At 51.9% G+C, this 57,671-nt stretch carries 55 protein-coding genes (2 of these 55 cut by a window edge); 21 read left to right on the top strand and 34 right to left on the bottom strand.

Annotated elements, in window-relative coordinates; genetic code table 11:
* Positions 1-757: the beginning of a sodium:solute symporter family protein gene (locus JIG40_RS10870; RefSeq protein WP_044363295.1), read on the bottom strand. The gene continues 947 nt to the left of window position 1, outside the view; the window shows 757 of its 1,704 coding nt (coding positions 1-757); the start codon lies at positions 755-757; its stop codon lies off the left edge, out of view.
* Between the two features lie 12 nt (positions 758-769).
* Positions 770-1,036: a DUF4212 domain-containing protein gene (locus tag JIG40_RS10875; protein ID WP_020329362.1), complete on the bottom strand. Its 267-nt coding sequence runs from the start codon at positions 1,034-1,036 to the stop codon at positions 770-772.
* 413 nt (positions 1,037-1,449) lie between these two features.
* Between JIG40_RS10875 and JIG40_RS10880 the strand changes: the two genes are divergently transcribed.
* Complete coding sequence (locus JIG40_RS10880) at positions 1,450-3,195, top strand: potassium/proton antiporter (protein WP_020329363.1); 1,746 nt, start codon at positions 1,450-1,452, stop codon at positions 3,193-3,195.
* Positions 3,196-3,197: 2 nt separating this feature from the next.
* On the opposite strand, the gene JIG40_RS10885 is transcribed toward JIG40_RS10880, so the two are convergent.
* The 12 genes from JIG40_RS10885 to JIG40_RS10940 all read right to left on the bottom strand — a co-directional run bounded on the left by JIG40_RS10885 (position 3,198) and on the right by JIG40_RS10940 (position 19,984).
* The gene (locus tag JIG40_RS10885; RefSeq protein ID WP_020329364.1) at positions 3,198-3,827 is read right to left on the bottom strand and encodes a response regulator transcription factor; all 630 of its coding nucleotides are present in this window, start codon (positions 3,825-3,827) and stop codon (positions 3,198-3,200) included.
* Between the two features lie 175 nt (positions 3,828-4,002).
* Positions 4,003-5,793, bottom strand: a complete 1,791-nt coding sequence (locus JIG40_RS10890) for a protein-disulfide reductase DsbD (protein WP_277873558.1) — start codon at positions 5,791-5,793, stop codon at positions 4,003-4,005.
* Positions 5,794-6,017: 224 nt separating this feature from the next.
* Complete coding sequence (locus JIG40_RS10895; RefSeq protein WP_171933990.1) at positions 6,018-6,491, bottom strand: arginine repressor; 474 nt, start codon at positions 6,489-6,491, stop codon at positions 6,018-6,020.
* Between the two features lie 354 nt (positions 6,492-6,845).
* Positions 6,846-7,307, bottom strand: coding sequence for an aspartate carbamoyltransferase regulatory subunit (pyrI, locus tag JIG40_RS10900; protein ID WP_020329368.1), 462 nt, complete (start codon positions 7,305-7,307; stop codon positions 6,846-6,848).
* 15 nt (positions 7,308-7,322) lie between these two features.
* Positions 7,323-8,252 carry an aspartate carbamoyltransferase gene (pyrB, locus tag JIG40_RS10905; RefSeq protein WP_020329369.1) on the bottom strand — a complete coding sequence of 310 codons (930 nt, stop codon included), beginning with the start codon at positions 8,250-8,252 and terminating at the stop codon, positions 7,323-7,325.
* Positions 8,253-8,686: 434 nt separating this feature from the next.
* A complete protein-coding gene (locus JIG40_RS10910; RefSeq protein WP_020329370.1) occupies positions 8,687-9,697 on the bottom strand; it encodes an ornithine carbamoyltransferase in 1,011 nt (336 codons plus the stop codon).
* A 90-nt stretch (positions 9,698-9,787) separates the two neighbouring features.
* Entirely contained in the window at positions 9,788-10,702 is a 915-nt protein-coding gene (gene arcC / locus JIG40_RS10915; RefSeq protein ID WP_020329372.1) for a carbamate kinase, read from the bottom strand.
* A gap of 66 nt (positions 10,703-10,768) precedes the next feature.
* The gene (arcA, locus tag JIG40_RS10920; protein WP_020329373.1) at positions 10,769-11,989 is read right to left on the bottom strand and encodes an arginine deiminase; all 1,221 of its coding nucleotides are present in this window, start codon (positions 11,987-11,989) and stop codon (positions 10,769-10,771) included.
* 852 nt (positions 11,990-12,841) lie between these two features.
* Positions 12,842-14,287 (bottom strand): YfcC family protein, encoded by a 1,446-nt coding sequence (locus JIG40_RS10925; RefSeq protein ID WP_020329374.1) that lies wholly within the window; start codon positions 14,285-14,287, stop codon positions 12,842-12,844.
* Between the two features lie 686 nt (positions 14,288-14,973).
* A complete protein-coding gene (locus JIG40_RS10930) occupies positions 14,974-16,281 on the bottom strand; it encodes an anaerobic C4-dicarboxylate transporter (protein WP_020329375.1) in 1,308 nt (435 codons plus the stop codon).
* Positions 16,282-16,439: 158 nt separating this feature from the next.
* On the bottom strand, positions 16,440-17,891 hold the full coding sequence (aspA, locus tag JIG40_RS10935) for an aspartate ammonia-lyase (protein WP_020329376.1): 1,452 nt from the start codon (positions 17,889-17,891) through the stop codon (positions 16,440-16,442).
* A 182-nt stretch (positions 17,892-18,073) separates the two neighbouring features.
* Positions 18,074-19,984, bottom strand: coding sequence for a GGDEF domain-containing protein (locus tag JIG40_RS10940; protein WP_199465343.1), 1,911 nt, complete (start codon positions 19,982-19,984; stop codon positions 18,074-18,076).
* Between the two features lie 219 nt (positions 19,985-20,203).
* Between JIG40_RS10940 and JIG40_RS10945 the strand changes: the two genes are divergently transcribed.
* A complete protein-coding gene (locus JIG40_RS10945; protein WP_199465344.1) occupies positions 20,204-20,698 on the top strand; it encodes an FxsA family protein in 495 nt (164 codons plus the stop codon).
* A gap of 67 nt (positions 20,699-20,765) precedes the next feature.
* On the opposite strand, the gene trmL is transcribed toward JIG40_RS10945, so the two are convergent.
* From trmL to JIG40_RS10965, 4 genes are all read right to left on the bottom strand, one after another.
* The gene (gene trmL / locus JIG40_RS10950) at positions 20,766-21,239 is read right to left on the bottom strand and encodes a tRNA (uridine(34)/cytosine(34)/5-carboxymethylaminomethyluridine(34)-2'-O)-methyltransferase TrmL (RefSeq protein ID WP_024374773.1); all 474 of its coding nucleotides are present in this window, start codon (positions 21,237-21,239) and stop codon (positions 20,766-20,768) included.
* Between the two features lie 71 nt (positions 21,240-21,310).
* On the bottom strand, positions 21,311-21,928 hold the full coding sequence (locus tag JIG40_RS10955; RefSeq protein ID WP_143682669.1) for a superoxide dismutase: 618 nt from the start codon (positions 21,926-21,928) through the stop codon (positions 21,311-21,313).
* 79 nt (positions 21,929-22,007) lie between these two features.
* Entirely contained in the window at positions 22,008-23,387 is a 1,380-nt protein-coding gene (gene cpxA / locus JIG40_RS10960) for an envelope stress sensor histidine kinase CpxA (protein ID WP_020429341.1), read from the bottom strand.
* Positions 23,387-24,073, bottom strand: a complete 687-nt coding sequence (locus JIG40_RS10965; RefSeq protein WP_020329382.1) for a response regulator — start codon at positions 24,071-24,073, stop codon at positions 23,387-23,389. The genes cpxA and JIG40_RS10965 overlap by 1 nt, the downstream gene beginning before the upstream one ends.
* A gap of 187 nt (positions 24,074-24,260) precedes the next feature.
* Here JIG40_RS10965 and JIG40_RS10970 point away from each other — a divergent pair, with 187 nt between their 5' ends.
* From JIG40_RS10970 to pfkA, 3 genes are all read left to right on the top strand, one after another.
* The gene (locus tag JIG40_RS10970; RefSeq protein ID WP_020329383.1) at positions 24,261-24,806 is read left to right on the top strand and encodes a CpxP family protein; all 546 of its coding nucleotides are present in this window, start codon (positions 24,261-24,263) and stop codon (positions 24,804-24,806) included.
* 131 nt (positions 24,807-24,937) lie between these two features.
* Positions 24,938-25,846, top strand: a complete 909-nt coding sequence (gene fieF / locus JIG40_RS10975; RefSeq protein WP_158125480.1) for a CDF family cation-efflux transporter FieF — start codon at positions 24,938-24,940, stop codon at positions 25,844-25,846.
* 259 nt (positions 25,847-26,105) lie between these two features.
* On the top strand, positions 26,106-27,068 hold the full coding sequence (pfkA, locus tag JIG40_RS10980) for a 6-phosphofructokinase (protein WP_020329385.1): 963 nt from the start codon (positions 26,106-26,108) through the stop codon (positions 27,066-27,068).
* 65 nt (positions 27,069-27,133) lie between these two features.
* Here pfkA and glpX read toward each other — a convergent pair whose 3' ends face one another.
* Entirely contained in the window at positions 27,134-28,141 is a 1,008-nt protein-coding gene (glpX, locus tag JIG40_RS10985) for a class II fructose-bisphosphatase (protein ID WP_024374838.1), read from the bottom strand.
* Between the two features lie 312 nt (positions 28,142-28,453).
* On the opposite strand from glpX, the gene zapB reads away from it, so the two are divergent.
* On the top strand, positions 28,454-28,696 hold the full coding sequence (gene zapB, locus JIG40_RS10990) for a cell division protein ZapB (RefSeq protein ID WP_020329387.1): 243 nt from the start codon (positions 28,454-28,456) through the stop codon (positions 28,694-28,696).
* A gap of 76 nt (positions 28,697-28,772) precedes the next feature.
* On the opposite strand, the gene metF is transcribed toward zapB, so the two are convergent.
* The 3 genes from metF to JIG40_RS11005 all read right to left on the bottom strand — a co-directional run bounded on the left by metF (position 28,773) and on the right by JIG40_RS11005 (position 33,516).
* On the bottom strand, positions 28,773-29,660 hold the full coding sequence (metF, locus tag JIG40_RS10995) for a methylenetetrahydrofolate reductase (RefSeq protein WP_020329389.1): 888 nt from the start codon (positions 29,658-29,660) through the stop codon (positions 28,773-28,775).
* Positions 29,661-29,938: 278 nt separating this feature from the next.
* Entirely contained in the window at positions 29,939-32,350 is a 2,412-nt protein-coding gene (locus JIG40_RS11000; RefSeq protein WP_020329391.1) for a bifunctional aspartate kinase/homoserine dehydrogenase II, read from the bottom strand.
* Positions 32,350-33,516, bottom strand: coding sequence for an O-succinylhomoserine (thiol)-lyase (locus tag JIG40_RS11005; RefSeq protein ID WP_020329392.1), 1,167 nt, complete (start codon positions 33,514-33,516; stop codon positions 32,350-32,352). The genes JIG40_RS11000 and JIG40_RS11005 overlap by 1 nt, the downstream gene beginning before the upstream one ends.
* A gap of 218 nt (positions 33,517-33,734) precedes the next feature.
* On the opposite strand from JIG40_RS11005, the gene metJ reads away from it, so the two are divergent.
* Entirely contained in the window at positions 33,735-34,052 is a 318-nt protein-coding gene (metJ, locus tag JIG40_RS11010; protein WP_020329393.1) for a met regulon transcriptional regulator MetJ, read from the top strand.
* A gap of 76 nt (positions 34,053-34,128) precedes the next feature.
* Here metJ and JIG40_RS11015 read toward each other — a convergent pair whose 3' ends face one another.
* Entirely contained in the window at positions 34,129-35,406 is a 1,278-nt protein-coding gene (locus JIG40_RS11015; protein WP_024373675.1) for a malic enzyme-like NAD(P)-binding protein, read from the bottom strand.
* Between the two features lie 211 nt (positions 35,407-35,617).
* Positions 35,618-35,836, bottom strand: a complete 219-nt coding sequence (gene rpmE / locus JIG40_RS11020) for a 50S ribosomal protein L31 (RefSeq protein WP_020329395.1) — start codon at positions 35,834-35,836, stop codon at positions 35,618-35,620.
* 245 nt (positions 35,837-36,081) lie between these two features.
* Between rpmE and priA the strand changes: the two genes are divergently transcribed.
* From priA to rraA, 7 genes are all read left to right on the top strand, one after another.
* A complete protein-coding gene (gene priA, locus JIG40_RS11025) occupies positions 36,082-38,283 on the top strand; it encodes a primosomal protein N' (protein ID WP_199465345.1) in 2,202 nt (733 codons plus the stop codon).
* A gap of 304 nt (positions 38,284-38,587) precedes the next feature.
* On the top strand, positions 38,588-39,595 hold the full coding sequence (gene cytR / locus JIG40_RS11030) for a DNA-binding transcriptional regulator CytR (RefSeq protein WP_020429332.1): 1,008 nt from the start codon (positions 38,588-38,590) through the stop codon (positions 39,593-39,595).
* 129 nt (positions 39,596-39,724) lie between these two features.
* Entirely contained in the window at positions 39,725-40,282 is a 558-nt protein-coding gene (gene ftsN / locus JIG40_RS11035; protein WP_199465346.1) for a cell division protein FtsN, read from the top strand.
* 135 nt (positions 40,283-40,417) lie between these two features.
* On the top strand, positions 40,418-40,972 hold the full coding sequence (gene hslV, locus JIG40_RS11040) for an ATP-dependent protease subunit HslV (RefSeq protein ID WP_020329399.1): 555 nt from the start codon (positions 40,418-40,420) through the stop codon (positions 40,970-40,972).
* A gap of 41 nt (positions 40,973-41,013) precedes the next feature.
* Positions 41,014-42,345, top strand: coding sequence for an HslU--HslV peptidase ATPase subunit (gene hslU, locus JIG40_RS11045; RefSeq protein ID WP_020329400.1), 1,332 nt, complete (start codon positions 41,014-41,016; stop codon positions 42,343-42,345).
* Positions 42,346-42,433: 88 nt separating this feature from the next.
* Positions 42,434-43,351, top strand: a complete 918-nt coding sequence (locus JIG40_RS11050) for a 1,4-dihydroxy-2-naphthoate polyprenyltransferase (RefSeq protein ID WP_199465347.1) — start codon at positions 42,434-42,436, stop codon at positions 43,349-43,351.
* Positions 43,352-43,426: 75 nt separating this feature from the next.
* Entirely contained in the window at positions 43,427-43,954 is a 528-nt protein-coding gene (rraA, locus tag JIG40_RS11055) for a ribonuclease E activity regulator RraA (protein ID WP_020329402.1), read from the top strand.
* 61 nt (positions 43,955-44,015) lie between these two features.
* Here the strand turns inward: rraA and JIG40_RS11060 are convergent, their stop codons facing one another.
* Together JIG40_RS11060 and tpiA are read right to left on the bottom strand one after the other, a co-directional pair.
* Entirely contained in the window at positions 44,016-45,377 is a 1,362-nt protein-coding gene (locus tag JIG40_RS11060; RefSeq protein ID WP_199465348.1) for an MATE family efflux transporter, read from the bottom strand.
* 172 nt (positions 45,378-45,549) lie between these two features.
* Entirely contained in the window at positions 45,550-46,320 is a 771-nt protein-coding gene (gene tpiA / locus JIG40_RS11065; RefSeq protein WP_199465349.1) for a triose-phosphate isomerase, read from the bottom strand.
* A gap of 232 nt (positions 46,321-46,552) precedes the next feature.
* Here tpiA and JIG40_RS11070 point away from each other — a divergent pair, with 232 nt between their 5' ends.
* Together JIG40_RS11070 and JIG40_RS11075 are read left to right on the top strand one after the other, a co-directional pair.
* Positions 46,553-46,900: a 5-carboxymethyl-2-hydroxymuconate Delta-isomerase gene (locus JIG40_RS11070; RefSeq protein ID WP_020329405.1), complete on the top strand. Its 348-nt coding sequence runs from the start codon at positions 46,553-46,555 to the stop codon at positions 46,898-46,900.
* Between the two features lie 34 nt (positions 46,901-46,934).
* Positions 46,935-47,360, top strand: a complete 426-nt coding sequence (locus tag JIG40_RS11075; RefSeq protein WP_158147940.1) for a DUF805 domain-containing protein — start codon at positions 46,935-46,937, stop codon at positions 47,358-47,360.
* A 45-nt stretch (positions 47,361-47,405) separates the two neighbouring features.
* Here the strand turns inward: JIG40_RS11075 and JIG40_RS11080 are convergent, their stop codons facing one another.
* Both JIG40_RS11080 and JIG40_RS11085 read right to left on the bottom strand, forming a co-directional pair.
* Positions 47,406-47,756 carry a DUF3135 domain-containing protein gene (locus tag JIG40_RS11080; protein WP_020329407.1) on the bottom strand — a complete coding sequence of 117 codons (351 nt, stop codon included), beginning with the start codon at positions 47,754-47,756 and terminating at the stop codon, positions 47,406-47,408.
* 113 nt (positions 47,757-47,869) lie between these two features.
* Positions 47,870-48,487 (bottom strand): metalloregulator ArsR/SmtB family transcription factor, encoded by a 618-nt coding sequence (locus JIG40_RS11085; RefSeq protein WP_055451891.1) that lies wholly within the window; start codon positions 48,485-48,487, stop codon positions 47,870-47,872.
* A 251-nt stretch (positions 48,488-48,738) separates the two neighbouring features.
* Between JIG40_RS11085 and JIG40_RS11090 the strand changes: the two genes are divergently transcribed.
* From JIG40_RS11090 to JIG40_RS11105, 4 genes are all read left to right on the top strand, one after another.
* A complete protein-coding gene (locus JIG40_RS11090; protein ID WP_020329410.1) occupies positions 48,739-49,029 on the top strand; it encodes a co-chaperone GroES in 291 nt (96 codons plus the stop codon).
* Positions 49,030-49,079: 50 nt separating this feature from the next.
* A complete protein-coding gene (gene groL / locus JIG40_RS11095; protein ID WP_020329411.1) occupies positions 49,080-50,717 on the top strand; it encodes a chaperonin GroEL in 1,638 nt (545 codons plus the stop codon).
* A 126-nt stretch (positions 50,718-50,843) separates the two neighbouring features.
* Complete coding sequence (gene modF, locus JIG40_RS11100; RefSeq protein ID WP_158129941.1) at positions 50,844-52,292, top strand: molybdate ABC transporter ATP-binding protein ModF; 1,449 nt, start codon at positions 50,844-50,846, stop codon at positions 52,290-52,292.
* Between the two features lie 108 nt (positions 52,293-52,400).
* Positions 52,401-52,958 carry a hypothetical protein gene (locus tag JIG40_RS11105; RefSeq protein ID WP_020329413.1) on the top strand — a complete coding sequence of 186 codons (558 nt, stop codon included), beginning with the start codon at positions 52,401-52,403 and terminating at the stop codon, positions 52,956-52,958.
* 59 nt (positions 52,959-53,017) lie between these two features.
* On the opposite strand, the gene JIG40_RS11110 is transcribed toward JIG40_RS11105, so the two are convergent.
* Together JIG40_RS11110 and epmB are read right to left on the bottom strand one after the other, a co-directional pair.
* On the bottom strand, positions 53,018-53,491 hold the full coding sequence (locus JIG40_RS11110) for an MgtC/SapB family protein (RefSeq protein WP_020329414.1): 474 nt from the start codon (positions 53,489-53,491) through the stop codon (positions 53,018-53,020).
* A gap of 100 nt (positions 53,492-53,591) precedes the next feature.
* On the bottom strand, positions 53,592-54,614 hold the full coding sequence (epmB, locus tag JIG40_RS11115; RefSeq protein ID WP_020329415.1) for an EF-P beta-lysylation protein EpmB: 1,023 nt from the start codon (positions 54,612-54,614) through the stop codon (positions 53,592-53,594).
* A gap of 32 nt (positions 54,615-54,646) precedes the next feature.
* On the opposite strand from epmB, the gene efp reads away from it, so the two are divergent.
* Positions 54,647-55,213: an elongation factor P gene (gene efp / locus JIG40_RS11120; RefSeq protein ID WP_020329416.1), complete on the top strand. Its 567-nt coding sequence runs from the start codon at positions 54,647-54,649 to the stop codon at positions 55,211-55,213.
* A gap of 113 nt (positions 55,214-55,326) precedes the next feature.
* On the opposite strand, the gene frdD is transcribed toward efp, so the two are convergent.
* The 4 genes in view from frdD to frdA are tightly spaced (at most 10 nt apart) and all read right to left on the bottom strand, a layout consistent with a single transcriptional unit that may run on beyond the window.
* Positions 55,327-55,689: a fumarate reductase subunit FrdD gene (frdD, locus tag JIG40_RS11125; RefSeq protein ID WP_020329417.1), complete on the bottom strand. Its 363-nt coding sequence runs from the start codon at positions 55,687-55,689 to the stop codon at positions 55,327-55,329.
* Positions 55,690-55,699: 10 nt separating this feature from the next.
* Complete coding sequence (gene frdC / locus JIG40_RS11130) at positions 55,700-56,083, bottom strand: fumarate reductase subunit FrdC (protein WP_020329418.1); 384 nt, start codon at positions 56,081-56,083, stop codon at positions 55,700-55,702.
* A 2-nt stretch (positions 56,084-56,085) separates the two neighbouring features.
* Entirely contained in the window at positions 56,086-56,826 is a 741-nt protein-coding gene (locus JIG40_RS11135) for a succinate dehydrogenase/fumarate reductase iron-sulfur subunit (RefSeq protein WP_020329419.1), read from the bottom strand.
* Positions 56,826-57,671 carry the end of a fumarate reductase (quinol) flavoprotein subunit gene (gene frdA, locus JIG40_RS11140; RefSeq protein ID WP_020329420.1) on the bottom strand. It continues 960 nt past the right edge of the window, so the window shows 846 of its 1,806 coding nt (coding positions 961-1,806); the start codon falls outside the window, past its right edge — the gene reads right to left on this strand; the stop codon is at positions 56,826-56,828. The genes JIG40_RS11135 and frdA overlap by 1 nt, the downstream gene beginning before the upstream one ends.

Consider the following 57,671-nt stretch of genomic DNA (forward strand, 5'->3'; position numbering starts at 1 on the left):
CCGCCGTGATGAAGAACACATCCACCATGCTCTTGTTGCCTTCAGTGTACGCTGTGAAGCCAAGCTCCTGCGTCAGACCATCAAGCTTATCAAGCAGATAAACATCAGTGCCTGAGATGGTTGAACCCATACCAATTTGTGGCAGCGGGTTACCGGTCATCATGATTGAAGTGAAAATAGCTGGTACAAGGAAGGCGAAAATGAGCACACAGAATTGAGCTACCTGTGTATAAGTGATGCCTTTCATGCCACCCAGTACGGCGTAGAAGAACACGATCGCCATACCGATAACGATACCCACGTTGATGTCAACTTCGAGGAAGCGGGAGAATACCACGCCCACACCGCGCATTTGACCTGCTACGTAGGTGAAGGAAATGAAGATCGCACAGAATACCGCTACCATACGAGCCGTTTTCGAGTAGTAACGTTCGCCGATGAAATCCGGCACAGTGAACTGGCCAAATTTACGCAGGTAAGGCGCTAAACACAGAGCCAACAGAACGTAGCCACCTGTCCAACCCATCAGGTAAACCGTACCATCGTAACCGATGAACGAGATGATACCTGCCATTGAGATGAACGATGCGGCTGACATCCAGTCTGCTGCGGTCGCCATACCATTCGCGACAGGGTGTACACCACCGCCTGCGACATAGAACTCACTGGTTGATCCCGCGCGAGCCCAGATGGCGATGCCAATATACAGAGCGAAAGAGAGACCAACGAGAAGAAACGTCCAAGTTTGAATATCCATTGCTAAAACCTCTTAGTCTTCGTGCACGTTGTACTTTTTGTCGAGCGAGTTCATCCGCGCAACGTAAATAAAGATTAAAGCGACGAAGGTGTAAATTGAGCCCTGTTGTGCAAACCAGAATCCAAGCTTAAAGCCGCCTAAATGAATGCTGTTGAGCGCATCGACGAATAACACGCCCGCGCCATAAGATACTAAGAACCACACTGCGAGCAGTGACCCCATAATCCCCAAGTTTTCTTTCCAGTAGGCTTGAGCATGTTCTGTAGATTCGAACGCCATGGCCTTCTCCTTCCTGTTAGATGTTGTGTTAACGCAATGTTACGGTTTGTAATTTAGCAGTGTTTAATCAAGGGGTCTGTGCAACTTTAGTCGTGACGGTTTTTGTTTAAAACGATGGAAAATCAAGGCTTCATGGCGGGTTTGTGATGCAGGTTGTGTGTTAAAACTATGTTAAATTAGCCAAAGGTCTAAGACATCCGCACCAGAAAAGTCGTGTCGGCGGCACTTTTTTAGTGTCGGCAATGCGGAATTTGTGTTGCGCGCCGATCGGCAGCGCTTGCCACACTTAGGTTAGGTGGTATTTGTTTACATAAACTTTTCGTCAAACTGCTAGGTTTTCGTGCACAATAGGCAAGCAGTAGCGCGGTGGAATCCACCGTATATAACAACAATTTAATTAAGGGAGGGGGAGTGTGGACGCGATTACCATCAACAGCTTTTTTCTGGTTGGCGCATTACTCATTGCGCTCAGCGTACTCCTGAGCCCGGTATCCTCAAAACTGGGGATTCCTATTCTTTTGGTTTTTCTTGCCGTCGGTATGTTGGCTGGGGAAGACGGGGTCGGTGGCATTTTATTTGATAACTATCCGGTAGCGTATCTGGTGAGTAACCTAGCGCTGGCGATCATCCTGCTCGATGGCGGGATGCGCACCCGGGTAGCGAGTTTCCGGGTCGCATTCTGGCCGTCGGTGTCTTTGGCGACTGTCGGGGTAGCGATTACCACGATGCTGACCGGATTGATGGCAGCTTGGTTGTTTGATCTCGATCTGCTGCAGGGCATTCTGGTGGGTGCGATTGTCGGTTCAACCGATGCGGCGGCGGTGTTCTCGCTGCTCAAAGGTCGCAGTCTCAACGAGCGTGTCGGAGCCACGCTGGAAATTGAATCCGGTACCAACGACCCGATGGCCGTGTTTCTGACCGTCACCATGATTGCAGTACTGGGCAGCCAGAGCAGCGATCTGAGCGCAGGTTTCCTGGCGCTGAGCTTTGTGAAACAGTTTGGTCTCGGTGCGTTACTCGGCCTGTGTGGCGGCTGGTTATTGTGGAAACTGATCAATCGCAGCCAGTTACCCGAAGGGCTTTATTCCATTCTGACCGTGAGCGGCGGCCTGATTATTTTTGCGTTGTCGAACGCGCTCGGCGGCAGCGGCATTCTGTCGATTTATTTGGTTGGTCTGCTGATCGGTAACCGCCCAACCCGCAGCCGTCATTCGATTCTGAACGTGCTGGATGGCATGACCTGGTTGTCGCAAATCGGCATGTTCCTGGTGTTGGGTCTGCTGGTCACACCGTCAAATCTGGTGGCGATCATGGTACCGGGTCTGGCGCTGGCGTTTGGTATGATTCTGTTTGCCCGTCCGGTGTCGGTATGGATTGGCCTGTTGCCGTTCAAAAGCTTTACCGCCCGCGAGAAATGGTTCATTTCCTGGGTCGGATTGCGCGGCGCGGTTCCGATCATTCTGGCGGTGTTCCCAATGATGGCCGGATTGCCGGATGCACAGCTTTACTTCAATCTGGCGTTCTTCGTGGTCATGGTATCGCTGATTGTGCAGGGCGGAACGCTGACCAAGGCGATGTCGCTGGCCAAGGTGGAGCTGCCATCAAAGCCAGAACCCATTTCGCGCACGGGGGTCGAGATTTTCCCGACCAGCGAGTGGGAATTGTTTATCTACAATCTGAAGCAGGACAAATGGTGCATCGGTGAGCCGCTGCGTAACCTGTTCATGCCGGATGGTACGCGGATTGCGGCGGTATTCCGTCAGCAGCAACTGCTTCACCCGTCGGGCAGTACCAAGCTTGAAGAAGGGGATACGCTGTGTGTGCTGGCGCAGGAAAAAGATCTTGAAGCGCTCAGCCAACTGTTCAGTGAAGCACCGGAAAAAGCCTCACTGGCGCGCTTCTTTGGTGACTTCTTCCTCGATATTGAAGCCAAACTGGTGGATATCGCGATGGCTTATGGTCTCGATTTGGGCGAGTTGAGCGACGATAAAACGCTGAAAGATTTAGTGACCGAACACCTTGGCACCACCCCGGTACTGGGTGACCACTTCGAATGGCATGGCCTGCATTGGGTGGTGGCCGACGTGGTGGACTGGCAGGTGACCAAGATTGGTTTACGTCTGCCAGCGGAAGATGATGTGGTGGAGGCGGGCGAGTAGCGTTATTCGCTCATCTCTTTCAGCAGGATCACTGCCTGAGTGCGGTTTTTCACCCCAAGTTTACGGAAGATCGCTGTCATATGTGCTTTGATGGTGGCTTCCGAAACATTCAGTTCATAAGCAATCTGCTTATTCAGTAAGCCGTCCGACAACATGCCCAGTACTTTGTATTGCTGCGGAGTCAGGGCGGCGATTTTCTCCGCCAGATCGTTACAAGCTCCCGCATCGGCGATCAGCCCTTCCGGAAAATACGGTTCGCCGTTCAGCACCTGATTAATTGCGCTGATCAAACTGCGCATGTCGCTCGATTTAGGAATAAAGCCGAACGCGCCATGGCTTTTGACTTGTGACACCACTGACGGCTCTTCACTGGCAGACACCACCACAATCGGTAAATCCGGGTATTCGGCACGCAGGTGAATCAGCCCCGACATGCCGTTGGCGCCGGGCATTTTCAAATCCAGCAGCAGCAGATCCGGCTCAGAGCCTTTATTGAGCAGCGCGAGCAGCGCATCGAGAGAATCAGCTTCAAGAAGGTTCGCCCCACTGACTGCCATGTGCACAGATTGGAACAGGGCATTGCGAAATAGCGGATGATCATCGGCAATGATGATGGTGTAGGTCGAGTCCATGACGTTAAACACTTTTAACAAATTAGTTAAAGAAATTATTGTCCGCTTTGAAAATATGGACAATGTTCACACACTAAAAGTCTGAACTGTATCCACTTTTTATCTGCATGAAGATGAATAGCGCTCACCCTGTTTGACTGCGGGGTCTCGAACCGGGTGAGCGTAAAAGGAGGAATCAGAGCTGGTGGTTGCTCAGATGCTGCAAAAATTGCTCGGCAGGCTGAAAACCGGTGATGCGCGCGTTTGAAACGCGTTCGCCCTGCGCATTCCAGAACTCGATAGTCGGCAAACCGAGCACTTGCATTTGTTTCAGTAATTCAATGTCTTGCGGTTGATTTCGTGTTACGTCGGCTTGAAGTAAGACAAAGTTTTTCAATTTCTGCTCCACATCCGGATGGTGGAAGGTGTACTTATCAAACTCCTTACACGCCACACACCAGTCGGCGTAGAAATCGAGCATCACTGGTTTGCCCGCCGCTTTGGCGCTGGATAATTCACGGTTGAGGTCGTCAACATTGGCAATTCGAGTGAACGCAATCGCAGGTTGTGCTTGCGTGGCCGCTTGTTCTGGCATCATCCAGTGATTGAGTAACGGTTGTGCAGAGGCCAGCAGTCCGAGAATGGCAATAATGCCCAGCAGGCTCTGTTTCCAGCCGGCAAACGGCAGACTGTTTTTGACATGGTACAGCCAGCCAAACGCGGCTAGTCCAAGCAGTGACCACAGTGCGGTGGACCAGAACTCTGGCAGCAGACGCTCCAGAAGGAAAATCGGCGCCGCGAGCAGAATAAAGCCGAACAGCGTTTTCACGCGCTCCATCCACATACCCGCGCGTGGCAGCAGACGGTTACCAAATACCGCAACCAGAATCAGTGGAATGCCCATGCCGAGTGCCAGTGCGTAGAGCGCTACGCCGCCTGTCAGCAAATCCCCACTTTGCGCCACGTACAGCAGCGCACCGGACAGCGGCGCAGTGGTGCAGGGCGAACACACCAAACCGGAAATCGCACCCATAGCGAATACGCCCGCCAAGCTGCCTCCTTGTTGCTGATTGCTCAGATTGCTGAGCCAGGTCTGCATGCGGCTTGGCAGCTGCAAGGTGTAGAGACCAAACATCGAGGCGGCGAGCAGCACAAACAGCGCGCTGAGGCCGATCAGCACGTAAGGGTGTTGCAAGGCGGCCTGAAATTGTAGCCCGGCCGAAGCAACGACTAACCCGAGCAGGGTGTAGGTCAGCGCCATGCCTTGCACATACACAAAACTCAGCAGCAGCGCGCGGCGGTGCGACAACTGACCGCCGCCGAGCACGATGCTGGTCAGAATCGGGTACATGGGCAGTACGCACGGAGTAAACGCCAGCCCGATCCCCAGCAGTAAGAACAGCAGCGGTGTCCACCATGCATCGGCCAGTTGTGAAGCCAGTGAATCCTGTTGAGACGCTGGTGCGCTGTCTGTGGTGACGGCTGCATTGTTCGTCGAGGCCGATGATGGTGCCGGTGTGACTTCGGCGGGCTGATCAAAACTAAAACTGTCGAGCGTAATCACGCGGGTTTCCGGCGGATAACAGAAGCCAGCTTTGGCGCAGCCCTGATACTGCACAATCAGCCGCGCACCGTCCTGATAGTCGCTCAGTGGCAGCGTGACAGACAGTGGCGTGGTGTAGATGGTGACATCACCAAAGAACTCATCATGATACGGCTGGCCCTGCTGCAACTGATAGTCGCCGAGTGTGACTTTGTCTGCACTGATGCTGATGCGATCCTGATACAGGTAGTAGCCGTCTTTGACCTGCCAATCGAGATAGACCTGATTGCCTTGCTGGAAATAGCTGAACGGAAAGGCTTCATCCACGGTCACAAACTGGTTGTTACTGCCGAGCGAGAGAGGGTTATTGTTACCAAACGCCGCCAGTGCCGGTTGGCTCAGAGCGGAACACACCAGCAGTAAGAAAGAGAAAAATATACGCATCATCGAGACATTCTGAAAAAGTGGACAGTCATACTATACCCAAAATATTCGTGACTGCGCCTGTTGGTGTCAAATTCTGTGCAACATCAGGCGCGCCGGACGGCATTTGGGCGCTATGTTCGATGAGACCGGGGTGAAGGGGATTTGGTTTCATGTCGGGCATGAAACGGAGTCAATAAGCTGAAAAAGCGTGAGCAAGCACCCGCGCAGGGCGGGTGCCTGAATCAGGCAACACCAAGACGCGTTTTGACGACGCGTTCGCACGCTTCAACGTTATTGGCGTCACGCGGGATCACCAGTACAGTGTCGTTGCCGCCGACGGTGCCGAGAATTTCGCTGTGCGGATCGATGTCCACCAGGCGAGCCACCAGTTGGGCACTGCCGGGGTGGGTTTTGACCACCACAATCGCCTGATTGTGGGTGATGAACTCAATCTGTGAGGCGATGGACGACTCCACGCGCACCGGCGCAGTTTCGACCGTTATACAGTAGACTTTCTTACCGCAGGCGTTCTGCACTTTGACCACGCCGAGCTGTGACAGCAGGCGCGACACCGTCGACTGGCTGATACCGTCAAAGCCCAGCTCGATGAGTTTTTCGCGCAGTTCATTCTGATTGGCAAAACTCTGCTGTTGCAGCAGACGTTTGCAGGCCGCCGCCAGAGATTCATCCTCATGCGCAATGGCACTGTGAGGCATTTTTCTGTTCACGGGTAACTCCTTATCCAGTCACGCCGAGGCGTGAGACATTCTGGTGTTCCATACCCTGTCAGCACACTCCCAAAGCCTTAGAGTGTGACAACCCGCCAGTGACGAATGTATTCGCCATGGTGCGGGAAACCTGTGTTGAGCACTGGGATAGTCATTGTTGGTGAAAGAAGCATACCATTAATAAAAATGCGGCTTTTTGAATAGGATCACCAAATAATAATCTGGGTAAATGCTTGTTGTTTGGTGATTTATATTGAAGTGGTGCAAGTTTATGCATCGTTTTATGCGCGGCCATAACGGCCACTCAGCGCCAGAGCAGGCGGCTGAGTGGCTGACGCGGAATCAGTTCTCGGTCATGATTTCGCGCGAGAATACTTTTTCACAGTAGTGGCATTTGAGTTGAACATTTTCTTGTTTCAGAATCACGCGGAAGCGGCTGCTGACCGGCTCGCCGTGTGAGATACAGTTGCTGTTCGGGCAGGCAAACACACCATCGATGCGTTCTGGCAGTGTCAGCGTCAGCTTGTTCACTACCTGATACTCTTCAATCTGGTTCACGGTTGCGTTTGGTGCATACAGCGCCAGTTGGTTGGCCTGCTCTTTGCTCAGATAGATGTTCTCAATCTTGATCAGATCTTTATGACCCAGCGCTGACGACGGCAGGTTGAGGCCAATGGTGATGCGCTGATTGGTTTCGTGCAGTTTGAACAGCGACAAAATCTTGATGCCCAGATTGGCAGGAATGTGGTCAATCACTGAGCCGTTGCGGATCGCTTCTACCTGTAGTTGGTTCTCTTTTACCATGATGACATCTCCTGCTTATAGATTTGGGTTCAGAACGAGGGCGAGTAGGGCTTCACGGGCGTAGACGCCGTTTTCGGCCTGCTGGAAGTAGTACGCGTGCGGTGTTTTATCCACGTCGGTGGTGATTTCGTCCACGCGTGGCAGCGGGTGCAGCACTTTCAGGTTCGGGCGTGCGGTTTTCAATGTGTCGGCAGACAAAATGTAAGCCGACTTCATGTGCGCGTACTCGGACTCGTCAAAACGCTCTTTCTGCACGCGAGTCATGTAGAGAATATCCAGCTCGGGTACCACTTCTTCAATGCTGGCGTGAGTGCTGAACGCAATGCCCGCTTCTTCCAGCTCCTGGCACAGGTAATCCGGCATCGCCAGCACTTCCGGGGCGATGAAGAAGAAACGAATGTTGGTGAATTTCGCCAGTGCCTGAGTCAGCGAGTGCACGGTGCGGCCATATTTCAAATCGCCGACGAACGCGACGTTGAGGTTATCCAGCGTGCCTTGCGTTTCGTAAATCGAGAACAGATCGAGCAGAGTCTGGGTCGGGTGCTGGTTGGCGCCGTCACCACCGTTAACCACCGGCACGCCGTTGGAGAACTCGGAAGCGAGACGCGCGGCGCCTTCTTGCGGGTGGCGCATCACAAACGCGTCGACGTAAGAGGAAATCACCTGCACCGAGTCCGCCAGGCTTTCGCCCTTTTTCGCCAGCGAGGTGTTGCCGCCGTTGTCAAAACCGATCACGGTGCCGCCGAGGCGTTGCACTGCGGTTTCAAACGACAAGCGGGTACGGGTCGATGGCTCAAAGAAACAGCTCGCCACCACTTTGTTTTTCAGTAGCTCAGGATTTGGCTCCGCTTTGAGGCGGGCGGCCGTATCGACGATAAGTTCCAATTCACTGCGAGTGAATTCCGGAATCGAAATGATGTGTCGGTTAAACAGCGAGTGTGCCATAACGTCTCTTCCTTTTGTGTAGGTTCATGGCTCGGCCGATGGGCTGAGGACGAAAAAAACTCAAAAAAAAAGCCCCCTGAAATAGGAGGCTTTAACAACGATCACCACAGAAAAACAAAACGGCGTGACGCGCCCAATACGGACGGTTTTTCAAACGCGATGCTCGATTGAATACGCTCATTTTTTGTTCCCTGTAGACAAATTGCGGAGGATTATACGGACAAAAAACACCGGTGCAATAGCTTTTGAAAAATATTCAAGTTATGGATTTTTATGCGAATTTTGCTGAGATTTGCTGAATTTTAACCACCAGTTTATGCGTCTGGCTTGGTGGTGGTTTTTTAAGAAAAATGGCGAAAAAGCCGCTGAAAAAAAATGCGGGCTTTATTCAGCCCGCATTGGTAGGTATGTAAAGGAAGTCAATTGATTTTGGGTTAGTCGCCCAGTGTTGCCACCATGATGGCTTTGATGGTGTGCATGCGGTTTTCCGCTTCATCGAACACGATTGAGTAGTCGGATTCGATCACTTCGTTGGTCACTTCACAGCCGTCTTTCAGTACTGGGTAGTCGTGCGCCAGTTGTTTGCCCACTGTGGTGTCTTCGCCGTGGAATGCTGGCAGACAGTGCATGAATTTCACATTCGGGTTGCCGGTCGCTTTGATGACGTTCATGTTCACCTGGTAAGGCAGCATCAGGTTGATGCGCTCTGCCCATGCTTCTTTCGCTTCGCCCATAGAGACCCAAACGTCGGTGTACAGGAAGTCACAGCCAATCACGCCTTCTTGCACATCGTCAGTCAGAGTGATTTTACCGCCGGTTTCTTTGGCGATTTCGCGGCAAGTGGCCACTAATTCTTCGGTTGGCCAGAATTGTTTTGGCGCCACCAGGCGAATGTCCATGCCCATTTTCGCTGCGCCAACCATCAGAGAGTTACCCATGTTGTTGCGCGCATCACCGAGGTAAGCGAATTTGATTTCGTGTAGCTGTTTACCGCGGCTGTGTTCCATCATAGTCAGGAAGTCTGCCAGAATTTGGGTTGGGTGGAATTCGTCAGTCAGGCCGTTCCACACTGGCACACCAGCGTAAGCACCCAGCTCTTCGACGATCTCTTGGCCAAAACCACGGTATTCAATACCGTCGTACATGCGACCCAGCACACGGGCGGTATCTTTCATCGATTCTTTGTGACCAATCTGAGAACCTGATGGGCCAAGGTAAGACACTTGCGCGCCTTGGTCGAACGCCGCCACTTCAAACGCACAGCGAGTACGAGTGGAGGTTTTTTCAAAGATCAGTGCGATGTTTTTGCCTTTCAGGCGTGGTTGTTCATAGCCGTTGTATTTGGCTTTTTTCAGTTCCACCGCCAGGTCCAACATGTGTTGAATTTCGCGTGGAGTGAAGTCGAGTAGTTTCAGGAAGTTACGGTTACGTAGGTTAAAAGCCATGATCTTATCCTCATCTGGGAAGCGCTTACGCTATCTCGCCTAAGCGCTGAAAATTCAATGTTTGCTTACCAGTGACAACTGCACGGGTGATTACTGATCGCGAGTGATGTTGGTGCCTGCTTTACCTTCCAGGATGCGCAGACCATCTTGCAGCGCGCCGATACCGACTACGGTGCCACCTTTGCGAATGAATTCGCACGATGCTTCGATTTTTGGCCCCATGGAGCCGGCATCGAACTGGTATTTCGCCAGCTCATCTGGCGTGGTGTTGCGCAGTGCAGTCTGAGTTGGTTTACCCCAGTCAAGGTACACGGCATCGGCATCAGTCAGGATCAGCAGCGCATCGGCGCCGATTTGTTTGGCGAGGAAGGCCGCCGACATGTCTTTGTCGATCACCGCTTCTACGCCGACCAGTTTGCCGTTTTCACGTTTGACCGGAATGCCGCCACCGCCAGTACAGATCACCAGATGACCTTCATCAATGAGGGTGGTGATCGCTTCATGTTCGATGATGCCGGTCGGTTGAGGGCTGGGTACCACGCGGCGGAAGTATTTGCCGTCCGGTTTCACCGTCCAGTGGTATTTTTCTGCCATTTCACGCGCTTCGGCTTCTTCGTAGACCGGACCAATCGGTTTGGTCGGGTCGGCAAAGGCCGGGTCGTTCGGATCGACCGACATTTGAGTCAGCATGCAAGTCACGTTGCGTTCTGGCAGCAGATTTTTGAATTCCTGCATCAGCATGTAACCGATCATGCCCTGAGTTTCGCTACCCAACACGTCAAGTGGGTAAGGGTTTACTTTCTTGTATTCCAAACCTTGCAGCGCGAGCAATCCCACTTGCGGACCGTTTCCGTGTACCAGTACCACGTTGTACTCTTTGGCAATTTCAGAAATGGTTTTGGCTGCAATTTCAATGTTGTGGCGTTGTACATCCGCTTCTAACGGTTCACCGCGACGAAGCAATGCGTTACCACCTAATGCGACGACTACTGTTTGTTTAGTCATGGTTGTATCTCTTATTATGTGGGCCGAAGCTGGCAGAGGAAAATCAGCCCCGGCCCGAGTTAGTCACTAGATGTCATCACGTTCAATTGGGCAGCTCATGCAGCGTGCACCGCCACGGCCGCGGCCCAGTTCATCACCCGGAATTGGCAGAACGGTGATGCCGGCTTTGTCGTATTTCTCGTTGGTGTAGGTGTTACGTTCGTAACCAATCACCACGCCAGGACGAACGGTCAGCACGTTGTTGGCATCGTTCCACTGTTCACGTTCTGCTTCGAAACTGTCGCCGCCGGTAGTGATCATGTTCAGTTTGCCGACGCCCAACGCTTTTTCGATGGTGTGAATGTAAGACTCTTGTTGAGTGGCTTTCACGCGGCCAGATTCATCACCGGTCAGGCTCCAGCAGTTCACGTCATCCGGAATCACGTTTGGATACACGGAGAAGGTGTCTTCACGCATGTGCGTCATCACGGTATCCAAGTGCATGCAAGAACGGTCTTTTGGCAGTTCCAGCGCGATGACTTGTTTCGCCTGACCATGTTTGAACAGAGAAGAAGCCAACTGCTCAACACCTTGTGGCGTGGTACGTTCAGACATACCAATCAACACTGCGCCGCGGCCGATAACCAGCACGTCACCGCCTTCAATGGTGGATTTGTCGTAGTTACGCTCTTCGTCGCCGAAGTACTTGATGAAGTCCTGGCCAGCGAAGGTTGGGTGCCAACGGTAGATCGCACGCAGGTGGTTGGTTTCACGCTGACGGGCCACTTTCGCCATTGGGTTGATAGAGACACCACCGTAAACCCAGCAAGAAGTGTCGCGGGTAAACAGATGGTTTGGCAGCGGTTTGATGATGAAGTCATTCGCTTTGTTCATCGCCTGCAGAATAGACGAAGATTGAATGGGCAGTTCACCGTAAGACAGGCCACCAGTCAGAATTTTCGCCAGATCCATGTGTGGCTGGTCAGCCAGGTAGCAGCGCAGATCGTTAGCGAATGTTGGACCAAAACGGTTATCAGAAATTTGCGTATTCAGCAGCCATTCTTTGGCTTCAGGCACATCCAGTGTTTCAGCGAGCAAATTAGTGAGTAGCAATACTTCAACGCCTTGGTCGCGAAGTGTTTGGGCAAAAACGTCGTGTTCTTTACCTGCACGTTCGATATCCAATACGTCATCAAACAGCAGATCGTGACAGTTTGATGGGGTCAGATGGGTGAGCGCGCGGCGTGGACGGTGAATTAAAACGCGACGTAATTGACCTATTTCAGAACCTACGTATAACTTACTCATAATCGTATCTCTCTTATTTTCTGTGTATTTCTTTATTTGAAATACATATTTATTTGTAGGGATTTGGTAATGAATTTAATTGGGTTTTAATTAATTCATTGTTTCGTTCTGATATTCATATTACCCCGTCAGAGACGTCTTTCTTAGAGAGCGATCACAGTTCGATTTTTATTAAAAAATCATGAAATCTAGTGTTTTTTAACAATGTTTATTCATCTGTCAGAAGATTATCTTGTTGGGTGGTTGTGCGGATTTTATGGAAGTTTAATCGGGATAAATAAAGAATATTCATGAAATTAGGAGGATGAATTGATAGTTGAGGAAGTTTATGCAAATTCATTTCCCTTATTATTCACTCAATAGCACCGAAGTATGCATTTCTAAAGGGTAGATAGTGACTTTAGGGCGAATAAAAACGTCCGATGTAACAAAAATATCGGCCAAAATATTGATCTGAGACAAACTCAAACCGATGCAATAAAACCTGATTTGATCACGAAAAACCTTAAGTAGAGGCGAATAAACAGGGGAATTCTGACCGGCGTAAACAGGGATAAAAAATACCAGAGAATAAACTTTCTTATTCCGGTGGTAATTATCCATTACTGTTGAATGACTCACTGACGCAGGTGCTTAATAAACCCGCCAGTCGGACAGAATGATGGTGAATCCACTGCGGTCATCGCGTGCGGCGAGAAGAACTGGGAGTGGGCAACACAGGAAAACAATGGTCTGATGGGCAAAGCCGCACGCCTGACCTGAAGACGAACGAAGCTGGCAATGATGTACACGCAGAGCGAAAAAAAGCCGCGCAGAGCGCGGCTTGAGAGAGGAAAAGTAGAGCGGTTGTGCTTACATGAAGGCACCGACACTGAGCATGACCATGATGAACACACACAGAATACCCAGCAGTGGTGCGACCCATTTCAGCCAGCGAACGTAAGGGACGCGGGCAATGGCCAGGCCGCCCATCACCACCGCAGACGTTGGTGTGATTAGGTTGACGATACCTGAGGCTGATTGGTAAGCGGTCACGACCAGTTCACGTCCCACACCAGCAAAGTCAGCCAGCGGTGCCATGATTGGCATAGTCAATACTGCCAGGCCTGAAGATGAAGGCACCAGGAATGACAGCAGGATTTCCAGCCAGTACATCACGTTAATAAAGATTACTGACGACAGGCCTGTCACCATTTGCTCGGCGGAGTTCAGAATGGTGTCGGTGATCATACCGCGGTCCATCACCACCACGATACCGCGCGCAATACCGATGATCAGGGCGACACCAAGCAGGTCACGAGCGCCATCAATGAAGCTGGAGGTAAACTCTTCTTCACTCATGCGTGCCACCAGACCAATGATGATGGTTGCGCCAAGGAACATGGCGGAGATTTCAGCCATCCACCAGCCCGCAACAGATACACCATAAATCATCACCGCAAAGGCAGCAGCGAAGATAGTCAGAATCACTTTGCGTGTGCCGGTGAACTCGAGAGCTTCATCACTACGGCTGCCCAGGAAGTGGGTTTTGTTCTCTTCGTATTTATCAAACACGATGGATTTACTTTGGTCTGCACGCACCATTTTGGCGTAGCGCATCACGTACATGACACAGATGATCCAGCCGACCACCAGAATCGCAGCGCGCAGCCAGATACCGTCGGTAAACGGAATGCCTGCTGCGTTCGCGGCAATAACAGTAGCAAACGGGTTGATGGTGGAACCCAGCGTACCGATACCTGCGCCAAGTAAGACTGTTGCAGCGGCAACCACAGGGTCAAAGCGTGCAGCCATCATGACCGGAACCAGCAAGGTGTAGAATGGCAGCGATTCTTCCGCCATGCCATACACGGTGCCGCCGGTGGCAAACAGCGCCATCAGGATCGGAATCATCAACTCTTCGCGTCCCTCCAGACGGGCGGTAACACGTTCGATACCCGCGTCAATCGCGCCGGTTTTGGTCACCAACCCCAGGAAACCACCGATCACCAGGATGAACAGTGAGACGTCAATCGCCGCCGCTTCATAGCTGTTGTGATCGTAGAAGCCGTCAATTGGTGCCAGCAGCACATCAATCACGCCCTGAGGGTTACCCTCGGCTGGGTGGTAGGTGCCTGCCACCGGCACTTCACGGCCGAGGTCTTCGTTCATGGCACGGTCATACTGGCCAGCCGGAACAATCCAGGTGAGCATCGCTACCAGGGCGATCAGTATAAAGAGAATGGTGTAAGCGGAAGGGAACTTAAAGTTGGCCAGGAAGCCGCCTTTACGTTCTGTGGGTGCAGTTTGGGTTGTCATAGCTGTCTCCTTACATTCAGAAAATGAAGCGCTCTGAACGCGTTTGGTGGCTAATATTCTCTATTCACCTGATGGCTTTCTGCCTGAAGAGTTGAGGCGCGGTGATGCATAACAAATATCAGAGCGGAAACAGAGAAGATATGTTTGCATCATCAGGCCCACACCTCAATTCACTCATTTAGAAAACGTTTATTGCAATACTATTCAATATGGCAACGTATTTCGTGGAATAAAGCTTAGGACTTGTAATAAATATGGTGAAAACTTTTATTGTTATTCATGGTGATAAAGTGAATTTCACTTCATCGTTAAAGAAATTCTAAAGAGCCTTCGGCGGATTATCTTAGCGGTGGTTCACAAAATATTGGGGTAATAAATTGGCCGGAAATAACCAGAAAAATAAAGCGGGGTAATTGGCTATAAATAATGAAATTCTATTCTTTAAATATTCCCCTTGTGCACGGTTGCTCGTGACTTTTCTCCGGGTGAATAAAAAATAGGGAATTTTATTCAATTGCTATTTCAGTGACAGGAAAATAACTTTCGAACCAATGCTTGATTTAAATCAAGTCACTGTATCGGACACTAAACGGTATTCGGGCACAAAAGCAGCGCTAACGCGATCAGCTTGGCGCGGCAATAAAAAAAAGGGAGCCGAAGCTCCCCTTGCTTTGCACTTTATTCGTTTAGATGAACAGACCGCCAAACAGGAAGCCAAAGGCAACCGCTGAAGCGATGGTTACCACACCCGGGATAAAGAACGGGTGGTTAAAGACGTATTTGCCGATGCGGGTTGAACCGGTGTCGTCCATTTCAACCGCTGCCAACAGCGTTGGGTAGGTTGGCAGTACGAACAGCGCGCTCACCGCTGCGAATGATGCAACGGCCGTCAGCGGCGCAACACCAATCGCCAGTGCCGCAGGCATCAGAGCAACCGTGGTTGCACCTTGCGAGTAGAGCAGCATAGAAGCAAAGAACAGCACCAGCGCCAGCATCCATGGATAATCAGCCAGCAGTGCACCGGCCACTTCTTTAATACCTGCCACGTGCGCGTTGACGAACGTTGAACCCAGCCACGCGACGCCCAGTACACACACACACGCAGTCATACCGGAGCGGAATGTTGCCGCAGAAGAGATTTTCGATGCATCGATCTTGGTGAACAGCACAATCGCCGCCGCTGCTGCCAGCATGACGGTCATGATGGCTTCGTTGCGGCCCAGCGCCGGGTTCTCAATCAGACCCACCGATTTAGAAATGGCGGCGGCGTAGCACACCACAAACGCAATCGCGGCGAGGAAGATGTAGGTCGCTGTTTTCGCGGTTGGCAGAATTTCACGTTTCTCGTTGTTTTCCAGTTTCACCAGGCCTTTAGCCAGATTCTCCTGATAAGTCGGATCGTCTTTCAGCTCACAACCCATGAAGTTGGCGACAAATGCCCCCACCATACAAGCGGCGAACGTGGTAGGAATACAGATGGCCAGCAGAGTCAGGTAATCAACGCCAAACGGCACCAGCATCGCGGCAAACGCGACCACGGCCGCCGAGATTGGCGACGCCGTAATGGCGATTTGTGAAGCGACCACTGCGATAGACAGCGGACGAGAAGGACGTACGCCTTGACCTTTGGCCACTTCGGCAATTACGGGCAAGGTAGAAAATGCGGTGTGACCAGTACCCGCCATCAGTGTCATCAGGAAGGTGACAATCGGGGCGTAAAAGGTGATGCGTTCCGGATGTTTACGCAAAAAGTTTTCAGCCACCTGAACCAACCAATCCATACCCCCCGCTACCTGCATAGCAGCAATGGCGGTGATCACCGACATGATGATCAGAATAACATCGACCGGAATGAATGCCTGACTGGTCGGAACGCCCAGAACAAGAGACAGGACAATGACACCTGCGCCACCGGCAAAACCGATACCGATACCGCCGATACGTGCTCCCAAAAAGATAAAGAGCAGAACAACTAACAGTTCAACCCAAACCATAGTGATACCTCGTGTAATATTATGAATTTAATTATCTGAAAACTCAGTGAGGATAAATCCTCAGATAATTAAAGCGGGTTCGGTCAGAGCAGGTCCGTTGCGAGCCACCAAAAAATGGTGAGCAAAACAGGCCCCGGATGGGGCCTGATGAAAGAGTTTTATTCGTAGCGTTTCGCTTTGTATTGCGGGTGCATCAGGTTTTGTACTGAGAAGATGTCATCCAGTTCTTCTTCGGTCAGTAGGCCACGCTCCAGCACGACTTCGCGTACACTCTTACCGGTTTCCGCACAGATCTTACCGACGATGTCACCTTCATGGTGGCCGATGTATGGGTTCAGATAAGTCACGATACCGATAGAGTTAAACACGTAGCCTTCACAGATCTCTTTGTTGACTGTGATGCCGTCGATACATTTGTCACGCAGGTTCACACACGCGTTAGACAGCAGAGAGATGGATTCGAACATGGCTTGTGCAATCACAGGCTCCATCACGTTCAGCTGTAGCTGGCCGCCTTCGGCTGCGAAAGACACGGTGTTGTCGTTACCCAGAACTTTAAAGCACACTTGGTTGACCACTTCTGGCACAACTGGGTTTACTTTTGCAGGCATGATAGAAGAGCCAGCTTGTAGTTCAGGCAGGTTCAGTTCGTTCAGACCTGCACGTGGGCCGGAAGAGAGCAGACGCAGGTCGTTACAGATTTTAGACAGTTTCACCGCCAGGCGTTTCAGTGCGCCGTGAGTCATCACGTAAGCACCACAGTCTGACGTCGCTTCGATCAGGTCTTCAGCTGGAACTACTTCCAAACCGGTTACTTCAGCCAGGTGTTTCACCGCCGCCGCTTGGTAGCCCGGTGCTGTGTTCAGGCCAGTACCGATCGCAGTGGCGCCCAGGTTCACTTCCAGTAGTAGTTTAGAGGTGTATTGCAGGGCACGGATTTCTTCGTTCAGCGTGACCGCCCAAGCGTGGAATTCCTGACCCACAGTCATTGGTACTGCGTCTTGTAGCTGAGTACGGCCCATCTTCAGGATGGTTTTGAACTCGATACTTTTCAGTTCAAATGCGCCTTTCAGATACTCGATCGCATCAATCAGTTTTTGTACGCTGTTGTAAACCGCGATACGGAAACCGGTAGGGTACGCACAGTTAGTCGACTGGCTCTTGTTCACGTGGTCGTTCGGGTTAATGAACTCGTACTGACCTTTTTCTTTGCCCATCAGCTCAAGCGCAACGTTGGCAATCACTTCGTTGGTGTTCATGTTCACCGAAGTGCCCGCGCCGCCTTGGTAAACGTCTGAAGGGAACTGGTCCATGCATTTGCCGGTTTCCAGAATCAGATCACACGCTTGAATGATGTAATTCGCCACATCCTTAGGAATTACGCTCAGTTCTTTGTTTGCCAGCGTCGCTGCTTTCTTGGTCATGACCATACCGCGTACAAACTCAGGCACATCTGAAATAGTCATATTTGAGATGTTGAAGTTTTCCATTGCGCGCAAGGTATGAATGCCGTAGTAAGCGTCGGCGGGTACGTGACGTTGGCCTAGTAGATCTTCTTCGATACGTGTGGCTGGGGTGGATGTCATAGGGGCATCAGATAGGGTAGCCATAACAGGATCCTTAAGATAATTATTCTGATTAGATTTAAAATGCTTAGCCATTTCTGCCTTAAGAATCCATTCATCAGAATTTTTGGCTGGAAAATCCGTCCTGACTTCTGTGGCACATAATACTTGAGTAGTATTTTAAAAATAGGAACTGGATCACTTTTTACGTCAATTGGCGGAAAGATTTATACGTGGTGTGACTCAACCACCGTCAGGTTTTCAAAACCATGGGCAGAGACACAATTTTTGCCTTTGCGCTTGGAGCGATACATCGCTTGGTCGGCATGGGTCATGGTTTGTGACGCTTCTACCAAAACTTCCGCAACCCCAACGCTGATGGTGACTTTGTGCTGCGGCCAGGACGAAATGGCCACGCATACGCGCTGCATCAGCTTGATCGCCTGGTGAATATCGGTGTGCTGAATAATGACGGCAAACTCATCACCGCCAATGCGGGCGATAAAGTCGGTGTCACGCAGCAAGGCTTGTAACTGAGTGGCGACATAGCGAATCACTTCATCGCCCACGGCATGACCGAGCGAATCGTTCACTTCTTTGAAGGAGTCGATATCGATGATGGCGAGGCAGGTTGGCGGTTGGTTCTGGTAGCGCTGTTTAAGACGCGCGTAATATTGCAGTGTGTTTTCAAACTTCTTCTTGTTCCACAGTGAGGTGGCCGGGTCGCGTTCGCTGCGCTCTTTGAGTTCAACAATCGCATTGTAATGCTCGGAAATATCGGTAAACGAGTAGACGTAATAGTGTACTTTGGACAGCTTTCCGGCCAACGCACGCACTTCGGTTTTGCATACCACTTCATGACCTTCTGGATCCTGCAGGCTGTACTGGCCTTTCCATTCGCCTGTTTGCTGCAGATGGCCGAGCATCAGTTTCTGCTTGTGGCCCGAGGGCAACAGATCCAGAATCATCCGGCCTGGCAGCAGATGCATCTCAATCCCGACCATTTCACTAAAGCGGGTGTTGGCGCGCAATATGCGGTGCTCGCGGTTGGTAAACGCAATCGCGACGCCATTCTCCATCACAAACTGGGCGTAGGTCTGATCCATGCGCATGCGGCGATTCGCTTCGAGCATCATTCCCAGCACGCCGGAGATCAACCCGAGCCCGAGCCAGATGACGATACTGTCGGACAGGATCTGCTTATCGCGTACCTTAAAGGTTTGCTGCAGGACTTGTGGTGAGTAGTGGGTTAATAACGTCATGCCGCCGACTGAAGAGAACAGCTGATTATTGAATGGCTGGAAAATGAACAAGCCTTCGTCGGTCATCACGCTGCCGTTAGCTCGTCCGGTCGCCTGAATGGCTTGCCACACCAGCGGGTATTCATTGGGTAGATTGTGCGAGGCGCGCGCCTGAATCAAGTCGCCGAACAATTTGTTCTCATCGCTGCTGACAACAAAGAATCCGTGTTGATCAATAAAGTCGACGTTCAGATCCTGATTATTTTCCGTGATCTGATGGATCACGTTCATCACGTCCAAGTTGGCAATAAAATAGCCCTGACGGCCAGTCAGGGTGTCGATGGGGTAGAGAATGCGAAACCCCGGCTTGTATGGAATCACGGGCAGGCCGTGTTCGTACTCCAGATCGATACCAAAGTATCCTTGTTCACCCGGCGTGAGTTGCTGCGCGTAATTGAAGTAATCGCGCTGGCCCTTATCCTGCAACTGCCCGATAGGCACGATAAACGGATGTGTCATCTGCGGCGTGCTATCGACACGAATCACCTCTTTGCCTGTGTTGTCGAGGTAGCGAAGCTGATAAAACAGACCAGAGTTTAAGGAAGTCAGATACCATTGGCTTTCGAGAAAACCGCGGTACTTGGGATTGTTGGTCAGAGCAAAGTCCACCAACAAGGGAGAATGGCTGAGGCCATAAAAAGTCTTTTCGATTTGATGGTGAAGGCGAGTGGCTTTGGTTTCAACAAACGACAGAAACTGAGAACCCTGCGCTTCCATTCTGCTGAGCAGAAATTGATGCGCTTTGTCCGATAAATGATAATAGTAGGCGATGGGAATCAGTGATAATCCTACCCATAGCACTAAAGCCTGTTTAAGAGTTTTGGCAACTCGTTTCATTGCAACTCACGCTGTCTAAAATCTGGTTTAAAAATAGTTAAGCCTTTGCTTATTTTCCATTGCGAAATCCAGTAAAAACGGGCGTTTCACTCTATCCATTTGATTTCTATTCAGAGAAATTTTCCTCACAGGCAACAATTCGCTACATTTTTGCCTTGCGTCGAGCGCTTGAAGTGCTCAGGGCTTGGCGCTAAGGTTGTAGCCAACTAAGGAGGGACTGTGTTTCCGATACTACTGATTCTATTTATTGCGGTGCCAGTGATCGAAATCGGCTTGTTTATTCAGGTGGGTGGCGTGCTGGGGCTGTGGCCGACGATTGCGCTGGTTCTGATCACTGCGTTTGTTGGCGCGTCTCTGGTGCGCAGCCAGGGATTACACACGCTGATGACGGTGCAACAACGTATGCAGAACGGTGAAATACCGGCGCAACAAATTGTGGAAGGCGTGATGCTGGCCGTTTCGGGTGTGTTGCTGCTGACGCCGGGCTTTATGACCGACGCGATGGGGATGCTGATTCTGTTGCCTGCGCCACGTGCGATGCTGGCCAAATATCTGATGAGCAAAGTGGTGGTGACCAATATGTCATCCGGCTTTCAATCCAGCCAATTTGAGCGCGATTTTCACTCTCGTTCGTCCCAGCAACATGGCCAGACGTTTGACGGTGAGTTTGAACGCAAGCAGGATGACGATCAGGACAAGCTCAATCGCCCTTAAGCTCAGCAGACAAAAAAGCTCTCCAATGGAGAGCTTTTTTATTCGGTCTGTGTCTTGCACTGAGCGCTCACTGCGCGCCTTCAAATCCCATCTGACGCCAGGCTTCAAACGCGATGATCGCCACCGCATTTGACAGGTTCAGGCTGCGCGCCTCGGGCATCATCGGAATTCGGATGCGCTGCGCCATCGGCAGGCTTTCAATCAGGTCAGCGGGCAGCCCTCGGGTTTCCGGGCCAAACAGCAGCACGTCACCTTGCTGAAACTGCGCATCGACATGGTGACCGGTAGTCTTGGTGGTGCAGGCAAAAATGCGGTAATCGCCCCGCGCTTCGAGAAAATCGATGAACGCCTGATAATCTTTGTGGCGGGTTACGCGTGCCAGATCATGATAATCCAGCCCGGCACGGCGCACTTTCTTCTCTTCCAGATCAAAACCCAGCGGCTCAATCAGATGCAGGTTGGCACCACAGTTGGCACACAGACGAATGATGTTACCGGTGTTCGGTGCGATCTCCGGTTCATACAGGGCGATATCAAACATAGCGCGTCAGTTCCTCTCTTGCTGAGCGACGGAGTATATACCCAAGTCGCCGCAAGATGCGAGAGAGCCGCTTAGGCCGAGAGTGCTTTGGCGACCGCGTAGTTTTCGCTCACCGCTTCCCAGTCGACCACGTTCCACCACGCATCAATGTATTCCGGGCGACGGTTCTGATAACTGATGTAATAGGCGTGTTCCCACACATCCAGCGCCAGTATCGGCTCGCCCCGCACGCTGGCGACATCCATGAGCGGGTTATCCTGATTGCTGGTGGAACTGATGTGCAGCGCACCTTCTTTGACCACCAGCCACGCAAAGCCCGAGCCAAAGGTGTTGAGTGCCGCTTGAGCAAACTGCTCTTTGAACGCATCAAAGCTGCCAAAGGTGGCGCGAATCGCTTCACCCAGCTCGCCCTGCGGTTCGCCGCCACCATTGGGCGTCATGCAGTTCCAGTAGAGAATGTGGTTGTAGTAGCCGCCGCCATTGTTACGCAGCGCCGGGGGCAGAGTGGAGATTTGGGCAAACAGCTCCGTGAGCGGGGTGTGTTCGTGTTCAGTGCCTTTGAGGGCGGTGATGAATTTGTCGTAGTAAGTCCGGTGGTGCTTACTGTAATGGACTTCCATGGTTTTCGCGTCGATGTACGGTTCCAGTGCATCGTAGGCGTATGGCAACTCTGGGAAAATATGAGACATAGTTGATCCTCCGTTTGATTTACTTAACGTTACTGATAATCAATCTCATTATCAACTGTGTCTTTTGTAAGGTCTTTCGTTACGCATCCAAAGGCAGGGTGAACTGCACTTTTAAGCCGCCGAGGCGACTGCGGCTGGCGGCAATCTCGCCACTGTGCTGACGAATCGCGCTTTCAGTGATCGCCAGCCCCAAGCCTGTCCCGCCGCTGTGGCGATCACGAGCAGTCGACACGCGGTAGAAGGGGCGGAATATTTCATCCAGTTCACTTTCCGGCACGCCTTCACCGTTATCTTCTACGGTGACGGTGAGCTGCTGCGCGGTGGCGGAAAAATGCACCTCAATCTTATCCTGCCCATAGTGAATGGCGTTACGTACGATGTTTTCCAGCGCGCTCATCAACAGTTTCGGATTGCCGGAAATATTGCGTTCGGGAATCTCGTCCAGAGTCAGGGTTTTGTGCATCTGCTCAGCTTCAAACTGAGCATCACTGAGCAGTTCTTCCCACAGGCTGCTGAGTGGCTGGACTTCTCGACTGAGATGACTGTTGGTCTGCATGCGCGACAGTTCGAGCAATTCACCAATCATCTGCTCAAGACGCTGCGCTTCGGTGTCTATGCGCTCCAGCTCCGTACTGGTGCCTTGTTTACGGGTCGCCAGTGCATTGGCCATGCGCAGCCGGGTCAGCGGCGATCGCAGTTCATGCGAGATGTCGGACAACAGACGCTGCTGGCCGGAAATCATCAGATTGACCGCTTCGACCATCTGGTTGAAGCTGCGGCCAGCCTGACGAAACTCGGTGGTGCCTTTTTCCAGATTCGGGTCGACCACGAACTCACCGCGCGCCACACGTTGAGCGGCCAGCGCCAGCCTTTGCGCCGGTTTACTCAATGCCCAGGCCAGCCACAGCAGCAGCGGTGTGCTGACGACCATGACCGCCAGCAGCAGGTGCAATGGGCGATCAAACAGGCGCAGCAGGAACGGCGGTGGCTCATCCCAGCGCAGGCCGACATACAGCAGCAAATCGCGCTTGGCGAGCACAATCGGCAGTGGGCCGGCAATCATGTAGCGGCCATACAGACGCTGCTGCGGCTTATCCACCGATTCAATGCTGGTGGTAAAGTTTTGCAGCGCTTTGAGTTTGAAATCTGCGTGTTTCTTGGTGGTGAGGATGTTGCCTTCCTGATCGGTGAGGAAAAAGCGCGGGCGCCCTTCGCCCTGCGGGCCACCGTTGCCTTCCAGAATCATCAGAATGCGCGCCAGATTGGTTTCGCTGCCGAAGCGATCTTCAATCGAGTCTTTGTATTCCAGCAGGCGCTGATAACCCTCCGGCGGAATATCGCGTGATTTGCGCGGATCGAGATGGGGCAGTGACAGCACCGCCACAACCACCAACATCATGGTAAACCAGAAGATGGCAAAGATGCGGCCGTACAGGCTGTTGATCTTAGGCAGACGCATCAATCCTCCACAATCATCAGGTAGCCGCGACCGCGCAGGGTTTTGATGCGCGCTTTCCCGTCGCTGCGTTCCGGCAATTTTTTACGCAGGTTGGAAACGTGCATGTCGATGGCGCGGTCAAACGCTGCCAGTCGCTTGCCAAGCACATCCAGACTCAGCGCTTCTTTCGTCAGCGTTTCGCCCGGGTTCTGGACAAAATGGGTCAGCAGAGCAAATTCCGTGGTGGTGAGATCGAGCAGTTCCCCCTGACAATATGCTTCTTGCCTGCCGGGATAGAGTTGCAGGTCCTGGCATTCAATCACATCCGTCGGCTTGCTTTGGGTGTGATTGCCAGTGCGGCGTAAAATGGCGCGAATGCGTGCCAGCAACTCGCGGTCACTGAACGGCTTAGGCAGGTAGTCGTCAGCGCCGAGTTCCAGGCCAATCACGCGGTCGATCTCTTCGCCTTTCGCAGTCAACATCAGCACGGGTGTCTGCCATTTCTCACGCAACTTTTTCAGCGTTTCCATACCGTTGAGCTTGGGCATCATCACATCAAGCAGAATCAGATCGATGCGTTCACTCACCGCCAGCAAACCCGCTTCGCCGTCGTTGGCTTCGGAGACTTCAAAGCCTTCGTAGCTCAGCACCTCTTTGAGCAAACTGGTGAGTTCGGTGTCGTCATCAATAAGAAGAATGTGCGCCATAACTGCCTCTTAAAACATTGGGGTTAACTCTAGTTTACTGTGAAATTTTGTTCTGAATCAGAGCTAATTTCACTCTTTACGAATCTTTACGCTGCCTAAACGTCACTTTACTTAGCAGGACGTATTCTACACTCAAGCGCTGCGAGGGCAGCCCGTAAGTAAGAGTTCAACGATTGAGGATATGATTATGAAAACGGCTAAAAAATTGATGCTTGCAGCTGTCGTTCTACCGATTGTGCTGGGTTCAGCGAGTGCACTGGCTGCCGGTGGTAAAAATAAAGGTCCGGATGGCGAAATGTGCGGCCCGGATGGTGAACGCGGTATCTTCAAACAGCTTAACCTGACCGCAGAACAACATGCGAAACTGCGTCAGATGCGTGAAGAAGGGCGTGAGCAGATGCAGCAAAAACGTCAGGCTGGTCCTTCAGAACAGATGAAAGCGATGCGTGATAAAGAACGTGCGCTGATGCTGGCACCCAACTTCGACAAAGCTCAGGCCACCGAACTGGCCAAACAGATGGTAGATATGCAGGTGGAACGCCGTGTACAGATGATGGAAAAACGTCATCAGATGCTGAGCGTATTGACCCCTGAACAAAAAACACAGTTCCAGAATCTGCAACAGGAACGCATGGCGAAATGTTGGGAAAACGGCCCACGTGAAGGTCATCATGGTGGCAAAGGATCAAAAGGTCAGAACATGATGCCGCCAGCGCCACCAGCAGGTGAATAATTCCGACTCTCATTCAAGGCAGCTTAGGCTGCCTTTTTTGCGTTTTGTTACCGGATGTTCGATGAGATTTAACGCACATTAAACAGGCTTTTGCGTATAATTACGCCATTGATTTGCTTGGATATCATACTATGAAACAGGAATACGCCAGACTGGTCACCCTCGCGGCATGGACGGCAACCACGGTTGCGACGTTGCTGCTTATCATCAAAATTGCTGCCTGGTGGGTGACCGGCTCAGTCAGCTTGCTGGCGTCTCTTATCGACTCGCTGCTCGACATCGCCGCGTCGGTAGTCAACTTGATTGTGGTGCGCTATTCGCTCCAACCGGCAGACCGGGAGCACACCTTTGGCCATGGAAAGGCGGAGTCGCTGGCCGCTCTTGCGCAGGCGATGTTTATTTCGGGCTCGGCCTGTTTCTTGATTCTGAACGGTATTGACCGCTTCTTCCGCCCGCATGAACTGCAGTCGCCGGAATACGGCATTTACGTCAGCGGATTTGCCATGGTGGTGACGCTGGCGCTGGTGATGTTCCAGCGTCAGGTGGTGAAGAAAACCGGCAGTCAGGCGATTGCGGCAGACTCACTGCATTATCAGTCAGATCTGTTCATGAACGCGGCGATCATGGTGGCGTTAGGTCTGAGTTGGTTTGGTATAACACAGGCGGACGCGGTGTTTGCGGTCGGGATTGGCATCTATATTCTTTACAGCGCGTATCGCATGGCACACAGCGCAGTACAAACGCTACTGGATCGCAAACTGCCGGACGACGAACTGATGCAGATCCGTACCTTGTCACTGTCGGTGGAAGGGGTTATGGGCGTGCATCAACTGCGCACCCGGATGTCGGGGCCTGTAAGATTCATCCAGTTACATTTGGAACTCGATGACAAGATCCCGTTAATTGAAGCACATCGCATCTCAGACATGGTGGAAGCCAAACTGCGCAAAAATTTCCCGGGTGCCGATGTTTTAATCCATCAGGATCCGTATTCTGTGGTCTTCGGACCGGAGAGAAAGCAAAAATTCCAAGGGTGGTAAGGAAAAAGCCCGCAACGTTGGCTATCTTTTCTCCAATCGACTAAAAAACATGATCCTGATGTGAATCAACAACGATGATGGTTAAAACTGTAATACTCTTACATAAGTAGAAAACTTACAGAATTTCGTGCAAATAACAGTAGTATTCCTAATTAGGAAATGTAACATAACGCACAGATAATGAATGCTTTTGCCGTCTGAATGTCGTTAGCAGGCGGCCCAAAAAATTATATTAAGTTCCCAAAAATCGAGGGTGAGCATGATTAAGAAGATCGGTATTTTGACAAGTGGCGGTGACGCCCCAGGCATGAATGCTGCAATTCGCGGCGTGGTTCGTACAGCCTTGGGCGCAGGTCTTGAAGTATTCGGTATTTACGATGGCTATCAGGGCCTGTATGAAGGCCGCATCAAGCAGCTGGATCGTTCAAGCGTGTCTGACGTAATTAACCGTGGTGGTACCTTCCTGGGTTCTGCGCGTTTCCCGCAGTTCCGTGAAGAATCTGTTCGTGAAAAAGCGATCGAAAACCTGAAAACACACGGTATTGATGCACTGGTTGTGATCGGTGGTGACGGTTCGTACATGGGTGCGAAGAAGCTGACTGAAATGGGTTACCCATGTATCGGTCTGCCAGGCACGATCGACAACGACATCGCAGGTACGGATTACACCATCGGCTACCTGACTGCACTGAACACGGTTATCGAGTCTATCGACCGTCTGCGTGACACGTCTTCTTCTCACCAGCGTATTTCTATCGTAGAAATCATGGGCCGTCACTGTGGTGACCTGACTCTGATGTCTGCGATCGCAGGTGGTTGTGAATACATCATCACGCCAGAAACTGGCCTGGATATGGATCAACTGATCTCTAACATTCAGGACGGCATCAAGAAAGGCAAGAAACACGCGATTATCGCGCTGACAGAGCTGATGATGGACGCGAACCAGCTGGCAAAAGAGATTGAAAAGGCAACGGGTCGTGAGACTCGCGCAACGATTCTTGGCCACATTCAGCGTGGTGGTAAACCAACGGCGTTTGACCGCGTTCTGGCTTCTCGTATGGGTAACTACGCGGTTCACCTGTTACTGGAAGGTCACGGCGGCCGTTGTGTTGGTATTCAGAAAGAACAACTGGTTCACCACGACATCATCGATGCGATTGAAAACATGAAGCGTCCAGTACGCAAAGATCTGTTCCAGGTGGCTGAAGAGCTGTTCTAAGCACAGCTAACCTGAACTCAGTTCGTAAAAAAGACCGCCTTGGCGGTCTTTTTTGTTTTTGGTTGTTAGAGAATAATTTCGCGCACTTCCGGATCTTTACGCTCCAGGTAGTGAATCGATTTGATGCGGCGAATAGTGCGGCAGCGACCGCGGATCAGCAGGGTTTCGGTGGTGGCAATGTTGCCTTGGCGGGTAATGCCTTCCAGCAGATCGCCTTTGGTGATGCCAGTCGCGGCGAAGATGACATTATCGCTGCGCGCCATGTCTTCCAGTTTCAGAACGACTTCGGCTTTAACGCCCATCTGCTCACAACGCTCGAGCTCACGAGCCCCCCAGATGCGGTTATCTTCGGTTTCGCCTTTGACTTTATGGCGCGGCAGCAGACGACCATTCATGTCGCCGTCCAGCGCGCGAATCACGGCCGCAGAGACAACCCCTTCCGGCGCGCCGCCCACACAGTACATCACATCGACTTCGCTGTCTGGCATACAGGTCAGGATAGAAGCCGCCACGTCACCATCCGGCACCGCAAACACGCGTACGCCAAGTTTTTGCATCTGGGCAATCTCGTTATCATGTCGCGGTTTGGCCAGCGTAATCACAGTCAGGTTACTCAGTGGTTTACCCAGCGCCGCAGCGATGTTTTCCAGGTTTTCCTGCAAAGGTTTGTGCAGGTCGATGCAACCTTTCGCACCCGGACCCACGACCAGTTTTTCCATGTACATGTCCGGCGCTTTGAGGAAGCTGCCTTTTTCGCCCGCCGCCAGTACGGCCAGCGCGTTGGACTGGCCCATCGCCGTCATGCGTGTGCCTTCAATCGGGTCCACCGCGATATCGACTTCATCGCCACCGATGCCCACTTGTTCACCGATGTACAGCATTGGCGCTTCGTCAATTTCGCCTTCGCCGATGACGATCTCACCCTTGATTTCGGTTTTATTTAATAAGGTGCGCATCACTTCAACTGCAGCGCCGTCTGCGGCATTTTTATCGCCGCGGCCAAGCCATTTATATCCTGCCAATGCAGCGCCTTCCGTGACGCGTGAAAATGCCATTGCCAAATCGCGTTTCATGCTTACTCCAAACCAAGGATCAGTAATAGGGACAATTTGCGGCGGATCTTAGCATATTCGAAAGGAAACGTTTGCTTTTTGACACCCACGAGACTTGCACTCGATCAAAACTCGCTACGATAGCCTCTGTTTTCAGGCATAGTTTCCCCCTTCACGCATGCAAAGTAAGCGTCAGGTCAATTTGCGCCGTTTTTTTAACCGAATAGCGCAAAATATCGAATATAGTGAGTGTTTCTCTGCGCTTGGCTGAGTAGAATGGGGAAATTAAGTGAAGTGAGTTCACCGCAACCGAATCAAAAAAGGGTAAGTACCATGTCTTTTGAAGTACTAGAACAACTAGAAGCAAAAATCCAAACCGCGGTTGATACAATCGCGTTGCTGCAAATGGAAGTTGAAGAGCTAAAAGAAGAAAAAGTGAAGCTGACTGAAGAAGCAAACGAGCTGAAAGCCAGCCGTGAAGCTCTGGAGCAGCGCGCGCAGCAAATTCAACAAGAACACACGGCATGGCAAGAGCGTATTCGCAATCTGCTGGGTAAAATGGACGACGTGGAATAATCCACCGATTGCCACGATATCGAATCTATAAAAAAACGCCGACGGTTGTCGGCGTTTTTTTGTTTCTCACATTCGCTTACAGGCTTGGACGAACGCCCAGCGTGTGGCATAGCGCGTAAGTCATTTCGGCACGGTTAAGTGTGTAGAAGTGGAAATCTTTCACGCCTTCACGCGACAGGATGCGCACCATGTCAATTGCTTGGCTGGCGCCCACGAGCTGACGGGTCACAGGATCGTCGTCAAGCCCATCAAATTGTTTCGCCATCCAGCTCGGCACCTTAACGTTGTTCTGCGCAGCAAAACGCGATGCCTGCTTAAAGTTCGAGACGGGCAGAATGCCCGGTACGATTTCAACATCGATGCCGGCGGTCACACAGCGGTCACGAAAACGCAGGTAGCTTTCCACATCAAAGAAAAACTGCGTAATGGCGCGGTTTGCACCTGCCTCGACTTTACGTTTCAGATTGAGCAGATCGGCTTGCGCGCTTTTCGCTTCCGGATGAACTTCCGGGAAGGCTGCCACTGAGATATCGAAGTCATGACGTGATTTCAGCAAAGTCACCAAGTCCGATGCGTACATGTCAGGTTTGCCGCCACCCGGAGGAATGTCACCGCGCAGTGCGACGATGTTCTGAATACCGTTGTTCCAGTAATCGTCAGCAATCTGAATCAGTTCTTCGCGGCTGGCATCAATACAGGTCAGGTGCGGCGCTGCAATCAGGCCAGTCTGATCTTTAATGGCTTTGATGATCGAGTGGGTACGGTCACGTTCGCCGGAGTTGGCGCCGTAAGTCACAGAGACGAATTTTGGTTTCAGCGTTTTCAGGCGGTGTACAGAGTTCCACAAGGTCTCTTCCATTTGTGGCGTGCTCGGCGGGAAAAATTCAAACGATACATTGATGTCTGAAAGATCAGCAATATTCTGGTTTAAAGCGTCAATATGACTGGCGTGCGTGTAACCCATTTTTCCTCTCCCTGTGGCAACGTGCCACAACGCGAACACTTCTTAAAAATTGACGTTTAGACGTCTATATGGCTACAGAATGTCTTGAATGCATTTTAATGTCAACCTTGCCAATATGAATATTTTTCATGTTGATCGTGAGGTTAATTCAACAACGTTCTCAGCACGTTAGTCGCATTTTCTGCCTGTAACCTTCAAGTTCGACGAATGTGCTGATATAAAAATTAATAGTAGAACAAACAACAAAAAGCTCGCCAATTTGGCGAGCTTTATCATGCTTACAACAGGCCTGCGAGCAGGTTGAGATCCGACTGAATCGCGCCTGCCGTGACTTCACGTCCGGCTCCCGGGCCGCGAATCACCAGCGGATTATCGCGGTACCATTTGCTCTCGATGGCAAAGATGTTGTCACACGGCAGCAGATTCGCCAGCGCGTGTTCTTTATCGAGTGCTTCCACGCCAACGGTGGCTTTGCCATTTTTTTCGAGGCGCGCCACATAACGCAGCACTTTATCCTGACGCTGTGCTTTCGCCAGACGTTCGGCCAGGCGCTCATTGAGCAACTGGCTTTTATCGAGGAAATCATCCAGTGACAGATCGCGCAGTTCTTCCGGCACTAGGGATTCAACGCGTACGTTTTGAGGTTCGATTTCCAGCCCCGATTCACGCGCCAGAATCACCAGCTTACGCATTACGTCAGAGCCATCGAGATCGCAGCGTGGGTCCGGTTCGGTCAGGCCTTGTTGCCAGGCGAGATCGACCAGTTCACTGAACGGCACCTGGCCATCGTATTGCTGGAACAGCCACGACAGCGTGCCAGAGAATATACCCGACAACGCGGTAATTTCATCGCCGCTTTCACGCAGATCGCGCACGGTATGATTGATGGGTAAGCCGGCACCAACGGTCGCGTTGTACAACCAATGGCGACTGATTTTGGCAAATGCGTCTTTCACTTGCTGGTAGTAATCACCCGCGGCCGACCCCGCCACTTTGTTGGCCGAAATCAGATGCATGCCGTGTTCGGCGATATCGAGATAACGGCTCGCCAGTTCCTGACTCGCGGTGACATCCAGCACCACCACTTCGTCAAAGCCCTGAATATTCCCCAGTTGCGTCAACCAAGTTTGTCCATCGTTTGGTACGGCTTCGTCGTTATAGTGAGCAAACACTTTTGCTGCATCGATACCTTGTGGTTTGAAGCAGTAAGTCTGGCTGTCAATCACCGCCACCAGTTCGAAGTTCATGCCATGACGCTTTTCCAGCTCTTCTTTCTGCTCAGCAAACAGCTTCAGCCAGCTGGAGCCGATGTTGCCTTTCCCGCACAGAGCCAGCGCGACCCGTTTTTGTGCCTGGAACAGTTGCGTGTGCAGGCCGGTGACCAGTGGTTCGACAGCCGTCTGGCGCAGCACGGCGACCAGGCTCAGACCGGATTCCGCTTCGCACACAAATTCAACCGGCGCGGTTTTGAGCTGTTGGAAGAACCCATAGCTGTGCTGCGCGTTTTTGGTGACACCTGCACCGACCGCGCCCACCATGGAATAACCTTCTTTGAGTTTGATTTCCGCCTCAATACCTAAATCTTGCAGGAAGGCCAGCGAACCAGAGGCAATTTCTGCGGTATAGGCCAGACGCAGGTATTGTTGGTCGGCCTGAACTTCATATGCCAGCGGTTCCAACTGCGCCCGTTGGAGTTTTTCCAGCACGTCTTGCTGAGCGCGCTGGAAGTTGTGACCATGCACAAACGCCAGTTCAATCAGCAGAACTTCTTCCAGCGATGTGATGATTTTTGCGCCGCGGCCCGAAGCCAGCACGCGCTCGATGCGGGTGGATCCGGATTCTGGTTGATAACTGCAACGCAGGCTGAGATCCATCGCGCTTTGTGCCACTGGCTGTAAAGTACGGCTGTGCAGTACCGGTGCGGCCAAGCGAGCCAGTTCGTTGGCTTCATCCAAACGCAGCAGTGGCAGCAGGCAGGCATCGGTGACCAGACGTGGGTCGGCGCTGTACACGCCTGCGACATCACTCCAGATGGTGACGCGATCCACTTCGGCCAGCGCGCCAATTACGGTCGCGGAATAGTCAGAACCGTTACGGCCGAGCAACACGGTTTCGCCTGCTTCGTTCTGCGCCATAAAACCGGTGATGATGACGCGATGATGGGCATGTTGTGCCAGTACTTCCTTGATCAGCGGATAAGAGCGCGCGCGATCGACTTCCGGTTGCGTGCCGCTCTCGGCGCGCAGGAAAGCGCGAGCGTCCTGAGCGACCGCTGGCAGTTTGAGCTGGTTGAGCAGCGCTGCCAACAGGCGTGATGACCACACTTCGCCGTGACCGAGCACCGCCGCTTGTTGCGCTTTGTTCAGCGGAGCGGCAAGCTCGCCCAGGGCGACAAATTCGTTGTTGAGTTGGGTGAGCAGCTGATCGGCAGTGTCGCCGTCCAGCAAACCTTCAATCAGTTCGCTTTGATATAGACGCAGGGATTGCAGCGCTTCGTGCGCAATACGGCCGTCTTTATTCAGAGCATCGAGAAAGGCAATCAGGCGGTTGGTTGTTTTACCCGCCGCGGAGACCACCACGAGATCGTCGGCCTGTGAATATTCCTGCAGAATATGGGCGACGCGTTGATAACATTCCGGGTCTGCGAGACTGCTACCACCAAATTTATGCAGCTGACGCGAAATTGTCATTAAAAGGCCTCCTTGGCTTTATTAAACGCCTGATCCAGATCGGCAATCAGGTCGGAAGCATCTTCCAGACCGACTGACAAACGCAGCAGTTGCTGTGAGACGCCCGCTTCCGCCAGAGCTTCTTCGCCCATCGCGCGGTGAGTCATTGAGGCGGGGTGACATACCAGACTCTCTACACCACCGAGTGATTCTGCCAGCGAGAACAGTTCCAGTTCGCCGACGAAGTATTTCAGTTGCTCAAACGAACCGCCAAACTCAAAACTCAGCATTGAACCAAAACCGACCTGCTGTTTTTTCGCAATCTCGTGACCAGGATGGTTTGGCAGGCTAGGGTGATAAATCACTTTTACCAATGACTGGCTTTGCAGATAGTTAAGGATTTGCTGTGAGCTTTCTTCATGCACGCGCATACGTGCGCCGAGCGTGCGCAAGCCACGCAGCGTCATGTAGCTGTCAAACGGCGTACCCGTCGCGCCGATGCAGTTACCCCACCATTTCAGCTCTTCGGCATGCTGGGCATCTTTACTGATGATCACGCCGCCAATCACGTCCGAGTGACCGTTCAGGTATTTGGTGGTGGAGTGCACCACAAAGTCAGCGCCGAGCGTCAGAGGCTTTTGGTACACCGGTGTCAAAAAGGTATTGTCGACCGCTACCAAGGCGCCGACGGCTTTGGCTTGCTGGCAGATTTTTTCGATGTCGACCACACGCACCAATGGGTTGGACGGGGTTTCCAATAGCACCAGTTTCGGGTTTTGGGCCATCGCCGCCGCCAGAGCCTGCTCGTCGGACTGATCGACAAACAGCACTTTGAAGTCGCCTTTCTTCGCGCGGGTGTTAAACAAACGGTAAGTGCCGCCATAACAGTCGTGCGGCGCAATGATTAAATCTTGTGGAGAAAGAAACGCGCTGACCCAAAGATTGAGCGCCGAAGTGCCGCAGTTGGTGACCACCGCATCGGCACCGCATTCGAGTTCAGACAGTGCCTGTTCCAGCAAACCGCGGTTCGGGTTACCAGAGCGGGTGTAATCGTATTTTGGCACTTCACCAAACGCAGGAAAGCCATAGTTGGTCGAGAGATAAATGGGTGGAACAACAGCGTGGTATTGAGTGTCAGATTCAATACCCGTGCGGACCGCAACGGTCGCTGGCTTGCGATTGGTCATGAGCGTTTCCTTTCCTGATTGACGGTGTTTTGGCTTCCAAGTCGGCAGTGAACCTTAATATTTCTGTTCACCCCGCTGAATAACATCACACTTTACTGACCAAAAAAGAAGACGTCAACACTTCTAGACGTCTATATGTCTTTGCTTATGGCAGTAAATCCCGCTAAAATTGGGGACTTTGAAAATATTCAACTCGAATCCAACAACGAAGGTGCGCAATGGCAGACTGGAATGGCGAATATATTAGCCCATACGCGGAGCATGGGAAAAAGAGCGAGCAGGTGAAAAAAATCACCGTATCGATTCCGCTTAAGGTGCTGAAAGTGCTGACGGATGAACGTACTCGCCGCCAAATCAATAACCTGCGTCATGCAACGAACAGTGAACTGTTGTGTGAAGCGTTTCTGCATGCCTACACAGGCCAGCCGCTGCCAACGGATGAAGATCTGCGTAAAGACCGCCCGGATGACATTCCGGCGGAAGTGAAAGAACTGATGACCGCAATGGGCATTGAGTTCGAAGCGTACGACGACTGATCCCACGGACCGACACGCATTAAAAAACCCTGGCATTAGCCAGGGTTTTTTTGTCTTCACTTGAAGCAAAGTGTGCTTAGGCTTCCATGTAGCCTTGTGGCATTTCGATGCGAGCAACGCCCGAATCCACGGCAGCCTGAGCCACCGCTTTTGCTACGCGTGGTAGCAGGCGAGGGTCCATTGGTTTTGGAATGATGTAGTCGTTGCCGTAAGACAATTTGTCGACACCCGCGGCTTTCAGCACTTCTGCTGGCACTTCTTCTTTGGCTAGCTGACGAATCGCGTCGACCGCAGCCAGTTTCATCTCATCGTTGATTTCGCTGGCGCGGACATCCAGAGCACCACGGAAGATGAATGGGAAACACAGCACGTTGTTCACCTGATTCGGGTAGTCGCTGCGGCCGGTACCCATAATCAGATCGCTGCGCACTTGGTAAGCCAGTTCTGGTTTGATTTCTGGATCTGGGTTGGAACACGCAAACACCACCGGTTTGTCGGCCATCAGCTTCAGTGCGTCGGCTGGCAACAGGTTCGGACCCGAAACGCCCAGGAACAGGTCAGCGCCGGCGATCACATCTTCCAGCGTACGTTTGTCGGTGTTGTTCGCGAACAGTTGTTTGTATTCGTTCAGGTCGTCACGACGGGTGTGAATCACACCTTTGCGATCCAGCATGTAGATCTTTTCGCGCATTGCGCCACATTTGATCAGCAGTTCCATACAGGCGACGGCAGCGGCGCCGGCACCCAGACAGACGATGATGCACTCTTCCAGCTTTTTACCTTGCAGCTCAATCGCGTTCAGCATGCCGGCAGCGGTGACGATCGCGGTACCGTGCTGGTCATCATGGAACACGGGTACGTCACAACGTTCAATCAGGCGGCGTTCGATTTCAAAACAGTCCGGAGCTTTGATGTCTTCCAGGTTGATGCCACCAAAGGTGTCGGCAATGTTCGCGACGGTATCGACGAACTCGTCGATGGTGCGGTGTTTGACTTCAATGTCGATAGAATCTAGGCCCGCAAAACGTTTGAACAGCAGGGCTTTACCTTCCATGACCGGTTTGGATGCCATCGGGCCCAGGTTACCCAGACCGAGAATCGCCGTTCCGTTGGAGATAACTGCAACGGTATTTCCCTTTGCAGTGTACTTGTATACGTTGTCGACATTTTGTGCGATTTCACGCACCGGTTCCGCCACGCCCGGGCTGTAAGCCAGAGCAAGGTCAGCAGCAGAATCTGCTGGTTTCGTTAGAGAAACAGCGATTTTTCCTGGAATAGGTAGGGCATGGTAATCCAGTGCGCGTTGGCGGAAAGTTTCTTCCGGAGTCAGTTGTTGGCGATTGTCATCGGACATAGGGGGAGGTTCTCTTATTGTTTTGGAAAAGGAGAATTATTCTAATTGATGTCTGTCAAGCTGCCTAGGCAGGATTGCGAGTCAATCGTACAAAACTTGACTGATTTAATCTGATAAGACCAGCTGTTTTGTGATCGCAGTGAGGAGAAATTGCAGGCATGAAAAAAGGACGCCGGAGCGTCCTTTTCTGAATCTTCGCGTGAAGCAGTAATTACTTCTTGCTTGATAGTGCGCCGAAACGCTTGTTGAAGCGATCAACACGGCCGCCAGTGTCAACAACACGTTGTTTACCAGTGTAGAATGGGTGGCACTTGTCACATACGTCCAGGTGCAGAGAGTCTTTACCTAGAGTAGAGTTGAAAACGAAAGAGTTGCCGCAAGAGCAAGTCGCGTTTACTGCTTTGTATTCTGGGTGGATACCAGCTTTCATGGGATAACCTCAATTTAGGCCGTGTCGCTATCCGAATCAACGTCGGACACCACACGTAATGTTAATGATACTGTTCGATACTCAGCCTTGTTGACCAAGCATCTTCAAGGCGCGATATATTAATGAATCCCCCGCTTCGGATCAACCGCTTTCGGCGTTATTTTCGCCACTATTGTGGGTCGAATTTCCCATCCGCATCCAGTAGACTGTGATTTCTCACCATTTTTGACTGCTGACGGACTGTTATGCGCCCAACTATTGCCCGTGTTGCCTTGCCGGTGCCACTGGATAAGCAATTTGATTACCTGATTCCCAGCCATCTGTTTCCGATCATCGGCGGACGGGTGTCGGTGCCGTTTGGCCGCCAGACGCTGGTCGGCATCGTCACGGCACTGGTGCAGGAATCGGAATTTCCGCGTGAGCAGTTAAAAGCGATCAAAGCGGTGCTGGATTCGCAGCCCGTGTGGCCGGAGACCCTGTACCGCCTGCTGCACTGGTGTAGCCAGTTTTATCAGTATCCACTCGGCGACACGCTGGCCAATGCGATGCCGGGTGCGCTGCGCAAAGGCAAACCAGCCGATTTTGCCAGCAGTAAAGAGTGGCAGATTACCGAACGTGGCCGTGATCAACTGATGCAGGGTTTTGGCCGGGCGATTAAACAGGCTCAGGTGATGCATTTGGTGCAATCGGGTCCGGTGGCGCATCAGATCATGCTGGATGAAGAAGTGTCCAGTGCCACATTGAATACCTTGCAAGACAAAGGTTGGATTGAAGTCACTGAAAAGCAGCCGCAGTTTCGACCGTGGCCGAAGGCGATTGAAGCTCAGGTGGATAAACCTAGGCTCAATCAGGAGCAGGCGATTGCGATTGCATCGGTGAACAGTCAGCGTGGTTTTGGTTGTTATCTGCTGCAAGGCGTCACGGGGTCGGGTAAAACGGAGGTTTACCTCAATCTCATCAAGCCGGTACTGGAGGCTGGGCGGCAAGCGTTGGTGCTGGTGCCGGAAATCGGCCTCACGCCACAGACCATCAACCGTTTTCGCAAACGTTTTGATGTGCCGGTCGAAGTGATTCACTCGGGGCTGAATGAAACGGAACGCCTCAATGCCTGGCTGGCGGCGCGCGATAAAATTGCGGGCATTGTGATTGGCACGCGCTCGGCGCTGCTGACACCATTTGCCGATCTCGGCATCATTATTGTCGATGAAGAGCACGACGCCTCTTATAAACAACAAGACAGCCTGCGTTATCACGCGCGGGATGTCGCTGTCATGCGCGCTAATCTTGAGCAGGTGCCGATTGTGCTGGGTTCGGCCACGCCGGCTCTGGAAACGCTGCACAATGCGCTGACCGGGAAATATCATCATCTGCAACTGACGCAGCGCGCCGGAGCGGCACTGCCGACCACTAACCGGGTGTTAGACGTCAAAGGCTTATATCTTGAAAGTGGCTTGTCGGCACCGCTGATCGCCGAAATGCGCCGCCACTTGTCGCAAGGCAATCAGGTGTTGCTGTTCCTCAACCGTCGCGGTTTTTCGCCCGCGCTGATGTGCCACGAATGTGGCTGGATTGCCGACTGTCAGCGCTGCGATGCCTACTATACCTATCATCAGTACAGCAATGAAATCCGCTGCCACCATTGTGGTTCGCAGCGTCCGGTGATTCACCAATGTCAGGGCTGCGGCTCGACGCATCTGGTGACCGTCGGTGTCGGCACCGAGCAGCTGGAAGCGCAGCTCGGTGAGCTGTTTCCGGAATACAAAGCGATTCGTATCGATCGCGACAGCACGCGCCGCAAAGGCAGTCTCGAATCGGCACTCAACGCGATTCGCCGCGGCGAATATCAAATTCTGATCGGCACGCAGATGCTGGCCAAAGGTCACCACTTCCCCGATGTGACGCTGGTAGCGCTACTGGATGTCGATGGCTCGCTGTACAGCAGCGATTTTCGTGCCTCTGAGCGTCTGGCGCAGCTGTTTATTCAGGTCGCCGGCCGTGCGGGCCGAGCGAGTAAACCCGGCGAAGTGGTGTTGCAGACCCATCATCCCGAGCACAGTTTGCTGCAAGCTTTGCTGAATAACGACTACAACCATTTTGCCGAGCAGGCGTTGGCTGAGCGCAAACTGGCGCAATTGCCGCCGTACACTTATCTGACCTTGTTTCGCGCCGAAGGCAACCAGTCGCCAATGGTGGAAGATTTTCTGCGCCAGGTGAGACACACCTTAGAAGCGCATCCGCTGTGTGAACAGGGCTGCATGGTCCTCGGCCCAACTCCTGCGCCTCTGGCAAAACGCGCGGGCAAATTCCGCTGGCAATTATTGCTGCAGGCGCCGAGCCGTTCAGTGATGCAAAAGCTGCTCGCCAGTGCCAAACCTGCGATTCAGTTGCTGCCACTGGCGGGGAAAGTTCGCTGGTCATTGGACATCGAACCGCAGGATCTGAGCTGATTTTGCTTATTGTTGCTTTTGTCAGAAAAGTAAAATCCTTCTTATCGTGATTAAAATCACGCTTGTGATGCAAAATTTGTTAATCAGACCGTAACTTTCTATGCGGAAACGAATAGACTATTCGCAACATTTTGTCAGTGAAACGTTTTCGCTGCATAAAATCGAGCTTAAGTTCGTCCAAAGCGGTATCAGACGTTGGGTAAAAGGAGTGCCGAACTTCTGAATGTAATTGGACAACTCGCAATCCTATAATCATAAAAAAGTGCAATTGCACGATGAGAACCGAGAAAGAGGGTAATTACACATGGCGACAATGAAGGATGTTGCCCAGCTTGCAGGCGTTTCGACGGCGACGGTCTCGCGCGCTCTGATGAATCCCGAAAAAGTTTCAGCCTCAACCCGTAAGCGGGTCGAGGAGGCAGTTTTAGAAGCTGGCTATTCACCGAATTCTTTGGCCCGAAATCTGCGCCGCAATGAGTCAAAAACCATTGTCGCAATAGTGCCGGATATCTGTGACCCTTATTACACAGAGATCATTCGTGGTATCGAAGATGCTGCAATGGAACACGGTTATCTGGTGCTGCTGGGCGACAGCGGACAGCAGAAAAAACGTGAAAGCTCATTTGTGAACCTGGTGTTTACCAAACAAGCGGACGGCATGTTACTGCTGGGGACTGACTTGCCGTTTGATGTGAGCAAACCTGAGCAGAAAAACCTGCCACCGATGGTGATGGCGTGTGAGTTTGCGCCGGAGCTTGAGCTACCTACGGTACACATTGATAACCTGACATCGGCGTTTGAAGCCGTGAACTATCTGACTCAGATGGGGCACAAACGTGTGGCACAAATCGCAGGACCGGAAGCCGCGGTGCTGTGTCAGTTCCGTCAGCAAGGTTATCAGCAGGCGCTGCGTCGTGCGGGTATCACTCGCAATCCGACCTACAGTATGAGTGGTGACTTTACTTTTGAGTCCGGAGCCAAAGCGGTGCGTCAATTATTGGCCCTGCCTGAGCCACCAACGGCTATCTTCTGTCACAACGATACCATGGCGATTGGCGCGATTCAGGAAGCGAAACGTCTGGGACTGCGCGTACCGCAGGATCTCTCTGTGGTGGGCTTTGATGACATTCAATTCGCCCAGTACTGCGATCCACCGCTGACGACCATCTCTCAGCCTCGCTACGAGATTGGCCGTCAGGCGATGCTGATGATGCTGGAATTGCTGCGTGGTCATGACGTGCGTGCCGGCTCACGTTTGCTGGAAACTCAGCTGGTGGTGCGTGAGAGTGCAGCGCCGCCTCGTTCGATGTAAGCAGCTTCAAACCTGACATTTCCTTGAAATAAGCGGCGTATTTTGATGCGCCGCTTCCATTTCCGCTCTGTTATCTGCCGCGAAACTGCTTTAACATGTGGGCAAAATTGTCAACTTTTGAATTTGTCTGTGGCTAATAAAGATTATGTAAGGCGCGGTCGTAGTCCGAAAAAGCCGACCCCAAAAAAAACAGCTCCTCGACGTAGAAAACCTTGGCGTAGTGGCCTGTTGGCGACGCTATTGGTTGCCGGTTTTGGCTATGGGCTGTATCTGCTCAATCAGGATCCTGAGCCGCCGAAACCCACTCCGGTCGTGGTGGATACCAAGCCGAAGTCCGTCAGCAAACCTAAAGCGACCAATGAATTGCCACCGCCTCCGACGGAGAAGTGGGATTATGTTGAATCACTGCCGAGTCGTGAGATTGAGGTCAAAGCCAAAGAGCTGCAGGTCTCCGATATTCCTTACGTGATGCAGTGCGGCGCGTACAAAAATATGCAGCAGGCGGAAGCGCGTAAACTGGATATCGCCTTCCAAGGGTTGAGTAGCAAAATCCGCAAGAAAGAAGACAGCAGCTGGTATCGCGTGGTCCTCGGTCCGTACAAATTCAAACGCGATGCGGAGCGTGATAAGCACAAACTGCAACGCGCTAAAATTGAACCTTGTGCGATTTGGAAAGAGCAGCAGTAATCTCGTGAATAACAAAAACGCCCGTACTTTGTGCCGGGCGTTTTTACTTTGTGCTGACGATTCAATCCTTGAATTTTGATTTTCCAGCCTCATATATCCACTATCTTGATAGTGAAAACCACAAAGGGGTTCATCGTGACTACCATCGTATCTGTACGTCGTAATAACAAAGTTGTCATCGCAGGTGACGGACAAGTCTCGCTTGGCAATACCGTAATGAAAGGCAATGCGCGTAAAGTTCGTCGTCTGTACAACAACAAAGTATTGGCCGGATTCGCGGGTGGTACGGCGGACGCATTTACGCTGTTCGAACGCTTTGAAAGCAAACTGCAAATGCATCAGGGGCACCTGACAAAAGCCGCGGTAGAGCTGGCCAAAGATTGGCGCAGCGACCGCGCACTGCGTCGCCTTGAAGCCATTTTGGCGGTAGCCGATGAAACGGCATCGCTGATCATCACGGGTAATGGTGATGTGCTGCAGCCAGAACACGATCTGATTGCGATTGGTTCCGGCGGTAACTTTGCTCAAGCGGCAGCGATTGCCCTGTTGGAAAATACCGATTTAGACGCACGTGAAATCGCAGAAAAAGCGCTGACGATTGCCGGTGATATCTGCGTGTTCACTAACCATCATCACACCATCGAAGAACTGGAAATTCCTGAAGGCTTATTGCCTGCAGCGGCAGAATAATAATCGCGTGTGATTTGCCACCGAATTTGAAGGAAACCATTATGTCTGAAATGACTCCTCGTGAAATTGTCCATGAACTGAATCGTCACATCATCGGTCAGGACAAAGCAAAACGCGCGGTTGCAATTGCTCTGCGTAACCGCTGGCGCCGTATGCAGCTTGAAGAGAGCCTGCGTGTGGAAGTTACGCCAAAGAACATTCTGATGATCGGCCCAACGGGTGTGGGTAAAACCGAAATTGCCCGCCGTCTGGCGAAACTGGCCAATGCGCCGTTCATCAAAGTTGAAGCCACCAAGTTCACCGAAGTGGGCTATGTGGGCAAAGAGGTGGAAACCATCATTCGCGATTTGACCGACGTTGCGGTGAAGATGACCCACCAACAAGCAATGGAAAAAGTGAAATTCCGCGCTGAAGAGCAAGCGGAAGAACGCATTCTCGATGCTTTGCTGCCACCGGCACGTGATGCCTGGGGCCAAGCGGAACAGAACGATGAATCCTCCAACACGCGTCAGGTATTTCGTAAGAAACTGCGTGAAGGCAAGTTGGATGACAAAGAGATCGAAGTGAACGTGGCAGTGCCGCAGATGGGCGTGGAAATCATGGCGCCTCCTGGTATGGAAGAAATGACCAACCAGCTGCAGGGCTTGTTCCAGAATCTGGGTGGTGACACCAAGAAAAAACGTAAACTGAAAATCAAAGATGCGTTCAAAGCGCTGACGGAAGAAGAAGCGGCGAAGCTGGTTAATCAGGAAGAGCTGAAAGAGCAGGCGATTTACAACGTTGAAAACAACGGCATCGTGTTTATCGATGAGATTGACAAAATCTGTAAGCGCGGTGAAGTGTCTGGCCCTGATGTCTCTCGTGAAGGCGTACAACGCGACTTGCTGCCCCTGATTGAAGGCAGCACAGTATCCACCAAGCACGGCATGGTTCGTACCGACCATATTCTGTTTATTGCGTCGGGTGCATTCCAGGTGGCGCGACCTTCGGACCTGATCCCAGAACTGCAAGGTCGTCTGCCAATCCGCGTTGAACTGGAAGCGCTATCAAGCGATGACTTCAAACGTATTCTGACTGAACCAAAAGCTTCGCTGACCGAACAGTACATGGCACTGATGAAGACGGAAGACGTTGACATCTCTTTCACGGAAGATGGCATCAAACAGATTGCTGAAGCCGCATGGCAGGTGAATGAAACCACCGAAAATATCGGTGCCCGCCGCCTGCATACGGTAATGGAGCGTCTGATGGATGAAATCTCGTTTGACGCCACCGAGAAAGCCGGTGCAAGTCTGACGATTGATTCGGCTTATGTGCGCTCCAAACTCGGAGAGCTGGTCGAAGACGAAGATCTCAGCCGCTTTATTCTGTAATTTCTGAGCCCACCTTGATCTGGTGGGCTTTTTCATATTACGCACTTGGGCGTATACTGAAGCCAATGTTGATCAATTGTTCGTTCTCATGAATAACTCATTAAGTATCTGGTTTGATGCCGCACGTCCTAAGACGTTGCCTTTGGCACTGGTTTCCATTTTTACCGGCAGCGCACTGGCGTTTTCGTCCGGGCACTTTTCACTGCCGATTGCGTTGCTGGCCCTGCTGACCGCCACCTTATTACAAATTCTGTCCAATCTGGCTAATGATTACGGCGATGCAGTAAAAGGCACCGATAACGAAAAACGTCTCGGCCCCATGCGCGCCATTCAGTCGGGCGAAGTGTCGCTGGCCGACATGAAGCGGGCGATAGTCATCAATATCGCTCTGACGATTATCGCCGGGCTGGCGTTAGTGTTCTACGCGCTGGATAGTCTGGAAAGCATTCTGGCCTTCATTGGCTTAGGCGTGCTGGCGATGATGGCGGCGATTGCGTACACCGTAGGCAACAAACCCTACGGTTACGTGGGCCTTGGTGATTTGTCGGTGTTCCTGTTCTTTGGCCTGTTGGGCGTGTCTGGCACTTACTTCCTGCACACTGGCCACATCGAGTGGAGCCTGTTTCTGCCGTCGCTGGGTTGCGGTTTGATGGCGGTGGCGGTGCTCAACGTCAACAACATGCGCGATATCGAAAACGACGCCGAGTGCGGCAAGCGTACCGTGCCTGTGCGTTTGGGGCAGCAGCGTGCGAAAACCTACCACTTTCTGCTGCTGACAGGCGCTGTGCTGGCGTTTGCCAGTTACCTGCTGATGCAAGGCAAGCCGCTGTGGATCAGCCTACCGTTTCTGCTGAGCCTCATTATGGTGACCAAGCATGGCCGAGCAGTGTGGGTCTCTGAGAAACCAGCGCAGATTGCTCCGATGTTGCCAGTGATCGTCAAGTGTTCACTCGTCACTAACCTTTTGTTTGTTGGAGTGGTTATAGCTCAAACTCTGACGAGTTAATTTGCACTCTGTCATTGCATTGACTTACTGACCCGATATACTCGTTGAAAGACTGTTCGTAAAGAGACTAAGGCTATGGAATATAACACCTCTGCGTTATGTGATATCTATCTCGACCAAGTGGATGTGGTAGAACCCATGTTTAGCAATTTCGGTGGCTGCGCGTCATTTGCCGGCCAGGTCACGACTATCAAGTGTTTTGAAGATAACGGCCTCATTCGTGAGACGCTCGAACAAGATGGTCTTGGGCGTGTACTGCTGATCGACGGTGGCGGTTCACTACGCCGTGCTCTGCTTGATGCTGAACTGGCGGCCATAGCCGAAGAGAACGAATGGGAAGGGATTGTCGTGTACGGCTGCGTGCGTGAAGTTGATGAGCTGGAAGACATGAGCATCGGCATTCAGGCGTTGGCATCGATTCCGGTTGGCGCTCCATCACAAGGTATCGGTGAAGTGGATATACCGGTTAACTTTGGTGGCGTAACGTTCCTGCCGGAAGATTACCTCTACGCCGACAATACCGGTATCATCCTGTCGCAGGAGCCGCTCAATACGGCTGACCTCGACAGCGAAGAAGATGAAGTGGAAGACGAACTTCTCTGAATCAGATTGAAAAAAGCCAGCATTGAGCTGGCTTTTTTTGTTGCTATCACTTTGGTCTGAGTTAGTGTTGACCGGGCAGTGCCATGCCTTCGCGCAGATAGCGGCGGCGCAGTAATAACGCATACAGATAGCCCGACAACCCGCCAAGAACGTTGCCGAGCGCAATCCCGACGAACAGCCCTTCAATGCCGTACAGAGTCGACCCGAGCCATGCAGATGGCAGAGTGAACAGAAACAGGCGCATGAAGCTCCACTGGAAAGCTTTGAGCGGTAAATGAAGCGCGTTGAGCGCCGACACCAGCATCATCACCACACCCTGAAAACCATAACTGAACGGCACCACCAGCAGGTAATGCCACAGCAGATTGCGCACCGCTTGCTCCTGCGAAAACAGCGCGGCCAGCGGAATACTCAACGGTACCATCATGATGAAAACCAACAACTGAAAAATCAGCGAGAAGCGCAGGCTTAAAAACAGGCCGAAAAAGCTGCGGGTCGGATTTTGTGCGCCGAAGTTCTGCGCCATAAACGGCGTCAGGGCGGAAGTAAGCGACATCAGCACCAGTATCAGAATCGATTCAATGCGCTGCGCCGCACCGTATGCGGCCACTGCGGCGGTACCGTGGCTGGAAAGCATCATCATCAGTAGTGCTCCGGAAATCGGACTCATCGCCGTAGACAGCGCTGCTGGCGTACCAATCTTGAGGATCTGCTGCCAGTCGTGGCGCAGAGAGGCAAAATGTGGCGGTGCCAGTAGACGATCGCGTTTGACTAATACGTAGAGTGAGCCAATCAAGGCGCCCAGCCAGGAAAAGGCGCTGGCAATGGCAGCGCCCTGAATGCCGAGTTCCGGAAACGGGCCATAACCAAAAATCAGCAACGGATCGAGACAGCCGTTAATCGCTCCCGCCAGCATCATCATCTTAGCCGGAGTTTTGGTATCGCCAGTGGCACGAATCGCGCTGTTGCCCGCCATCGGAATGACCAGCAGCGGAATAGTGAGATACCAGACCTGCATGTACTGCTCAATCAGCGGAATCAGTTCGGCTTTGGCGCCGAGCAGCAAAAATAGCGGTTCGATGGTGAAAAAGCCCGCCGTACAGGCGATGGCGACCAAGGTGACCGCAAGCAGTAACCCGTGAGTAGAAAAGCGCGCGGCATTAGAGGTATCGCCCTGACCCAGCAGACGACCGATACTGGTCGACAGCCCCACGCCTATGCCCATGGTGATGCAGTTGACGCCGAAGGTCACCGGAAAGGTGTAACTGATGGCGGCCAGTGCATCGGTGCCCAATAGCGAGATGAAAAAGGTGTCGACCAAGTTAAACATCAAGATCGCGACCATGCCGAAAATCATCGGGATCGTCATCTGGCGCAGTACATTGGGAATAGGGGCGGAGAGCAGGCCGTGTTTGTCGTGCATATACCCTTCTTACATCACGCGGCAACGTGCGTCACTCAGGTAAGCAGGCAGCCAGTTACAGGGAAGAAGTCGCTAGGATACTCGATCTTGCCTGCAGGCACTAGCCGAGCCAAGTTCACGGAGCCTCAACAAAAAAGGCCGGCGATGCCGACCTTTTTTCTTCAATAAGCGATTACGCTTTTGCTTTTGCTGCTGCTTTCGCGATCGCTGCAAAGCTTTTTGCATCCAGAGACGCGCCGCCAACTAGGGCACCGTCGATGTCTGGTTGTGAGAAGTAAGCTTCTGCGTTTTCTGGTTTAACAGAACCGCCGTATTGGATGATAACTTGTGCTGCAACGGTTTCGTCTTTTGCTGCGATCAGAGCGCGAATAGAGGCGTGGATGCGTTGTGCATCTTCAGCTGTTGCTGCTTTACCAGTACCGATTGCCCAGATTGGTTCGTAAGCGATGATTGCACCGTTCAGAGCTTCAACGCCGTATGCGTCGATCACTGCGTTGATTTGACGTGCACATACTGCTTCCGTTTCGCCCGCTTCGTTTTGTGCTTCAGTTTCACCGATACAGAAAACTGGAGTCAGACCGTTTTCTTTCAGGAATGCGAATTTCTGCGCAACAAACTCGTCTGATTCGTTGTGGTAATCACGACGCTCAGAGTGACCGATGATGATGTGAGACGCACCGAAATCTTTCAGCATGGCTGGAGACATGTCGCCAGTGTACGCACCGCTGTTGTGCAGGTCAGTGTTCTGTGCACCCAGGATCATTTTGTTGCCGCCTTCTGCAATCAGACGCTCAGCCAGATCCAGGTACAGTGCTGGTGGAGCTACTGCCACGTCAACACCCGTTACACCTTCAAGTTCCGCATTCAGACCAGTCAGCAACTCAGTAACCATTGCTTTGCTGCCATTCAGTTTCCAGTTCCCCATCACTACAGGACGACGCATAGGAATATCTCCAATTTAAATGAATAAAAAAAACGTGATTGCGAAAGAATATAACAGATAAAACTACGCAGATCATGACTCCGGTCATGACTTTCTGGGATCTTGTTTGATGAGGCGCAAGGCCGGGAAGTGATCTGCTATACAGAATAGAGGCCATTCGCTCGGATTTTGTGCTGCGTCTTGTTATTACTGTCAGTTCAGTATGGGGAAAATAACAAACAAGGAAGTAGATATGCCTAATTTGGTGCTTGAGTATTCCAACTCTGTGGATGAGCGCGTCAATGTGCAGGGGCTGTTGGAAGATTTGCATCAGGTGGTGATGGAGTGCGGTTTGTTCGATATTCCATCCATCAAATCCCGTGCGTTGCGTTGCCACCACTGGTTGGTGGGGGATGAAGCGGACAGCGTGGATTTTATTCATATCAGTTTTGAGATGCTGGACGGGCGCACCTCCGAGCAAAAACGCGAGCTGTCACGCCAGTTGATGGACGTCTTGGTTGCACAAGCCAGTCATGTCCGCAGTCTGACGGTGAATATTCGTGACATGGACCGGGCATGTTTTCAGAAGGTCACGAATTGACAGCGAGTTGATTCCGTTTTAACAGGAAACACGTATGTCTTATCAAACACTGTTATTTTCATTTCAGGGACGCATCGGACGCCAGACTTACTGGATCTGGAATGTCTGCTATTACCTGGCCATTGTCAGCGTGATTGTACTGCTCAACCGCTGGTTGCCGGGACTCGCGCCGTATGTATTGCCGCTGTTTATGCTGCTGATTCTGGTACCGGATTTGGCGGTGACGGCCAAGCGCTGGCATGACCGGGATAAGTCGAGCTGGTGGCTGCTGCTCAATGTACCGTTGGTGATAGGCCGAATGACAGTGCCAATGGGAGAGGCCAGTATGACGACCACGCCCAATGTACTCGATACCGGTATCTCACTCGCGGCTCTGTTGTGTGGTAGTTGGATACTGATTGAATGTGGCTTTCTGGCCGGAAGCGACGGCGATAACCGTTTTGGTAAGGCGCCGGAATAAGGCGATTCAAATGATGAAAAAAGGAGGCATTCGCCTCCTTTTTATTTAGCGCCACGAATCCGATTTCGGGCGGAAGGGAATCACATCCGCGCTCGGTTTCTCCTCGATGATCTCACCATCAAGTGCGTCGCGAAATTTGGCCATTTGCAGACTGAGTTCTCGCATCAGGGTGACGTTCGCGTGGTCTGGATTCTTGCATTGGCTCAGAATCAGGTCGATATGACTTTGCTGCGCCCACAATCGATTCTGCATGCCATCGGATGCGGAAAGGATCATCTCCTGGCACATATCGCGTTTAAAACGGCTGAATGCTTCAGGATCCTGCTGCGCCAGCTCTACCAGTTCATCAAAGGATGGCAGGGTCTGGTTCGCTACGTTTGATTGAGGGGGGGACATAGTTCACTCCTCTGCAAGGTCGTACGTTGATTAAATTATCAACACTTCAAGCATAAGTGAGGAAATGTCCTAAAGGTGGAACGAATATCGTTGTTCTCACAAATGAGACAAGATCAAGCGGCAGCGATAAGGTAGGTGCAGCGGCGCTGGCCTTCGATGATGTGTTCGCTGCGCTCAATACGGTACTCTTCGCCCAACAGACGCTGGAAGATGTTGAGTTCCGACTGGCACAGATTCGGGCAGCGTTTAGCGGCTTTACAAATCGGGCAGTGGTTTTCGATCAGCAGATAACCGTGCTCGGTTTGCTCCAGCTCAGCCATGTAGCCTTCCTGTTCACGCAGTTCAACCAGCGTTGCCAGTTTACTGTGCAGATCGGTGCACTCCGCCAGCACGTTCTGGTATTGCGCCAGAGTTTGCGCTTCGCGTTCGGCCGCCACTTTGGCCAAGCCCTCTTTGCCAAAGATATGCTCCACCGCTTCAATCACCTGAATGGTGAGTTCGCCATGGCGGTCTGTAAACTGATCATGACCTTTACGTGTCAGAGACCAATGACGAGTCGGACGGCCAACTTTGACTTTCACATCGTGAAATGCCAGCACACCGTCGTCTTCCAAAGCCTGCAGGTGCTGACGCGCACCCATGGTCGTCATACCCAGGTCATCGGCGAGCTGTTTGGCGGTCACGGCACCTTCACGTTTGATGGTGTGTAAAATCCGGTCGATCGTCTTCATCATATCCCTCTTTATTCTCTGACTATTATGGATATTCAGGTTAATAAAGCAAATTATTTACTATACGCGCTGGCGTAAAGCGGCAGAAACCTCATCAATTGGAAGACTTCGCCACGGATTCGTTAATTTCATCACACTTTTTTCGTGCTTACCCCTTGGGATATGGCGTTTGATACCCCACATAACATTCACAAGCTGGTCAATCAGCGTTTTATTAACCAAACGGAAAATTTAATCAGGAGAGACGACCGATGAATATTCGTCCATTACATGACCGAGTTATCGTTGAACGCCAAGAAGTTGAATCAAAATCTGCTGGTGGAATTGTTCTCACTGGTTCTGCGGCAGAAAAATCAACACGCGGTAAAGTACTTGCAGTCGGCAAAGGCCGCATTCTGGAAAACGGTACAGTTCTGCCTCTGGACGTGAAAGTTGGCGATTCTGTGATTTTTGCTGAAAGCTACGGCACGAAATCAGAGAAAATCGACGGTAAAGAAGTACTGATTCTGTCTGAAAACGACATCCTGGCAATCGTTGAGTAATTGCTCCCAAGCAAACTAACTAAAACCGAATTCTAGAGAGGAAATACAAAATGGCTGCTAAAGACGTAAAATTTGGTAATGACGCTCGAGTAAAAATGCTGGAAGGTGTAAACGTTCTGGCTGATGCAGTAAAAGTTACCCTGGGCCCTAAAGGCCGTAACGTAGTACTGGATAAATCTTTTGGTGCACCAACCATCACCAAAGATGGTGTATCTGTTGCGCGTGAAATTGAACTGGAAGACAAATTCCAGAACATGGGCGCACAAATGGTGAAAGAAGTGGCTTCTCAAGCCAACGACGCAGCGGGTGACGGTACGACAACTGCAACCGTACTGGCTCAGGCTATCGTTAACGAAGGTCTGAAAGCTGTTGCTGCCGGCATGAACCCAATGGACCTGAAGCGCGGTATCGATAAAGCCGTGATTGCAGCGGTTGAAGAGCTGAAAGCGCTGTCTGTGCCATGTGAAGACACCAAAGCTATTGCACAGGTAGGTACTATCTCTGCAAACTCGGATTTAAGCGTTGGCAACATCATCGCAGAAGCGATGGAAAAAGTGGGCCGCGACGGCGTTATCACTGTTGAAGAAGGTCAGGCTCTGCAAGACGAGCTGGACGTGGTAGAAGGTATGCAGTTTGACCGCGGTTACCTGTCTCCTTACTTCATCAACAACCAGGAAGCAGGCAGCGTGGATCTGGAAAGCCCGTTCATCCTGCTGGTTGACAAAAAAGTATCGAACATTCGCGAACTGCTGCCAGTACTGGAAGGCGTCGCGAAAGCCTCTCGTCCACTGCTGATCGTCGCAGAAGACGTGGAAGGAGAAGCGCTGGCAACGCTGGTTGTGAACAACATGCGTGGCATCGTGAAAGTTGCGGCTGTGAAAGCGCCGGGCTTTGGCGATCGTCGCAAAGCGATGCTGCAAGATATCGCGATTCTTACTGGCGGTACGGTGATTTCTGAAGAAATCGGTCTGGAACTGGAAAAAGCAGTGCTGGAAGATCTGGGTCAAGCGAAACGCGTGACCATCACCAAAGAAAACACCACGATTATCGACGGTGCAGGTGATGAAGTAGCGATCCAGGGCCGTGTTGCTCAGATCCGTCAACAAATCGAAGATGCAACTTCAGACTACGACAAAGAGAAACTGCAAGAGCGTGTAGCGAAACTGGCTGGCGGCGTTGCGGTAATCAAAGTGGGCGCAGCGACTGAAGTTGAAATGAAAGAGAAGAAAGACCGCGTTGAAGACGCACTGCACGCAACTCGCGCAGCAGTGGAAGAAGGCGTGGTTGCGGGCGGTGGTGTTGCACTGATTCGCGCAGCCTCAAAACTGACTGAACTGACTGGCGACAACGAAGAGCAAAACGTGGGCATTCGCGTTGCTCTACGTGCGATGGAAGCACCAATTCGTCAAATCGCGAAAAACGCAGGTGACGAAGATTCAGTGGTTGCTAACAACGTGAAAGCGGGCGAAGGTAACTACGGTTACAACGCGGCAACTGGCGTGTACGGCGACATGATCGCAATGGGTATTCTGGATCCAACCAAAGTGACTCGTAGCGCACTGCAATTCGCAGCGTCTGTGGCTGGCCTGATGATCACTACCGAAGCGATGGTGACTGATCTGCCGAAGAAAGATGGCCCATCAATGCCTGATATGGGCGGTATGGGTGGCATGGGCGGCATGATGTAATTCGCGCCCAACCTGAAACGAAAAAGCTGGAGTGAATACTCCGGCTTTTTTTATGCCTGAAAATCCGCTAGAAATTTGTGCTGTGTTTCTGCACACTGAAAAATCAGTCTCCAAGGAAAGGTAAATATGAAAATTCAGCAGCTTAAGCATCACACCGAATCGGTTTCACTGTCTATCGATCACTGGGCGTTAGCCAAGGGTGAACACTGGGGCATGTTTTCTACCCACAGCCACGCCGCCTCGTTGTTGGTGCGTATTCTGAGTGGGGAGCTGACGCCGCAACAAGGTGAGGTGAGTGACATGCCGGGTGTGGTGGCGTGTGTCTCGCTGCATGAGCAGCAGCGGTTGCTGGATTTGGAACTGGAAAAAGACGACACCGATTTTATGGACCAGATTGATTATGGTTCGACGGTGCAGGAGCTGATTCTGGAAACCGGCTGTGGTGAAGAGGCACTGGAGGCCTTGTTGATGCAAACCGATCTGCTGGCATTGCGTCAGCGCGGTTTTCGTCAGCTTTCCACTGGCGAAACCCGCCGCGTGATGCTGGCGCGGGCGATGGCGCTCAAGCCACAACTGCTGATCCTCGATGAACCTTATTCCGGGTTAGATATTGCCCACCGCGCGCATCTCTCTCAACTACTTGAGGAACTGGCGCAGCAAATGCAACTGCTGATTGTGACTTCGCGCGAAGATGAATTGCCGCCGTTTGTTACTCATGTCGCTCTGTTTGACGAGCAAAGCTTGTCGCAGACACTGACTCGCGATGCCTGGCTCAATCATCCGCTGATGGCGCAAATGAAAGCGCTGTCGCACAGCCGCAGTGACGCTATGCTGGCACTGTTGGAGGCTCATCAGAGCGCGCACAGTTATCCGGATCCGTTGGTGGAAATGAACAATGTCACGGTTGAGTACGTCGATGCGCCCATTTTTCATGGCGTAAACTGGCAGATTCGGCAGGGTGAGCACTGGCAGGTTCGCGGGCCCAACGGGTGTGGTAAGAGTACGCTGCTCGGGTTGATTCTCGGTGACCATCCGCAGTGTTATAGCAATGATATTACTGTGCTTGGCATGAAGCGCGGTAGCGGCGAAACCATCTGGGATGTCAAAAAGCACATTGGCGTGGTGTCGTCGGCGCTGCATCTGCAATACCGCGTCAATTGCAGTGCGCTGGAAGTGTTGGTATCGGGCTTTTACGACTCGATTGGCCTCTATCAGCAGCCGAGCAAAAAAGAGATTCTGTTGGCTCGTGAGTGGCTGCAACTGTTGGAGATGAGTGAACTGGAGAAAGTCGGCTTCCGCAATCTTGATTACGGCCAGCAGCGCCTGCTGCTGATTGGCCGCGCGCTGATAAAACAGCCCGCACTGCTTATCCTCGACGAACCGTATCAAGGGCTGGATTACCTGAATCGTAAGCTGGTGTTTCACGCGCTCAATCGTATTGCCTCAGCGGGAATCAGCCAACTGTTGTATGTGACGCACCACGAGGAAGATGCACTGGATGCGATTCAGCACTTTGTCGACTTCGAGGCTCAGGAGCGTGGAGGCTACTGCGTGAAAATTCACTCAACAGCGTGAATTCAGTTGGTTAGCCATAAGCATGACCGAAAACTAACAATCGTTGGTCAATTTGTCGGCCATAATAGGCGGGTAGACAAGCAAAACTATCCCACGATGGAGGTTAGTATGAAAAAGATCGTTTCAGCGCTGGCAGTGGCTGCCGCTCTGGCTTCAACTTCTGCGATGGCATCAACACCGGTCATGTTCTCTTCAATCAACAACTTTAATGCCCCGGATGATAACGCGGTTGCGGGTGTGCGCGTGGCGGCACTGTACGGCAATGTGGATCAGGTCAAAGGCCTAGACTTAGCCATCATCGGTATGTCAGAAACGCAAACCACCACAGGTGTGAACCTGGGTATTTTCGGCGCGCACAAAATCAACCAAGAAATGACCGGTGCGTCACTGGGTCTGTTTAACTGGAACACCGGTAAAACGGTGGGTGCGAACGTCGGTGCGGTCAACATTACCAACGATGTGAAAGGGGCAAACGTCAGCTTTGTGAACTACTCAGAAGGCAACACCATGGTGGATGTGGGTGCAGCGAACTTCTCTGACACCTCAACCGTGCAGGTCGGTATCTTCAACAAAACGTCGAAGATTGAAGGGGTGCAGGTTGGCCTGATCAACTGCGCCGACAACGGTTTCTTCAAATGTTTCCCGATCATCAACTTCGCGAAATAAGCGTTGGTTGAATGAAAAAAGCGTTGCCTGTGAGCAACGCTTTTTTATTTCTAGGGAGTTTAATGGCGGCGGCGAAAACGCTGATGTACGCCGCGGCGCAGGCCCTGAAAGGTATTTTCGACCTTATCCACCCCGTACAACACGCACAGCACCAATAGGGTAATCACCACCGATTGCAACTGATACCCCAAACCAATCATCAGCCCGAGCGCGGCCAACACCCAGATCACTGCCGCGGACGTCACACCGTGAATCTTGCCATCCTGAGTCATCATCACGCCCGCACCAAGAAAGCCGACGCCGGTAATGATCTGGCCCAATACGCGCGCCTGATCGAGCGTGTTGGGGGAGAGCGATACCGCCATTGCCATAAACAGATAGGTTCCGGAAATAATCAGAATCGAGGTTCGAATGCCGACGGGCTTGCCGCGCGTTTGGCGCTCAATGCCAATCAGCAAACCGTTAATCGCGCAGCACATCAGCGCTGGCCAACTGAACGGGCCAAAATCAAAAACAGTATCCAACGAAAACATAATGGCCTTAAACGTACTGAGGAACAAAAACGCGCAGTATGCGCGCAATCAGAATCCGAAGCGAATAAAAGCTTTTAGTGGTGTGGATAACGGTTACTTGTTACTCAAGGTGAAGATCGAGAGGGGTTTTACTCTTACGACCGCCAATCTCACGCGTTAAGGTTGGTACTAGATAACCGGAGACGCGCTCCAGCAGCCCGCTCATGATGGCTTTGGCGTCTGCATCGCTGATGTAGAAATGGGCCGCGCCCTGCACTTTATCCAACACGTGCATGTAGTAAGGCAGAATGCCGGCATCAAACAGGGTTTCACTCAGCGCCACTTGCGCTGCAACGCTATCATTCACACCTTTGAGCATCACGCCTTGATTCAGCAGGGTAACATTGACCGCACGCAGGCGTGCCATCTGCTGTTTGAGTTCGAGATTGATTTCGTTGGCGTGGTTGATGTGCGTCACCAGTACCACCTGAAGGCGGGTATTCGCCAGCAGTTCCACCAGTTCATCGGTCACTCGGGCCGGAATCACCACGGGCAGGCGCGAGTGAATGCGCAGGCGTTTGATGTGGCTGATGGCGCCGATACGCTCAATCAGCCAGCTCAGTTCCTGATCTTTGGCCATCAGCGGATCGCCACCGGAAAGGATGACTTCATTGAGCTCTGGTTGCGAAGCAATGTAATCCAGGCTTTGCTGCCATACCGCTTTGCTGCCTTTGTTGTCGGCGTAGGGAAAGTGACGCCGAAAACAGTAACGACAGTTAATCGCACAACCACCTTTGACGATCATCAGCGCGCGGTTGCGATACTTATGCAACAAACCAGGCACGGTGTTGTTCTGCTCTTCGAGCGGGTCTTCGGAGTAGCCCGGATGGACCTCAAACTCTTCACTGAGCGGCAGTACCTGACGCAACAGCGGATCGTACGGATTGCCTTTTTCCATCCGATCGACAAAACTTTGCGGCACCCGCTGCGCAAACAATTTGCGCGCGTCAAAGCCGTTTTGCCATGGCTGAGGATCGATGCCGAGCTGCTGAAGTAATTGAGCAGGATCGGAGATCCCATTCGCGAGCTGTTGGATCCAGTTTTGCTCAACAGAATCGACTTTTCGGGTTATGATGTGCGGCATTAACTTTAACTCGAAGAATGTAAGAGGAAATAATGGCTACTGTTAGCACGAATGAATTTAAAGGCGGTCTTAAAATTATGCTTGATAATGAGCCGTGTGTCATTCTCGAAAACGAGTATGTAAAACCGGGCAAAGGTCAGGCGTTCAACCGCGTACGAATCCGTAAACTGCTTTCTGGTAAAGTTCTGGAAAAAACATTCAAGTCTGGTGACACTGTTGAAGTTGCCGACGTCATGGATATCGACCTGGACTACCTGTACAACGACGGTGAGTTCTACCACTTCATGAACAACGAAACGTTCGAGCAGATCCCAGCTGACATGAAAGCGGTTGGCGAAAACGCAAAATGGTTGGTAGAGAACAACACGTGTACGCTGACTCTGTGGAACGGTAACCCAATTTCAGTCACGCCACCAAACTTCGTGGAACTGGAAATCACGGAAACTGACCCTGGCCTGAAAGGCGATACTCAGGGTACAGGTGGTAAACCAGCAACACTATCAACTGGTGCAGTTGTGCGTGTTCCACTGTTCATCCAAATCGGTGAAGTGATCAAAGTTGACACTCGCAGCGGCGAATACGTAAGCCGCGTGAAGTAAGTTAACGCTTGATAAAAAAACCAGCGCTTAGCGCTGGTTTTTTGTTGCCTGAAAAGGAATTGAGCACAAAAAAAGGCAGGTGAGATACCTGCCTTTTGCGTTTTTACAGCGTGTTAGATCATGAAGATAAACACAACAGCCAGCGCTGAAATGATGCCCGCAAAGCCGTAACACGCGATTTTACCTGCCACTCCTGTATGGAATTTCAGGTCATGCATGCCGTGGTGCACGCGGTGCATCGCATGCCACATCGGCAGCGCTAATGTGCCGATCACAAACAGCGCACCGATGATACTGGTCACGAAACCAGACACACGTTCATAGCTCATCGCTTCAGCATCAATGATGCCGAGCGGCGCAAGGATACCCAACACCAGAATGGTCACTGGCGTGATCATGGCAAACCAAGTACCACCGGCACCAAACAGGCCCCACCATACGGGTTCGTCTGAACGTTTTGGATTGGTATTAATCACAATAGGCTCCTTACACCACGAAGAGAACAATCAGTGAGATGAAAGCTACCGCTGCCCACTGAGTCAGTACGATGATTTTCTTGTCCAGCAACTTGCCGTTGAGGCGAATTGGCACCACCTGCGGCATCATGCTGAAGAAGGTTTGCGCATGGAACAGGCTGCCTGCCAGCGCAACGATGTTGATCGCGATGACGATTGGGTTCGCCATGAAGGCCAGCCAGCTATCCCACGCTTCAGGCCCTTTCACCAATGCACCCAGACCGACGGTCAGGAACAAGGTAAACAGGATGAGCGGCAGTACGGTCGCTTCACGCACCATGTAGAAGCGGTAGAACGGATGATCTTTCCACCAGGTACGTTTCACTTCACGAACATAAGGTTTACGATTACTCATCCTCAGGCCTCCTGTGGTTTCAGCATTGCAATGACGAAGTCCATGGAAGACTCCACTTTGCCTTGGTTTACCGCAGCCGCTGGGTCAACGTGTTTTGGACACACTTCAGAGCAGTAACCGACAAACGTACAACCCCAGGCACCGTTTTCGCCGTTGATCAGCTTCATACGCTCGGCTTTACCGTTGTCACGGCTGTCGAGATTGTAACGGTGAGCCAGTGTCAGAGCCGCAGGGCCGATGAACTCTGGGTTCAGACCGAACTGAGGACAGGCTGCGTAGCACAGACCGCAGTTGATACAACCGGCGAACTGTTTGTATTTCGCCATCTGCTCCGGCGTTTGCAGGTTGGTGCCGTCTTCCGGTTTACGATCGTTACCGATGATGTAAGGTTTGATGGCTTCCAGACGCTCGATGAACGGGGTCATGTCAACAATCAGGTCTTTCTCGATAGGGAAATTCGCCAGTGGCTCGATTTTCACGCCGTCTGGGTAGTCACGCAAAAAGCTCTTACATGCCAGCTTCGGCACGCCGTTGACCATGATGCCGCATGAACCACAGATCGCCATACGACAAGACCAGCGGTAAGACAGATCTTTATCCAGATGGTCTTTCACATAACCGATCGCGTCCAGTACCGACATGGTTTCATCAAACGGAACTTCAAACCCTTGTAGATGTGGTTCTGCGTCTTTTGCCGGGTCGTAGCGCAGGATTTCCACTTTTTGAATGCGGTTCGCTGACATTATTTCTGCTCCTCTACGCTCTTCTCTGCTTCGGCCGCTGCGGCTTTCTCTGCCGCTTCACCGTATAGACGTGCTTTTGGCTGAGATTTTGTGATGGTGACCGCGCTGTAATCGATCTTCGGTGCATCACCGTTTTGGTAGAACGCCAGCGAGTGTTTCAGGAAGTTCACATCGTCACGCTCTGTGCAGCCATCGTCGAGACGTTGGTGCGCGCCACGGGATTCTTTACGCAGCAGCGCAGAGTGGACCATGGTTTCCGCGACTTCTAGCCCATAACCGACTTCGATGGCGTACAGCAGGTCAGTGTTGAACACTTTACCTTTGTCTTTGATGCTGATGTGCTTGTAGCGCTCTTTCAGTTCCGCCAGTTTCTTGATGGTCTCTTCCATCAGATCTTCCTGACGGTAGATACCACAACCCGCTTCCATGGTATGGCCCATTTCAGTACGGATGTCAGCCCAGTTTTCGTCGCCTTCTTGGTTCAGCAGTGCCTGGATGCGTGCTTCAACCGCTTTCACTTGCTCGTCGATGGCGCTGTCATTCCAGCCTTGGAAGGCTTCTGCGCGTTTCACGGCGTGTTCACCCGCGACGCGACCAAACACCACGAATTCAGCCAGCGAGTTAGAACCGAGACGGTTTGCACCGTGCAGACCGACCGATGCACATTCGCCCACCGCGAAGAGACCCTGAATACGCGTTTCACATTCGCCGTTGGTTTCGATACCACCCATGGTGTAGTGCACTGTCGGACGAATTGGAATCGGCTCTTTCGCCGGATCGACGTTGACGTACGCTTTCGCCAGTTCACAAATGAATGGCAGACGTTCTTGCAGGTATTCTTCGCC

The sequence above is a fragment of the Vibrio sp. bablab_jr001 genome (assembly GCF_016464285.1).
GTDB lineage: Bacteria > Pseudomonadota > Gammaproteobacteria > Enterobacterales > Vibrionaceae > Vibrio > Vibrio fluvialis.

Coding starts and splice junctions, on each gene's coding strand:
- epmB (WP_020329415.1), bottom strand. CDS start 54,614: ATGCCGCACATCATAACCCGAAAAGTCGATTCTGTTGAGCAAAACTGG.
- JIG40_RS11050 (WP_199465347.1), top strand. CDS start 42,434: ATGAATAACTCATTAAGTATCTGGTTTGATGCCGCACGTCCTAAGACG.
- JIG40_RS11075 (WP_158147940.1), top strand. CDS start 46,935: ATGTCTTATCAAACACTGTTATTTTCATTTCAGGGACGCATCGGACGC.
- JIG40_RS10885 (WP_020329364.1), bottom strand. CDS start 3,827: ATGGACTCGACCTACACCATCATCATTGCCGATGATCATCCGCTATTT.
- JIG40_RS11090 (WP_020329410.1), top strand. CDS start 48,739: ATGAATATTCGTCCATTACATGACCGAGTTATCGTTGAACGCCAAGAA.
- metF (WP_020329389.1), bottom strand. CDS start 29,660: ATGGGTTACACGCACGCCAGTCATATTGACGCTTTAAACCAGAATATT.
- modF (WP_158129941.1), top strand. CDS start 50,844: ATGAAAATTCAGCAGCTTAAGCATCACACCGAATCGGTTTCACTGTCT.
- JIG40_RS11070 (WP_020329405.1), top strand. CDS start 46,553: ATGCCTAATTTGGTGCTTGAGTATTCCAACTCTGTGGATGAGCGCGTC.
- rpmE (WP_020329395.1), bottom strand. CDS start 35,836: ATGAAAGCTGGTATCCACCCAGAATACAAAGCAGTAAACGCGACTTGC.
- trmL (WP_024374773.1), bottom strand. CDS start 21,239: ATGTTTGATATCGCCCTGTATGAACCGGAGATCGCACCGAACACCGGT.
- JIG40_RS11000 (WP_020329391.1), bottom strand. CDS start 32,350: ATGACAATTTCGCGTCAGCTGCATAAATTTGGTGGTAGCAGTCTCGCA.
- arcA (WP_020329373.1), bottom strand. CDS start 11,989: ATGAGTAAGTTATACGTAGGTTCTGAAATAGGTCAATTACGTCGCGTT.
- cytR (WP_020429332.1), top strand. CDS start 38,588: ATGGCGACAATGAAGGATGTTGCCCAGCTTGCAGGCGTTTCGACGGCG.
- JIG40_RS11015 (WP_024373675.1), bottom strand. CDS start 35,406: ATGTCCGATGACAATCGCCAACAACTGACTCCGGAAGAAACTTTCCGC.
- pyrB (WP_020329369.1), bottom strand. CDS start 8,252: ATGGCACACTCGCTGTTTAACCGACACATCATTTCGATTCCGGAATTC.
- groL (WP_020329411.1), top strand. CDS start 49,080: ATGGCTGCTAAAGACGTAAAATTTGGTAATGACGCTCGAGTAAAAATG.
- JIG40_RS11085 (WP_055451891.1), bottom strand. CDS start 48,487: ATGAAGACGATCGACCGGATTTTACACACCATCAAACGTGAAGGTGCC.
- cpxA (WP_020429341.1), bottom strand. CDS start 23,387: ATGCGTCTGCCTAAGATCAACAGCCTGTACGGCCGCATCTTTGCCATC.
- rraA (WP_020329402.1), top strand. CDS start 43,427: ATGGAATATAACACCTCTGCGTTATGTGATATCTATCTCGACCAAGTG.
- arcC (WP_020329372.1), bottom strand. CDS start 10,702: ATGACTAAACAAACAGTAGTCGTCGCATTAGGTGGTAACGCATTGCTT.
- priA (WP_199465345.1), top strand. CDS start 36,082: ATGCGCCCAACTATTGCCCGTGTTGCCTTGCCGGTGCCACTGGATAAG.
- frdC (WP_020329418.1), bottom strand. CDS start 56,083: ATGAGTAATCGTAAACCTTATGTTCGTGAAGTGAAACGTACCTGGTGG.
- JIG40_RS10930 (WP_020329375.1), bottom strand. CDS start 16,281: ATGGTTTGGGTTGAACTGTTAGTTGTTCTGCTCTTTATCTTTTTGGGA.
- JIG40_RS10910 (WP_020329370.1), bottom strand. CDS start 9,697: ATGGCTTTTAACCTACGTAACCGTAACTTCCTGAAACTACTCGACTTC.
- JIG40_RS11060 (WP_199465348.1), bottom strand. CDS start 45,377: ATGCACGACAAACACGGCCTGCTCTCCGCCCCTATTCCCAATGTACTG.
- JIG40_RS10965 (WP_020329382.1), bottom strand. CDS start 24,073: ATGGCGCACATTCTTCTTATTGATGACGACACCGAACTCACCAGTTTG.
- JIG40_RS10970 (WP_020329383.1), top strand. CDS start 24,261: ATGAAAACGGCTAAAAAATTGATGCTTGCAGCTGTCGTTCTACCGATT.
- JIG40_RS11105 (WP_020329413.1), top strand. CDS start 52,401: ATGAAAAAGATCGTTTCAGCGCTGGCAGTGGCTGCCGCTCTGGCTTCA.
- JIG40_RS10890 (WP_277873558.1), bottom strand. CDS start 5,793: ATGCGTATATTTTTCTCTTTCTTACTGCTGGTGTGTTCCGCTCTGAGC.
- hslU (WP_020329400.1), top strand. CDS start 41,014: ATGTCTGAAATGACTCCTCGTGAAATTGTCCATGAACTGAATCGTCAC.
- fieF (WP_158125480.1), top strand. CDS start 24,938: ATGAAACAGGAATACGCCAGACTGGTCACCCTCGCGGCATGGACGGCA.
- JIG40_RS10875 (WP_020329362.1), bottom strand. CDS start 1,036: ATGGCGTTCGAATCTACAGAACATGCTCAAGCCTACTGGAAAGAAAAC.
- JIG40_RS11135 (WP_020329419.1), bottom strand. CDS start 56,826: ATGTCAGCGAACCGCATTCAAAAAGTGGAAATCCTGCGCTACGACCCG.
- aspA (WP_020329376.1), bottom strand. CDS start 17,891: ATGGCTACCCTATCTGATGCCCCTATGACATCCACCCCAGCCACACGT.
- efp (WP_020329416.1), top strand. CDS start 54,647: ATGGCTACTGTTAGCACGAATGAATTTAAAGGCGGTCTTAAAATTATG.
- zapB (WP_020329387.1), top strand. CDS start 28,454: ATGTCTTTTGAAGTACTAGAACAACTAGAAGCAAAAATCCAAACCGCG.
- JIG40_RS10940 (WP_199465343.1), bottom strand. CDS start 19,984: ATGAAACGAGTTGCCAAAACTCTTAAACAGGCTTTAGTGCTATGGGTA.
- tpiA (WP_199465349.1), bottom strand. CDS start 46,320: ATGCGTCGTCCTGTAGTGATGGGGAACTGGAAACTGAATGGCAGCAAA.
- JIG40_RS10895 (WP_171933990.1), bottom strand. CDS start 6,491: ATGCCTCACAGTGCCATTGCGCATGAGGATGAATCTCTGGCGGCGGCC.
- metJ (WP_020329393.1), top strand. CDS start 33,735: ATGGCAGACTGGAATGGCGAATATATTAGCCCATACGCGGAGCATGGG.
- JIG40_RS11005 (WP_020329392.1), bottom strand. CDS start 33,516: ATGACCAATCGCAAGCCAGCGACCGTTGCGGTCCGCACGGGTATTGAA.
- JIG40_RS11110 (WP_020329414.1), bottom strand. CDS start 53,491: ATGTTTTCGTTGGATACTGTTTTTGATTTTGGCCCGTTCAGTTGGCCA.
- glpX (WP_024374838.1), bottom strand. CDS start 28,141: ATGAAACGCGATTTGGCAATGGCATTTTCACGCGTCACGGAAGGCGCT.
- JIG40_RS10925 (WP_020329374.1), bottom strand. CDS start 14,287: ATGACAACCCAAACTGCACCCACAGAACGTAAAGGCGGCTTCCTGGCC.
- JIG40_RS10955 (WP_143682669.1), bottom strand. CDS start 21,928: ATGTCTCATATTTTCCCAGAGTTGCCATACGCCTACGATGCACTGGAA.
- JIG40_RS11080 (WP_020329407.1), bottom strand. CDS start 47,756: ATGTCCCCCCCTCAATCAAACGTAGCGAACCAGACCCTGCCATCCTTT.
- pfkA (WP_020329385.1), top strand. CDS start 26,106: ATGATTAAGAAGATCGGTATTTTGACAAGTGGCGGTGACGCCCCAGGC.
- pyrI (WP_020329368.1), bottom strand. CDS start 7,307: ATGGTAAAAGAGAACCAACTACAGGTAGAAGCGATCCGCAACGGCTCA.